Annotated in this window: 45 protein-coding genes and 1 tRNA gene (2 of these 46 running past the window's edge); 25 read left to right on the top strand and 21 right to left on the bottom strand. The window is 58.9% G+C overall.

The genetic code is table 11. The features are described from left to right. The 5 genes from WJU23_RS12680 to WJU23_RS12660 all read left to right on the top strand — a co-directional run. Positions 1-1,564, top strand: partial view of a sulfatase-like hydrolase/transferase gene (locus WJU23_RS12680; protein ID WP_346332946.1) — the 3' portion only. It extends 257 nt beyond the left edge of the window; 1,564 of the gene's 1,821 nt are visible here — the last part of the coding sequence; the start codon falls outside the window, past its left edge; its stop codon occupies positions 1,562-1,564. Continuing rightward, a complete protein-coding gene (locus WJU23_RS12675) occupies positions 1,561-2,901 on the top strand; it encodes a sulfatase-like hydrolase/transferase (RefSeq protein WP_346332945.1) in 1,341 nt (446 codons plus the stop codon). Before WJU23_RS12680 ends, WJU23_RS12675 begins: the two co-directional genes overlap by 4 nt. Before the next feature lie 78 nt (positions 2,902-2,979). Next, the gene (locus WJU23_RS12670; RefSeq protein ID WP_346332944.1) at positions 2,980-3,939 is read left to right on the top strand and encodes an inorganic phosphate transporter; all 960 of its coding nucleotides are present in this window, start codon (positions 2,980-2,982) and stop codon (positions 3,937-3,939) included. A gap of 25 nt (positions 3,940-3,964) precedes the next feature. Then, a complete protein-coding gene (locus tag WJU23_RS12665) occupies positions 3,965-4,639 on the top strand; it encodes a hypothetical protein (RefSeq protein WP_346332943.1) in 675 nt (224 codons plus the stop codon). Between the two features lie 20 nt (positions 4,640-4,659). After that, the gene (locus WJU23_RS12660) at positions 4,660-5,583 is read left to right on the top strand and encodes a rhodanese-like domain-containing protein (protein WP_346332942.1); all 924 of its coding nucleotides are present in this window, start codon (positions 4,660-4,662) and stop codon (positions 5,581-5,583) included. A gap of 18 nt (positions 5,584-5,601) precedes the next feature. Here WJU23_RS12660 and WJU23_RS12655 read toward each other — a convergent pair whose 3' ends face one another. Next, a complete protein-coding gene (locus tag WJU23_RS12655) occupies positions 5,602-6,198 on the bottom strand; it encodes a xanthan lyase (RefSeq protein WP_346332941.1) in 597 nt (198 codons plus the stop codon). A gap of 127 nt (positions 6,199-6,325) precedes the next feature. Here WJU23_RS12655 and WJU23_RS12650 point away from each other — a divergent pair, with 127 nt between their 5' ends. The 9 genes from WJU23_RS12650 (at position 6,326) to WJU23_RS12610 (ending at position 19,351) form a co-directional block, all read left to right on the top strand. Then, complete coding sequence (locus WJU23_RS12650) at positions 6,326-8,152, top strand: arylsulfatase (protein WP_346332940.1); 1,827 nt, start codon at positions 6,326-6,328, stop codon at positions 8,150-8,152. Between the two features lie 18 nt (positions 8,153-8,170). After that, positions 8,171-9,508 carry a sulfatase-like hydrolase/transferase gene (locus WJU23_RS12645; RefSeq protein ID WP_346332939.1) on the top strand — a complete coding sequence of 446 codons (1,338 nt, stop codon included), beginning with the start codon at positions 8,171-8,173 and terminating at the stop codon, positions 9,506-9,508. Positions 9,509-9,565: 57 nt separating this feature from the next. Further along, the gene (locus tag WJU23_RS12640) at positions 9,566-11,530 is read left to right on the top strand and encodes a prolyl oligopeptidase family serine peptidase (RefSeq protein ID WP_346332938.1); all 1,965 of its coding nucleotides are present in this window, start codon (positions 9,566-9,568) and stop codon (positions 11,528-11,530) included. 232 nt (positions 11,531-11,762) lie between these two features. Beyond that, complete coding sequence (locus tag WJU23_RS12635; protein WP_346332937.1) at positions 11,763-14,318, top strand: DNA gyrase subunit B; 2,556 nt, start codon at positions 11,763-11,765, stop codon at positions 14,316-14,318. Between the two features lie 45 nt (positions 14,319-14,363). Further along, positions 14,364-14,921 (top strand): hypothetical protein, encoded by a 558-nt coding sequence (locus WJU23_RS12630; RefSeq protein ID WP_346332936.1) that lies wholly within the window; start codon positions 14,364-14,366, stop codon positions 14,919-14,921. Positions 14,922-14,932: 11 nt separating this feature from the next. Beyond that, positions 14,933-15,304: a hypothetical protein gene (locus WJU23_RS12625; RefSeq protein WP_346332935.1), complete on the top strand. Its 372-nt coding sequence runs from the start codon at positions 14,933-14,935 to the stop codon at positions 15,302-15,304. Positions 15,305-15,363: 59 nt separating this feature from the next. Next, complete coding sequence (gene gyrA, locus WJU23_RS12620; protein ID WP_346332934.1) at positions 15,364-18,051, top strand: DNA gyrase subunit A; 2,688 nt, start codon at positions 15,364-15,366, stop codon at positions 18,049-18,051. 25 nt (positions 18,052-18,076) lie between these two features. After that, a complete protein-coding gene (gene thiE / locus WJU23_RS12615) occupies positions 18,077-18,712 on the top strand; it encodes a thiamine phosphate synthase (RefSeq protein ID WP_346332933.1) in 636 nt (211 codons plus the stop codon). 3 nt (positions 18,713-18,715) lie between these two features. After that, entirely contained in the window at positions 18,716-19,351 is a 636-nt protein-coding gene (locus WJU23_RS12610; RefSeq protein WP_346332932.1) for an outer membrane lipoprotein carrier protein LolA, read from the top strand. Positions 19,352-19,418: 67 nt separating this feature from the next. Here the strand turns inward: WJU23_RS12610 and WJU23_RS12605 are convergent, their stop codons facing one another. Beyond that, positions 19,419-19,871 (bottom strand): cupin domain-containing protein, encoded by a 453-nt coding sequence (locus tag WJU23_RS12605; RefSeq protein WP_346332931.1) that lies wholly within the window; start codon positions 19,869-19,871, stop codon positions 19,419-19,421. 142 nt (positions 19,872-20,013) lie between these two features. Between WJU23_RS12605 and WJU23_RS12600 the strand changes: the two genes are divergently transcribed. Together WJU23_RS12600 and cimA are read left to right on the top strand one after the other, a co-directional pair. Continuing rightward, a complete protein-coding gene (locus WJU23_RS12600; RefSeq protein ID WP_346332930.1) occupies positions 20,014-20,748 on the top strand; it encodes a Bax inhibitor-1/YccA family protein in 735 nt (244 codons plus the stop codon). A gap of 325 nt (positions 20,749-21,073) precedes the next feature. After that, the gene (cimA, locus tag WJU23_RS12595; protein ID WP_346332929.1) at positions 21,074-22,636 is read left to right on the top strand and encodes a citramalate synthase; all 1,563 of its coding nucleotides are present in this window, start codon (positions 21,074-21,076) and stop codon (positions 22,634-22,636) included. Positions 22,637-22,723: 87 nt separating this feature from the next. Here cimA and mscL read toward each other — a convergent pair whose 3' ends face one another. From mscL to WJU23_RS12580, 3 genes are read right to left on the bottom strand one after another with little or no spacing between them, the layout of a single operon-like run. Further along, positions 22,724-23,095, bottom strand: a complete 372-nt coding sequence (gene mscL, locus WJU23_RS12590) for a large conductance mechanosensitive channel protein MscL (RefSeq protein WP_346332928.1) — start codon at positions 23,093-23,095, stop codon at positions 22,724-22,726. A gap of 26 nt (positions 23,096-23,121) precedes the next feature. Then, the gene (locus tag WJU23_RS12585; protein WP_346332927.1) at positions 23,122-23,997 is read right to left on the bottom strand and encodes a nitrilase-related carbon-nitrogen hydrolase; all 876 of its coding nucleotides are present in this window, start codon (positions 23,995-23,997) and stop codon (positions 23,122-23,124) included. Between the two features lie 37 nt (positions 23,998-24,034). Beyond that, positions 24,035-24,622: a GNAT family N-acetyltransferase gene (locus WJU23_RS12580; protein ID WP_346332926.1), complete on the bottom strand. Its 588-nt coding sequence runs from the start codon at positions 24,620-24,622 to the stop codon at positions 24,035-24,037. Positions 24,623-24,780: 158 nt separating this feature from the next. On the opposite strand from WJU23_RS12580, the gene WJU23_RS12575 reads away from it, so the two are divergent. Beyond that, complete coding sequence (locus WJU23_RS12575) at positions 24,781-25,614, top strand: aminotransferase class IV (protein ID WP_346332925.1); 834 nt, start codon at positions 24,781-24,783, stop codon at positions 25,612-25,614. A gap of 33 nt (positions 25,615-25,647) precedes the next feature. On the opposite strand, the gene WJU23_RS12570 is transcribed toward WJU23_RS12575, so the two are convergent. Beyond that, complete coding sequence (locus WJU23_RS12570) at positions 25,648-26,976, bottom strand: hypothetical protein (protein ID WP_346332924.1); 1,329 nt, start codon at positions 26,974-26,976, stop codon at positions 25,648-25,650. A 139-nt stretch (positions 26,977-27,115) separates the two neighbouring features. On the opposite strand from WJU23_RS12570, the gene WJU23_RS12565 reads away from it, so the two are divergent. After that, positions 27,116-28,882 (top strand): protein kinase, encoded by a 1,767-nt coding sequence (locus WJU23_RS12565; RefSeq protein WP_346332923.1) that lies wholly within the window; start codon positions 27,116-27,118, stop codon positions 28,880-28,882. A gap of 216 nt (positions 28,883-29,098) precedes the next feature. On the opposite strand, the gene WJU23_RS12560 is transcribed toward WJU23_RS12565, so the two are convergent. Both WJU23_RS12560 and WJU23_RS12555 read right to left on the bottom strand, forming a co-directional pair. Further along, entirely contained in the window at positions 29,099-33,088 is a 3,990-nt protein-coding gene (locus WJU23_RS12560) for an autotransporter-associated beta strand repeat-containing protein (protein ID WP_346332922.1), read from the bottom strand. A 134-nt stretch (positions 33,089-33,222) separates the two neighbouring features. Continuing rightward, complete coding sequence (locus WJU23_RS12555) at positions 33,223-36,738, bottom strand: DEAD/DEAH box helicase (RefSeq protein ID WP_346332921.1); 3,516 nt, start codon at positions 36,736-36,738, stop codon at positions 33,223-33,225. A 232-nt stretch (positions 36,739-36,970) separates the two neighbouring features. Here WJU23_RS12555 and WJU23_RS12550 point away from each other — a divergent pair, with 232 nt between their 5' ends. Further along, on the top strand, positions 36,971-37,831 hold the full coding sequence (locus tag WJU23_RS12550; protein WP_346332920.1) for an AraC family transcriptional regulator: 861 nt from the start codon (positions 36,971-36,973) through the stop codon (positions 37,829-37,831). Positions 37,832-38,103: 272 nt separating this feature from the next. On the opposite strand, the gene WJU23_RS12545 is transcribed toward WJU23_RS12550, so the two are convergent. Genes WJU23_RS12545 through WJU23_RS12535 form a run of 3 tightly spaced genes read right to left on the bottom strand, consistent with a single transcriptional unit; the run spans position 38,104 to position 39,343 of the window. Beyond that, entirely contained in the window at positions 38,104-38,544 is a 441-nt protein-coding gene (locus WJU23_RS12545; protein ID WP_346332919.1) for a hypothetical protein, read from the bottom strand. Next, positions 38,541-39,116, bottom strand: a complete 576-nt coding sequence (locus WJU23_RS12540) for a Maf family protein (protein WP_346332918.1) — start codon at positions 39,114-39,116, stop codon at positions 38,541-38,543. The genes WJU23_RS12545 and WJU23_RS12540 overlap by 4 nt, the downstream gene beginning before the upstream one ends. Next, entirely contained in the window at positions 39,113-39,343 is a 231-nt protein-coding gene (locus WJU23_RS12535; RefSeq protein WP_346332917.1) for a YgdI/YgdR family lipoprotein, read from the bottom strand. The genes WJU23_RS12540 and WJU23_RS12535 overlap by 4 nt, the downstream gene beginning before the upstream one ends. Before the next feature lie 67 nt (positions 39,344-39,410). Between WJU23_RS12535 and WJU23_RS12530 the strand changes: the two genes are divergently transcribed. Next, a complete protein-coding gene (locus WJU23_RS12530) occupies positions 39,411-39,986 on the top strand; it encodes a methyltransferase domain-containing protein (protein WP_346332916.1) in 576 nt (191 codons plus the stop codon). A gap of 126 nt (positions 39,987-40,112) precedes the next feature. On the opposite strand, the gene recG is transcribed toward WJU23_RS12530, so the two are convergent. Next, on the bottom strand, positions 40,113-42,200 hold the full coding sequence (gene recG / locus WJU23_RS12525) for an ATP-dependent DNA helicase RecG (protein ID WP_346332915.1): 2,088 nt from the start codon (positions 42,198-42,200) through the stop codon (positions 40,113-40,115). A gap of 109 nt (positions 42,201-42,309) precedes the next feature. Here recG and WJU23_RS12520 point away from each other — a divergent pair, with 109 nt between their 5' ends. Then, entirely contained in the window at positions 42,310-43,248 is a 939-nt protein-coding gene (locus WJU23_RS12520) for a histone deacetylase (RefSeq protein WP_346332914.1), read from the top strand. Between the two features lie 330 nt (positions 43,249-43,578). On the opposite strand, the gene WJU23_RS12515 is transcribed toward WJU23_RS12520, so the two are convergent. The 4 genes from WJU23_RS12515 to WJU23_RS12500 form a co-directional block, all read right to left on the bottom strand. Further along, positions 43,579-44,541: a ThuA domain-containing protein gene (locus WJU23_RS12515; RefSeq protein WP_346332913.1), complete on the bottom strand. Its 963-nt coding sequence runs from the start codon at positions 44,539-44,541 to the stop codon at positions 43,579-43,581. An 87-nt stretch (positions 44,542-44,628) separates the two neighbouring features. After that, positions 44,629-46,011 carry a ribosome biogenesis GTPase Der gene (gene der, locus WJU23_RS12510; protein WP_346332912.1) on the bottom strand — a complete coding sequence of 461 codons (1,383 nt, stop codon included), beginning with the start codon at positions 46,009-46,011 and terminating at the stop codon, positions 44,629-44,631. A gap of 97 nt (positions 46,012-46,108) precedes the next feature. Beyond that, positions 46,109-46,681 carry a CDP-alcohol phosphatidyltransferase family protein gene (locus WJU23_RS12505; RefSeq protein ID WP_346332911.1) on the bottom strand — a complete coding sequence of 191 codons (573 nt, stop codon included), beginning with the start codon at positions 46,679-46,681 and terminating at the stop codon, positions 46,109-46,111. Positions 46,682-46,892: 211 nt separating this feature from the next. Beyond that, a tRNA-Ser gene (locus WJU23_RS12500) sits at positions 46,893-46,982 on the bottom strand. Between the two features lie 134 nt (positions 46,983-47,116). Between WJU23_RS12500 and WJU23_RS12495 the strand changes: the two genes are divergently transcribed. Next, a complete protein-coding gene (locus WJU23_RS12495) occupies positions 47,117-48,526 on the top strand; it encodes a TonB-dependent receptor (RefSeq protein ID WP_346332910.1) in 1,410 nt (469 codons plus the stop codon). On the opposite strand, the gene WJU23_RS12490 is transcribed toward WJU23_RS12495, so the two are convergent. Beyond that, positions 48,497-49,417 carry a peptidylprolyl isomerase gene (locus WJU23_RS12490; RefSeq protein ID WP_346332909.1) on the bottom strand — a complete coding sequence of 307 codons (921 nt, stop codon included), beginning with the start codon at positions 49,415-49,417 and terminating at the stop codon, positions 48,497-48,499. The genes WJU23_RS12495 and WJU23_RS12490 overlap by 30 nt on opposite strands. Next, complete coding sequence (locus WJU23_RS12485) at positions 49,414-50,490, bottom strand: aminopeptidase (protein ID WP_346332908.1); 1,077 nt, start codon at positions 50,488-50,490, stop codon at positions 49,414-49,416. The genes WJU23_RS12490 and WJU23_RS12485 overlap by 4 nt, the downstream gene beginning before the upstream one ends. A gap of 79 nt (positions 50,491-50,569) precedes the next feature. Here WJU23_RS12485 and uxaC point away from each other — a divergent pair, with 79 nt between their 5' ends. Next, positions 50,570-51,982, top strand: coding sequence for a glucuronate isomerase (uxaC, locus tag WJU23_RS12480; protein WP_346332907.1), 1,413 nt, complete (start codon positions 50,570-50,572; stop codon positions 51,980-51,982). 69 nt (positions 51,983-52,051) lie between these two features. Here uxaC and WJU23_RS12475 read toward each other — a convergent pair whose 3' ends face one another. From WJU23_RS12475 to WJU23_RS12465, 3 genes are all read right to left on the bottom strand, one after another. Beyond that, on the bottom strand, positions 52,052-53,191 hold the full coding sequence (locus tag WJU23_RS12475) for a DUF2156 domain-containing protein (protein WP_346332906.1): 1,140 nt from the start codon (positions 53,189-53,191) through the stop codon (positions 52,052-52,054). A 42-nt stretch (positions 53,192-53,233) separates the two neighbouring features. Then, entirely contained in the window at positions 53,234-54,145 is a 912-nt protein-coding gene (locus tag WJU23_RS12470; RefSeq protein WP_346332905.1) for an alpha/beta fold hydrolase, read from the bottom strand. Positions 54,146-54,271: 126 nt separating this feature from the next. Then, a complete protein-coding gene (locus tag WJU23_RS12465) occupies positions 54,272-55,312 on the bottom strand; it encodes a hypothetical protein (RefSeq protein WP_346332904.1) in 1,041 nt (346 codons plus the stop codon). A 145-nt stretch (positions 55,313-55,457) separates the two neighbouring features. Here WJU23_RS12465 and WJU23_RS12460 point away from each other — a divergent pair, with 145 nt between their 5' ends. Beyond that, on the top strand, positions 55,458-56,435 hold the full coding sequence (locus tag WJU23_RS12460; RefSeq protein WP_346332903.1) for a type I phosphomannose isomerase catalytic subunit: 978 nt from the start codon (positions 55,458-55,460) through the stop codon (positions 56,433-56,435). Between the two features lie 129 nt (positions 56,436-56,564). Continuing rightward, positions 56,565-57,671, top strand: partial view of a tetratricopeptide repeat protein gene (locus WJU23_RS12455; protein ID WP_346332902.1) — the 5' portion only. The gene runs 150 nt beyond the window's last position; 1,107 of the gene's 1,257 nt are visible here — the first part of the coding sequence; the start codon lies at positions 56,565-56,567; its stop codon lies beyond the right edge, outside the window.

Below are 57,671 nucleotides of genomic sequence, written 5' to 3'. Positions count from 1 at the left end.
GCACAACCATCGCAGCAGCGTGGCCACGCCTGCCGCATTCAAGATGTACCCTGAGCATCTTCAGGCTGCCGGTTATTACTGCACTAACAACAGCAAGACCGATTACAACTTTGCCAACCGGGGCAAAGGCAAGGGAAGCAAGATTTGGAACGATTCCAGCAACAAGGCCCATTACAAGAACCGCGCGGATAACCAGCCTTTTTTTGCCATCTTCAACTTCACCAGCAGCCACGAAAGCCAGGTGGCTCCCAAGAAAGGCAAAAGCAGCTTCCGCATTGCGCCGGAGGCTATGCCGCTGCCGCCTTATCATCCCGACACGCCGGAGATTCGCGCGGACTGGGCCAACTACTATGATCAGATGACGGTCATGGATGCGCAGGTGGGCGAAGTGCTGGCCGGACTGGAAAAGGCGGGGCTGGCTGAAGACACCATCGTTTTCTACTATGGCGACCACGGCGGAGCACTGCCACGCGGCAAACGCAACATCCACGACTCCGGCACCCGCGTGCCATTTATCGTCCGCTTTCCCAAAAAGTGGCAGCATCTGGCCCCGGCCATGCCCGGAGAATGGGTGGAGGATCCGGTGAGCTTTGTGGATTTCCCCGCCACGCTTTTCAGCCTTTGTGGAGTGGACATTCCTGAGCACTACCAGGGCCGTCCTTTCCTTGGAGAGAAGAAGGTCGCTCCACGCGAGCACGTCCTGCTTTATCGCGGCCGCATGGACGAGCGCTACGACACTGTGCGTGCCATTCGCGATGCGGAGTTCCGCTACGTGCGCAACTACGCGCCGCATCGCCCCTGGGGCCAGCATTACAGCTACCCCTTCCAGGTGCAGCCGAGCATGAGGTCCTGGTATGCCGAGTTCGCCGCAGGCCGCTGCAACGAGGTGCAGTCAGCTTATTGGAAAGCGAAACCCTCCGAGGAGCTTTACCGCCCGGAAGGCGATCCGCATGAGCTCAACAATCTCGTCGAGGACAAGAGCCATGAAGCCCGGCTCAAAACGATGCGCGAGACCCTTCGTGCCGAACTGGTCAGCAGCCGCGATGCGGGATTCATTCCTGAGGGCATGGTGGCGCGGCTGGCCGGTGAAGGCACGATTTACGACTATGCCCAGAGCGAGGCCTATCCGCTGGAGCGCATCCTCGATATCGCAGATGCCGCTGTCTCTCGCGATGCCGCGCATCTGCCCGCCCTCATGGGCGCTATGGAAGATCCTCACCCCGTGATCCGCTACTGGGCCGCCACCGGCTGCCTGGTTTTGCAGGATAAGGCCGCTCCGGCCAAGGAGGCTCTCAGCCGTCTGCTGAAGGATGAGGCATTGGATGTCCGGGTCGTGACCGCTGAAGCGCTGGCCTATCTGGGTGAAAAGGAAATCGCTTTGGCGACCGTGACGGATGTCGCTAAAAACGGCGAGCCCTATGAATCCCTGGCCGCGCTTAACACCCTGGATTTCCTCTGGAAAGCCGGGCACATCACCCTGGCCCAGGCCCAGGACAGTGTGCGCGGGCTCAAGCTCAGTGAACCGAATGACCGCATTCCAAACTACCTGCTCTCTGAAAAATGAAAACGATTACCCTTTTGGTTAGTCTGCTGGCGGCGGTGTGCCTGTCCGCATGGGCGGAAAAGCCCAACGTCATCCTCATCATGGTGGATGATTTTGGTTATGAATGCGTCACGGCCAATGGCGGTGAATCCTACCAGACGCCGGTGCTGGATGGTCTGGCCAAAGAGGGGGTTCGTTTTGAGCATTGCCACACCACTCCACTATGCACACCCACCCGGGTTCAGCTCATGACCGGGCGCTACAACGTGCGCAATTATTTAAACTTCGGCACCCTGCCGAAGACCGAGACCACCTTTGCCCATCTACTCAAAAAAGCCGGTTACGCCACGGCCATCTGCGGCAAGTGGCAGCTCGGCGCGGACAAGGATCTGCCTCAGCATTTTGGCTTTGATGAATCCTACCTCTGGCAGCACACGCGCCGCCCGCCGCGTTATGCCAATCCCGGCCTGGAGCACAATGGCGAACCCGTGGACTTCACCAATGGCGAATACGGGCCGAAGCTGGTCAATGACTTCGCGCTCGATTTCATCACCCGGCACAAGGAAAAGCCCTTTTTCTTGTACTACCCGATGATCCTCACGCACAATCCCTTTCAACCCACTCCTGACAGCCCGGAATGGGACCCGGCTACGCAGGGGGAGAAGGCGAAGCAGCATGACAAGCATTTCGCCGATATGACGGCTTACACGGACAAGATGGTGGGGCGTCTCGTCAGCAAGCTGGATGAACTTGGCGTGCGCGAAAACACACTTCTGCTTTTTATCGGAGACAACGGCACGCACAGCCAAATCAGCAGCCGCTTCAAAGGCGCGGATTACCAGGGCGGCAAGGGAACGACCACCCGTCACGGCACCCATGTGCCCATGATTGCAAGCTGGCCCGCGCAGATGAAAAGCGGACGCGTCAACGGTGACCTCATCAGCACCGCTGACTTCCTTCCTACCCTGTGTGAAGCCGCCGGTGTGACCGTGCCGGACAATATTGATGGAGTGAGCTTCCTGCCGCAGTTAAAAGGTGAGGCCGGCTCTCCTCGCGAATGGCTTTACTGCTGGTATTCGCCCCGCCAGAGGGCGGACCTGACCGTGCATGAATTCGCCTGGAACCAGAGCTACAAGCTTTATCGCGACGGCCGCTTTTTTGATCTCACCGCAGACCCTTCTGAGAACAAAGAACTGATGGTGGAAGGACTCACCGGAGAAGCCGCCGCCGCTGCCACAAAGCTGGGTGGCGTGCTGGAAAAGTTCAAGGATGCCCGTCCGGTGGAGCTTGATGAAGCCTTCATGAAAGCCGCCAAAAACGCCCCTGACAAAGCCAAAAAGAAGAAGGGCAAAAAGTGAGCTTGAGAGCCGGAAAGGTTGTTCAGGGCAGGTTGTTATTTGCTTGACTGCGCAAATAAGCATTGCTTTGTCAGCTGCGTGCTCGCCGTCCTCATCATTCTCGTCGCCTCCATTGTCGCTTACGCCAATGGGGCGAACGCCAATTTCAAAGGCGTGGCATCGCTCTTTGGCAGCGGAACCACCAGCTATCGCACAGCGCTGAACTGGGGAAACCTGACTACGGCGGCCGGGGCGGTTTCCGCCATCTTTCTCGCGGGACATCTGCTGAAGGCCTTTTCAGGCAAAGGGCTTGTGGAGGATTCCTTGATTTCAGATCCTTCCTTCCTCCTGGCCGTGGCCATCGGGGCCGCCGCCACCGGCAGTCTGGCCACCTGCCTTGGCTTTCCTGTCTCAAGCACCCATGCTCATACAGGTGGTCTGGTGGGCGCTGGAATGGTGGCCAGTCCCGGCGGGGTGAACTTGGTGCACCTCTGGAGTACTTTTGCCATGCCGCTCATTTTTGGACCTGTGGTGGCCATCCTTCTCGGTACCCTGTTTTATCTGCTGCTGCGCCGGCTTAATCTGGCCCCAGATCATCGCACCCGCACCCTGGATGCCTTGCATTTTCTCAGCGCTGGTGCGGTCGGTTTTGCACGCGGAATGAACGACACACCGAAGATCGCCGCCCTGCTGGTAGGCGTGTCTTTTTGGACCGGTGAAAAAGGCATCCTGCTTGTTGCGGTGGCCATGACCTTCGGCGGGCTCATCAGCGCCCGGCGGGTGGCGGAGACGCTGTCTCACAAAATCACGGACATGAATCCCGGCCAGGGTTTCACGGCCAATCTCACCACCTCGCTGCTCGTCATCGCAGGGTCCGTTTACGGTCTGCCACTCTCCACGACGCATGTGTCCGTGGGGTCCCTGCTGGGCATTGGCATCATCACCCAGCAGGCGCGCTGGCGCACCGTCATTCCCATCCTCATGGCCTGGGTCATCACCGTCCCCTGCGCGGCCGTGCTGGCGGCGCTGGCCTATGCTGTCTGCCGCACGGCCTTTTGACGTCTGGCTTTTCATTCTCCCGAACATGAAAAAATACATCAGCCTCCTGGCGCTAGCCGCAGCCACCTCCCTCCAGGCCACCCCCACGGGTCTGAACAACATCCCCACTGGCGATACCGTCCCACATCGGGTCGTGGCCGTCCAGGCCTTCAGCAGCTTTGGCGGGGCCAACCAGTTTGCCACAGCAGGGCCTGGCCAGCATTCGTTCTGGATGGGTTTCAAAACAGGCTGGGAGTTTGGACCTGCCCATCTGGAGTGGGGCCTGGACAGTCCGCTGGGTTCGGACATGAGCAGTCCGCTGTTTTTCCAGACAAAACTCGGTTTTAAACCGTGGGAGGATGGAGCCTTCGCATTGGGTGTCGCTGGCGTGGCGATGACGGACATTGACCGCGCCGGAGATCCCTTCACCTACGCCATGCTGGCCCATGATTTTCACTTCGCCCGGTTTCACCTCGGATACGGTGTGCAGACAAACGGCAACACGCTGCTCGCCGGTGTGGACAAAACCTGGAAGTTGCTGGACCGCGATTTCAATCTGAATGCCGACCTGGTGCAGATACGTGAACAGGAAGCCTGGCTGCCTTCTGTCGGAGCCAAGTATGGATTGAGCGAGCACATCGTGCTTGAGACCTGGGCCAACTTTCCAGACCAAGGCTCCGTGAGCTTCATCGCCAAGATCAATTTCGTTTTCAAATTCTAACTCGATCATCGTAAAACCATATGAAACACTTACTCTCCATCCTCACGATCACTGGACTTCTGGCCCCTGTCCTCAATGCAGAGATCAGCCTCATCAGCCCTGCCGATGCGAAGGCCCTGATTGAAAATCCCGATGCCGCCAAGCGCCCCATCGTGCTGGACACACGCGGCGGCTACAAGGACTACTTCCGTGGCCACCTGCCTACCGCGCATCACATCAATTTCGACACCCTGCGCGGCACTAACGAAGGAATTCCAGTTCAGTATTTGCCGGATGACATCACCAAGGCTCTGCTAGTCCGTGCCGGTGCACATAAGGACCGCACGCATATCGTATATGCCACGGGGGACGTGCTGCCCAATGATGAAATCCTCAGTGCCACCATGGTCGCGCATGTGCTGGAAAAGGAAGGTATCAAAGACATCCGCATCCTGGATGGAGGTCTGCCGGAATGGAAGAAGACGGGCAACGCCACCACGCAGGAATACTTCGGCAACCCCGCTGGTGTGCTGCCCGAAAAAGCCGCTCTGGAAATCGCCGCCAACATTGACGATGTCCTTGCTGAAAAAGACAAAGCCGATGTTGTCCTGGTGGATGCCCGGCCGCTGAACGAGTTCCTTGGCGAAGACGATGTGTGGCTGCGCAAAGGCCACATCCCCGGCGCGGTCGGCTTCCACTGGGCACGCCTGATGGAGAAGGACAACACGCACAAGTTCAAGCCCCTGGCCGAAGTAAAGGCCGAGCTGGAAAAGGCCGGCATCACCCCCGATAAAAAGGTCATCTGCTACTGCGGCACTTCTCGCGAGGGCAGCCTGGTGCGCTTTTACCTGAAGCACGTGGCGGGTTATCCGGACGTGCGCCTGTATGAAGGTGCCTGGAAGGAATACGTGTGGGTGAAAAACCAATCCCTGCCAGCGGAAAGGTCCGCACGCATGGCGAAGTAAGCCGTCACTGAGAGCCGGTCACTGGCCATCTGCCAATGGCAAAAACATGACCGCATCGGCGATCACCACTTTGTTATCCTCGGTGCCGTCATTGGAGATGCGCACCCAGCCTTTACGGCCGGCTTTGAAACGGAACTTGCCCAGGCTGCGCCACAACCGTGCATGGGCGGGTTCCTCCTGCTGGTTGATGCGCAAGGTCTGCTCACCATCTTCATGGTGGATCGTGACCGGAGTCCGTAGGCTGCGGCGGACATTGTAGCAATGCGCGAGCCGTACTTCATACCAGCCCTCCTTGGGCAGGTCTGGTGTGAAGGTGACGGATTTGCCGCCCTTGCCGCTCTTCATGTCGTGCAGGTAGCCCAGGCCGACATAGGGCGGCGTATGCGTGGAGTACTGCCATTCACCCCCCAGCGTGGCGGCGGTCTCATCCACCACGATCCCCGGCAGGGAAGCGGGATCGCTCACGATGAAGGGGACCAGCTCCGGCCGGTCCACCTCGCCGGGAGCATGGGTGTTGGCGACCGCTTGCGGATGCGGTTTCAGGCTTTTGGGTGGATCTTCGCCCAAGGCCAGGCAAGGCAGCAGAATGGCAGGGAAGAGGCCGCGCATTTTCATGCCGCAGTCTTGTCCACCTATGCTCTGCCTGGCAAGCCGGAGTGTGACGGGAGAATGACGTTTTTCAGTGAAGGAAAAGGTGAGTGACTGCGTTTCCCGTGTTCTGCCAGCCGGCCCGTTCCCAGCCATGAAACCTTTTTTGCTCGTCCTCCTCAGCCTCACGACGCTGGCCTTTGGCCAGTCCTCCAAACCGAATGTCGTCGTCTTTCTCGCGGACGATGCCGGCTGGGGAGATTACAGCCAGAATGGCAATACGATGGTGGCCACGCCGAACATTGATTCCATTGCTAAAAACGGTGTCACCCTGGACCGCTTTTATGTCTGCCCGGTGTGCTCGCCCACACGGGCAGAATACCTGACCGGACGTTATCATCCGCGTGGTGGTGTGCGCGGCGTCTCCACCGGCCAGGAGCGGCTGAACCTGGATGAAAAAACCGTGGCAGATGCTTTCAAAGCTTCTGGTTATGCCACCGGTGCCTTTGGCAAGTGGCACAACGGCAGCCAATGGCCTTATCATCCCATGGCGCGTGGTTTTGATGAATACTTTGGTCATACGGCGGGCCATTGGGGCGAATACTTTGATCCGCCGCTGGAGCACAATGGCAAGATGGTGCGTGAGAAGGGATACATCGTGGACATCTGCACGGACAAGGCCCTGAATTTCATTGAGCAAAACAAGGACAAGCCCTTCTTCTGCTACGTGCCCTTCACCACCCCCCACTCTCCGTGGGCCGCCCCCGAAAAAGACTGGCAGCGCTTCAAGGACATGGCCATCACCCAGACCGCGACAGATGCGGAAAAGGAAGTGGCTGATGTGACACGCTGCGCCCTGGCCATGGTGGAAAACCAGGACTGGAACGTCGGCCGTGTGCTGACCAAACTGAAAGAGAATGGCCTGAGCGATAACACCATCGTCATTTACTTCTCCGACAACGGCCCCAACAGCAACCGTTGGACCGGCGGTATGAAAGGCCATAAAGGCAAGACGGATGAAGGCGGCGTACGCTCCCCCATGTTCATCTCCTGGCCTGCGAAATTGCCCAAAGGGCATGTAGTCCCGCAGATCAGCGGGGCCATTGATCTGCTGCCCACCCTCACCTCACTGGCCGATGTGCCACGCGTGGGCGACAAGCCTCTGGATGGCCGCGACCTCTCACCCTTGCTGATGAAGGAAAACGTCGAGTGGCCAGACCGCATGATCTTTTCCACCTGGGCGATGAATGCCAGCGTGCGCACCCAGACGCATCGCCTGGATAATGCAGGCAAGCTTTATGACATGCTGGCCGATCCCGGCCAGACCACGCCCGTCAATGACAAGGAGCCCGTCCTGGCCAGTAAACTCACCGCAGCGGTGAAGTCCTGGCGCCAGGAGGTCTTCGGCAATGCCGAAGGCGCGAAGCCCAAGGACAAGGCCAAAGACTCCAAGAAGGGCAAAGGCAAAGGCAAGGGGACCGATTCCCGCAATGCCGTAGATGCCCGCCCTCTCACAGTGGGATACCGTGAGTTCCCCATCACCATGCTGCCTGCCCGCGATGGAGAGCCGCGCGGCGGCGTGGAACGCAGCAGCGGCGCACCCAATTGCTCTTATTTTGTCAACTGGACCAGTAAGGACGGCCACATCGTCTGGCTGCTGGATGTGAACACCGCAGGCCGGTATGATGTCACCATCGATTATACCTGCCCCATCGCCGATGCAGGTTCCACCATTGAGCTTAGATTCAAAGACAGCCGTCTCAGTGGCAAGGTAAGCCCCGGCTGGGACCCGCCGCTCTATACCAACCAGGACACCCTGCCACGTCCTCCGGCTGAATCCACGATGAAGGAATTCCGCACCCTGAACCTGGGCGAGATGAAACTGGAATCCGGCCAAGGCGAACTGACCCTCCGCGCTCTCGAAATACCCGGTAAGTCCGTCATGGATGTCCGCCGCGTCACCCTGACCCTGCTTGACTGATTTCCCTCCAGAGACCTCATGAAGTTCCTTTCGTTGCTCACCCTCAGCTGTCTCATTGCCTTCTCGGAGGCTGGCGCCAACCGCCCGAATTTCCTCATCATCTTCACCGATGACCACGGCTACGGCGATGTCTCCACCTATCACGAATCCGATGTCCTCACGCCGCACATTGACCAGCTTGCCAAAGAAGGCATGCTCTTTACCCGGATGCGGGCCAATTGCACCGTCTGCTCACCGTCACGCGCGGCCTTGCTCACCGGGCGGTATGCGGACCGCGTGGGTGTGCCGGGTGTCATCCGCACCCAGCCGGAAAACTCCTGGGGCTACTTCGATCCGAAAGTCCCGACGATTGCGGACGAGCTCAAAAAGGCCGGTTATCACACCGCCATCATTGGCAAATGGCACCTGGGCCTGGAATCCCCGAATACACCCAATGAGCGCGGTTTTGATTTCTTCCACGGTTTCCTAGGGGACATGATGGACAGCTACATCACGCATGAGCGCCACGGGAATAACTACATGCGTCGCAACGCCGAGGTCATCCAACCGGAAGGCCACGCCACCGATCTCTTCTCCGCCTGGGCAGGCGATTATTTCAAAGAACGCGCCCAGGCCAAGGATCAGCCTTTCTTCCTTTACCTCGCGTTTAACGCCCCGCATTTCCCCATCGAGCCACCTGCCGACTGGCTGGCCAAGGTCCAAAAACGCACCCCTGACATGGATGCAAAACGTGCCCAAACTGTCGCCTTTGTCGAGCACTTGGATGACCGCATTGGCCAGGTGCTGGCGGCGCTGAAGGAATACGGGCTGGATCAAAACACCGTCGTCGTCTTCACCGCCGACAACGGCGGCTCGCTGCCCCACGCGCAAAACAACGATCCCTGGCGCGATGGCAAGCAGAGTCATTACGATGGCGGCCTGCGCGTCCCTTTCATGGTGCGTTGGCCCGGCGAAGTAAAACCCCGCTCCACCAGCGACTATGCCGGGCTGAACTTTGACCTCTTCCCCACCTTCCTCGAGCTGGCCGGTGCCAAACCCAGCGCGGCTTTGGATGCCGTGAGCCTCGTGCCCGTGCTGAAGGGCGAGCCCGTGGAAGCTGTGCGCGATCTCTACTTTGTCCGTCGTGAAGGCGGCGGTGCCTATGGCGGCAAGAGCTACGAAGCCCTCATCCGGGGCGATTGGAAGCTGCTTCAAAACGATCCCTACAGCCCGCTGGAACTCTACAATCTGAAGAACGATCCTCAGGAGAAAAACAACCTCCGCGCCAAGGCCCCCAAGATCTTCAACGAGATGTCCACCGCCCTTCGCCAGCACATCCAGCGCGGCGGTGCCACCCCCTGGCAGCGCCCGGAGTGATCTGACGGCCTGCATTTCCTGATTGCTCCGCGTCTGGGCCGTCGTTATGCAAGGCCTATGTATCGCCCGTTGCTCCTCCTTTTCTCCTTTGCCACCCTGGCCAGTGCCCAGCTCCGTTCTGACGGAGCCACGGCCTCCTTCCGTGGCAGCCTGCCACCGAAGCCCATCGCTGCCCTTTCGGAGGCACAGGAAGCCGCCATTGAACAAGAACTCGCCGCCGTCACCGCCTCCTTTCAGGCCGTGAAAAACCACGAGCGTGCTGCCGATGCCGACATCTTCCTCAAAGCCGTCCGCTACGCGCTGGACTTCGATGAATGGTATGACAAGAAGCCCGAGGACGGCATCAAAAAGGTCTCCACCTTGCTTGTGGAGGCCAAAATCCGCATAGCCGCCCTGAAGAACGGCAAGACGCCGTGGATGGAAGGCAGCGGGAACAAAGTCCTCGGTTTTTATTCCGCCATTGATGGCAGCCCCCAGCCTTATGGCGTCGAGGTGCCCGAAGGCCTGTCCTTTGGCAAAGGCAAGAAACCCGTCCCCATGTGGATCTGGCTGCATGGCCGTGGCGATACCGCCACCGACCTGCATTTTGTCTATGGCAAACTGACATCGAAGAAGCCCGGCCAGTTCCAGCCGAAGGGCACGATTGTCATCCATCCCTTTGGTCGCTACTGCAACGGCTGGAAAAGCGCAGGCGAGACCGATGTCTTCGAAGCCCGCGACGATGCCAAAGCACGCTTCAATGTGGATGAAAACCGCATCGCCCTCGCCGGCTTCAGCATGGGCGGCGCAGGAGCCTGGCACATCGGCGCACACTTTGCCGACCAATGGGCCTGCGTTCACGCCGGAGCCGGTTTTGCCGATGTGAAGCGCTATCAAAAGCTCACACCGGACAAATACCCCGCCTGGTATGAGCAGACCCTCTGGGGCGTCTATGACGTGCCCGACTATGCGCGCAATTTCTTCAACGTCCCCCTCATTGTCTATAGCGGTGAAAATGACACCCAGCGCGATGCAGCTGCGTACATGGAAGGCATCCTCAAAAACGAAGGTCTCACCATCCCCCATCTCATCGGCCCCGGCATGGGCCACAAATATCACCCCGAGGTCATCAAGGAAGTGCAGGCCAAGATCGAAGCCGCCGTCGAAAAGGGCAGGGACCCGATGCCGAAGAAGGTGGTGCTGCAAAGCAAGACGCTGGGGTATAACAAGATGTTCTGGGTGCAACTCCTGGCGCAGGAAAAGCAATGGGAAGATACCCGCATTGAGGCTGAAATGGACGGCCAAGTGCTCCGCGCGAAAACCAAGAACGTGGCGGCTGTCAGGTTCGATCCCGCCATCAAAGCGGCATCTTATGAAATAGACGGGCAAAAGCTGGCCAGCGGGTCCGTTTTTCTCCGCGATGCCAAAGGCACCTGGAAGGCCCAATCCGACAAAGAGAACACCGCCTCATTGAAAAAGCCCGAGAGCGGCCCCATAGAGGAGCCCTTGAAGCGTCCCTTCCTCGTCGTGCTGCCAGAAGGCGACGGCGCCTCGCCCCAAGTGACCGCCTGGGTCAATGCCGAATCCAGCCACTTCCTCACCCGCTGGCGCAGCCTGATGCGCGGGGATGTGCGGGTGAAAAAGGCCGCTGAAGTCACTCCCGATGACATGCTGCGCTACACACTCGTCTTGTGGGGCGATGCCGCCTCCAATCCTCTGGTGGCCAAAGTCCTCGGCGCGGGCAGCACGGCCAGCCTGCCACTTTCCTGGACCAAAGAGAAGCTTGTCCTCGGCACCCACTCCGTTGATGGCAGCACGCACGTCCCGGTCATGATCCGCCCCAATCCCCTGGAGCCACGCGGAACCATCATCCTCAATTCCGGCCTCACTTTCCGCGAGGCGCACGACCGCACCAACTCCCTGCAGAATCCGAAACTGCCCGATTGGGCCATCCTTGACATCACCCAGCCGCCCAATGCGGAAACCGCCGGGAAGGTGGTCGCGGCAGACTTTTTTGATGCAAATTGGAAGCTGAAAAAGTGAACCGTTTCAGGTCTGCTGGAACGGCCATCTTTAAATCTTGTGGAACGCCCGAGGAACCTGGCTTCCAGCCAGATTTCAAGGTCGCGCTCGCAGGGTCAAAAAAAAGCGTGTTTTTCTGCCAAAATCCCTTGGCAGGGAGGGGCAGCTTGCTACCCTGTTTTCCTACCCATCGAGCACGTTTCTGAAGTGGTTTTTCTGGACAGACTCAGGCGATGGAAAAACGACAACTTTTATGCCAGACGAAATCATTGAATCCATCGATTCAAACTCCACCGCCGTAGCTCTCGACCAGGCTTACGGGGCAGATCAAATTCAAAAGCTCGAAGGCCTGGAAGCCGTCCGCCTTCGTCCCGGCATGTATATCGGCGATCCCGATGAGCGCGGCCTCCACCACTGTGTTTTCGAGGTCGTGGACAACTCGATTGACGAGCACCTCGCCGGCTACTGTAAAAACATCTGGATCAACATCCATACGGACGGCTCCATCAGCCTCCAGGATGACGGGCGCGGCATTCCGGTAGAAATGCACCCCAAGGCCGGGATTCCCACCGTGGAGCTCGTTCTGACGAGCCTGCACGCAGGCGGCAAATTCGGCGATGGTGCCTATGAATTCTCCGGCGGTCTCCACGGGGTGGGAGCCAAGTGCGTCAACGCCCTTTCGGACTGGTTCAAGTGTGAGGTTTTCCGCGATGGCAAGATCTACTCCATTGGCTTTGAGCGCGGCAAGACCACCGAGCCGCTGACCGTCCTTGGCGATCTGGATGATCCGGCCACCACTGGCACCAAAATTTCCTTTTATCCGGATGCCACCATCTTCACGATCACGACAGTCTTCGTTTTCGAGCGCCTGCTCGTCCGTCTCCGTGAGCTCGCCTTCCTGAACCCCGGCATCCGCATCACCCTCACCGATGAGCGCGGCGAGACCCCGCGCCAGGAAGTACTGTTTTACAAAGAAGGCGTGAAGCAGTTCGTGCGTGAGCTCGGTGCCGACAAGGACAAGATCCACCCGGACGCCATCGCCCTCGCAGGCCGCCGTGAAGTGGTCATTGATGACAAGAACAAGTTCATCCTCGTGGACTGCGTACTCCAGTGGAACAAAGGCCTCAACGAGCAGACCCTTTGCTTCGCCAACGCCATCCCGAACCCCGATGGTGGCACCCATTATAGCGGTCTCAAAGCGGCCCTCACACGCGCTGTCAAAGCCTACATCAACACCAATCCCAAGAGCTTCAAGGACAAGCTGCCGGACATCGAGAGCGATGACTGCCGCGAGGGCCTCATCTGCGTGCTCAGCGTCAAGCTGCCGAACCCGCGCTTCAACTCCCAGACGAAGGTCAAGCTGGTCAATGGCGAAGTGGAAGGCGTGGTCAGCTCCATCGTCTATGAAGGCCTGATGCGTTTCTTTGACGAGACCCCGGACATCGCGGTCACTGTCATCAATAACATCATCATCGCGGCCAAGTCCCGCGAAGCCGCCCGTAAGGCCCGTGAGGCCATCCGTAAAGACGCCATGAGCAGCGGCGGTCTGCCCGGCAAACTGGCCGACTGCTCCGAGCGCGACCCGTCGAAAACCGAGCTGTTTATTGTCGAGGGTGACTCCGCCGGTGGCTCTGCAAAAATGGGTCGCAACCGCCACAACCAGGCCATCCTGCCCCTGCGAGGCAAACTCATCAACACTGAGAAAGCTCGCCTGGAAAAGGTCCTGCAAAACAAGGAAGTCCAGACCATGATCACCGCCATCGGCACCGGCATCGGTGGTGACAGCGAGGTTGAAGGCTCCTTCAACATCGAGAAACTGCGCTACCACAAAATCGTCATCATGACCGATGCCGACGTGGACGGCTCCCACATCCGCACTCTGCTGCTGACTTTCTTCTTCCGGCAGATGCCGGAGCTGGTCAAAGGCGGCCACATTTACGTTGCCCAGCCCCCCTTGTATCAGGTCACCCGCAAGAAGCGCGAGGAATACGTCCAGGACGATGCCGAAATGGACGCCATGCTTCTGGAAATGGGCTCCGGCGAGATCAGCCTGCGCAACATTGCCGACGGCAGTACAGTCGCCGATGACCGTCTCCAGGCCATCCTTGAGCAGCTCGTCCCGGTAGCCAAATTTGCCGACATCATCCGCCGTCATGGCGGTGACTTCGAGGCCTATCTCCAGGCCCGCGACGAAGCGACCGGCAACCTGCCGCATTACCTCGTCAGCCTCCGCGAGGGCAACGAAGCCAGCATCTTGTACTTCCTTGGCAATGAGCAGCTTGCCGCCTTCGCCCGTGAGAACCATGACCTTCATCTCTTCGGCAAACCCGAGGTGGATCCCGAGGCCAACGGTGCCCCCGCTCCCAAAACCCATCGCCGCGCCCGCCTCATTGAGATTCACGAGGCCCACGGCATGAAAAAGCGCTTTCAGCATCTGGATGAACTGGGGCTGCATGTGGATCACTTCAGCAGCCAGGACAAACCCCTCTTCGAAGTCATCGAAGGCGAGGGCGATCACGCCAAAGTACACCCCGTTTTCAGCATCCCCGGCATCCTTGACAAGGTGATGGAAATCGGCAAACGCGGCATGGAAATCAAGCGCTTCAAAGGTCTCGGTGAAATGAACGCCAAGCAGCTTTTCGAGACCACCATGGACCCGAACAAGCGCACCCTCCTGCAGGTCAAGCTGGACGAAAGCAACGCCCAGGAAGCCGAACGCATCTTCACCATCCTCATGGGCGACGTCGTCGAACCTCGCAAACACTTCATCGAAGAGAATGCGCTCAATGTGCGCAATCTGGATGTTTGATCCTTCCGCCCAGGTTTCATTCCTGTCCATGGCGAGGAACTGTTCATGATTTCCAATTTCCAGCTTTCCAAAGAGCAAATCATTGACGCCCTCACGGCGTTAAATGGGAAGCTTGCTGCCAAAGAGGTGACGGGAGAGCTGTGCATTTTTGGAGGCGCAGCCATGATCTTGGCTTTTGATGCCCGTCAGAGCACACGTGATGTGGATGGAATTTTTGTTCCCAAAGCCGTTGTGTCTGGCGCCATTGAAGAGGTGGCTCAGGAGTTGGATCTACCCCAGGCATGGTTGAATGATGGAGTGAAAGGCTGGATGTCCAGTTCGGGAGATCTTGTTGCCGAGGGCATGCCGCAATTCACTCATCTTCGCGTTCTTCGGCCCTCTGCCCATTATCTGCTGGCAATGAAATGCCTGGCCGCACGAACCGGCGATTACGATACCTCCGGTGACATGGCGGATGTTCAAACCTTGATCCGGCATCTTGGACTCAAAGACGTAAATCAGGTGCTGGAAATCGTTTCACGCTATTACGACGAATCCAGGCTGTCTCCGAAAACCCGCTATTTCGTTGAAGAAATCATGCTGGAAGAAGGAGGTTTCCAATGACAGGCCAGTCCATGACCACTCTGGCTGCCCAGTTTTCCAGCGTCTCCTCCAAACAGGAATTTGGTTATGCACTGCGTGACTATCTGGACCGCTTTCGCGAGGCTCCTTCGCCTGATCTGCTCGCTGATGAACCTGCTTTGCTTGAATCAAAGCTTCAAGACGAAGGCGTCGCCGATGCATACCTGGCCGCGGCTGCATCCTGGATGTCTCATCAATACGGCTTTGCTGCCCCTCTTTGGGCGCAAGACTCAAAGCGTGTCCTTGACCATCCTTTTTTTGCCGCCAGAACCCACGGCTTGCGCATGATTCTGCTGCAAGAAAGCCCGCCCGAATTTCGCGTCCGCAATCTCTTCGTTTCTGCAAACGCCCTGCATCGTGCCTGACTTCGCCGATGTCTGAATACTGATTACTGAACACCGTTCCCCACTCCCCTTTCCCCGCCATGCACGAATCCAACACCCGTCCCATCTCCGTCGCTGACGAGGTCAAGAACTCCTTTCTTGATTACTCCATGTCAGTCATCATCTCCCGTGCGCTGCCGGATGTGCGGGATGGGCTGAAGCCTTCCCAGCGTCGCATTCTGTATGCGATGCATGAGCTGGGCCTTTATCCGCCAAAGAAGCAGATGAAGTGCGCGAAAATCTGCGGTGACACTTCGGGTAACTATCACCCGCACGGTGAGGCCGTCATTTACCCCACGCTCGTCCACATGGGCCAGCCCTGGGCCATGCGCGAAACGCTGATTGATCCCCAGGGGAACTTCGGCTCGGTGGAAGGTGACCCTCCGGCAGCCATGCGTTATACGGAAGCCCGCATGACGCCCCTCGGCGGCACTCTCATGTCCGACATGGAGAAGGACACCGTGGATTTCGTGCCCAACTACGATGAGCGCCTCACGGAGCCCACCGTCTTCCCGGCCTCTTTCCCAAACCTCCTCGTCAATGGCGGCACCGGCATCGCCGTCGGCATGGCCACCAACATGCCCCCGCATAACCTGGGTGAAATCGTGGACGGCGTCTGCGCCCAGATTGACAACCCAGCCATTACCCATAGCGAGCTTGCCCAGTTCATCAAAGGCCCCGACTTTCCTACGGGATGCGTCATTCATGGCCTGGACGGCATTCGCGAATACATGGAGACCGGCCACGGCAGCGTGCGTGTGCGCGGCCAGGCGGAAATCGTCGAAAACAACAACCGCGAGCAGATCATCATCACGGAAATTCCGTACAATGTGAACCGCGCGGAGCTGGTGAAACGCATCGCCGAGCTCGCCAATGAAAAGATCATCAGCGACATCACCTCCGTCCGTGATGAGTCCGATGAGAACACCCGCGTCGTGGTTGATCTCAAGCGCGATGCCCGCCCGCAGGTCGTCCTGAACAACCTGTATAAATTCACCGCGCTGGAGAGCAGCTTCAGCATCCACATGCTCGCCATCGATGGCGGCCGCCCGCGCGTGCTCAGCATCAAGGACGCCATCGCCTGTTACATCGAGCACCGCCGCGAGGTCATCATCCGCCGCACCCGTTTCCTGCTTCGTAAGGCCGAGCAGCAGGCTGAAAAACTCGAAGCCTACTTGCTCGCCCTCGGTCACCTGGATGACTTCATCAAAATCATCCGCGACAGCCGCAATCGTGACGAAGCCCGTGCCGGACTCAAGGCCTACCAGTTCAGCGTCGCCACCGCAGAGCGCCTCGGCATCCTCATCCGCAGCCAGCCCAGCATCCAGGGCGATCGTTACGTCTTCACTGATACCCAGGTGGACCAGATCCTAGAGCTGCGCCTCTACCAGCTCACCGGTATGGAGCGCGACAAGATCAAGGCGGACTACGATGAGCTCCTCGCCACCATCACTGACCTGATGGACATCCTGGCCAAGGAGCAGCGCGTGCTGGACATCATCAAGGACGAGCTGCGCGCCATCAAAGCCAAGCACGGCACCCCTCGCCTCACCCGCATTGATGCCATGGGTGGCGGCATCGAAACCATTGACCTCATCCCGAACGATGCCAACATCGTCACCCTCACCCACTTCGGATATGTGAAGCGCACGCTCACCAACGAATACCGCCTGCAGGCTCGCGGTGGGAAGGGGTTGAAAGGCATGGAGGCCCGCGAAGCCGCCACCAAGGAGGACAAAAACGACTTCGTGGAGACGCTCTTCAGCGCCAACATGCATGACTTCTTGTTATTCTTCACCAACACCGGCCGCGTCTATGTGGAGCGTGTTTATCAACTTCCGGAGGCCCCTCGCACCGGTCGTGGCCGCAGCATCAAAAACGTACTGAACCTTCGCCCTGAAGAGAAGATCAACAGCGTCCTCCGCCTTGAGGCCCAGGGTGTGGAAGACGACGCCATGTGGAGCCCGGACAAATTTGTTCTCTTCGCCACCAAGGACGGCACCGTCAAAAAGACCGCCCTGGAAGCCTTCAAAAACTACCGCAAGGACGGCATCATCGCCATCAACATCGAGGAAGGCAACGACCTCGTGGACGTCGTGCTCACCAATGGCAGCAGCGAGATCTGCTTCGCCACCCGCGAAGGCATGTGCCTGCGCTGTGTGGAGACGGACATCCGCGCCATGGGCCGTGGCGCCGCCGGCGTGCGTGGCATCCGCCTGGATGAAGGGGACTACCTCGTCGCCCTCACCGCTGTGGAGCCGGATACCCAGCTCCTCGTCGTCTCTGAGAAAGGCCTCGGCAAACGCACCCCGTTTGAAGACTACCGCCTCATCAATCGTGGTGGCAAAGGCGTGAAGACCATTAACATCACCGAGAAGACCGGCAAGGTCGTCGCTGCCATCGCCGTCCACAATGACGACGAGCTCATGCTCATCACCAGCAAGGGTCAAAATGTCCGCATCCGCGTTGGCGGTGACAAAGGCATCCGCGAAACCGGTCGTGTCGCCCAGGGTGTCAAGCTCATGGACCTCAAGAAAGACGAGACCATCCAAGATGTCGCCACGGTCATTGCCGATGAGGAAGAGGAAGCCATCAACGAAGAAGGCGAAGCCGCCGTTGTCGAAGGCACCGAATCTGCCGCAGAAAATACTGATGCCCCAACCGGGGAAACGGCCACTTCTGAGACCTCCGACTCCGCTGAATCCGAAGCCGACACCCCTGAGTCCTGATCGCATTACACTGAGCCCTCGACGCATGTCATCCGCCTTCCCTGACCTCCAGTCCGCCAGGATTTATGGCATCGTGGATCTTGGTTACTGCGCCCCCGCACAGGTAGAGGCGATGACCGCCGCCCTGTGTGAGGGCGGGGTGGATCTCCTGCAACTGCGCGCCAAAAAGCTGTCGCTGCCGGAGATCGAAAAACTGGCCCGCCTCATGCATCCCATCACCCGGGAGCATGAGGTGCCTTTGATCATCAATGACCACCTGGAAATCGCCGCCACCATCGGCAGCGAAGGCGTCCATGTCGGTCAGGATGACGATGCCGTGGCCAAGGCCCGCGCCGTCGTCGGTCCGGATGTATTCGTCGGCAAATCCACCCATAGCCTGGCCCAGGCCGTGGCTGCCCAGGAGGAAAAGGCTGACTACATCGGCTTCGGCCCTTTGTATGCCACTGGCACCAAGCCGGACTACGTGCCCATCGGCTTGCAGGACATCACCGCCGTTCATCAGCAGGTGCAGTTGCCCATCTTCTGTATCGGCGGGGTCAATGAAGAACGCCTGCCGGAGATCCTCGCCGCCGGTGCCCGCCGGGTGGTCGTCGTCTCCGCTTTTCTGCTGGCTGCAGATGTGCAGGCGTATGTACGAAAGATCAAATCCGCACTGCCCTGACCCATGTCCCTTTCTTCCGTCCTTCGCCTCATCCTGCTCCTGGGCCTGTCCTCACTGACCGTCCAGGCCCAGTCCCCCAAACCCCTGCCACCCGTCCTCATGCAGTGGGCAGCGGCCCAAAAGGACATGCCGGACATGGTCGTCGCCTTTCGGCAGACCCGTACCACGCCCGCGCTGAAAGAACCCCTCACCACCCCTGGCAAGTTCTGGCGTTTTAAAGATGGTGCCTTCCGCTGGGAGCTTGGCCAGCCTGCAGCCACCGTCCTGGTGCGTGACAATACCGAGTTTCGGGTACGCGAAGGAGCCGACGGCAACTGGCAGCCCCTGGATGAAAAAGATGCCCGCTATCGCATGTGGTCCCGTTTCCTCAGCGGCCAGGAAGCCTCACCTGAGGAGCTTCAGCAGCACTTCCTGGTGGATGCCATCGAGCAGACCCCCGACGTCACCGCCATCACCCTGAGGCCAAAGGCCCCCTTCATCCGCCGCCATCTCCGCCAGCTGGATCTGCAAATCTCCCCCAAAACCTTCCGCCTCCTCCAGCTTCGTGTCCTCCAGGGCGATGGTGCCAGCCTCACCATGACCTTCTCCGATCCCCAGCCCGTCACCGCCTCCGACAAAGCCAGCCTGCTCGCACGCTGATACAGGTGCCTAACCAGAAGTTTGGAGTCCCGCATTCATGCGGCTGCATTGGATATCAGGATTCAATTCATCCCTCAACCATCCGGCACTCAGGCCGTTCCTGGCGCAGCCCCGCCCATTTCTCCTCGCTGGAGACATCCTGCGGATCCGGCACCTCCGCCAGATCATCCGGCAGTTTCGCGGGTGATAGGATGGCCAAAAAGACCAGCGGCTCCTGGTGGGGGTTATACGTCGCATGCACCACCCCGGCGGGAATGTGTGCCATTTCACCTGCGCCCAGGATCCGGCATTCTTCACCCACCCACTGCTCCGCCCGGCCATAAAGCACATAAATGATCTCCTCCCGGTGCGGATGACGGTGAAAGGGATGGCAATGCATCGGGGCCATGTTGGCGCGGACCAGCAGCAGCTTTTCCGCCTCTACCAGGTCCGGCCGGCAAAGCCATTCATTATTCGTCCATGCATTCGTTTCACGGGCGGCATCATCAATCTGGACAAATCGGGCAGGGGAGTCAGGCATGCCACCAGCCTAGCCAGCGACCCTTCCCAAATCAATCCCACATCCTCGACCGTCGCGCACCTTTGGCTATCCGATACCAACCTCAGTCCGATAAGGCCAAAAATTGCTAGGCAGACTAAATCCTACACGTAATGTCTCCACCATGCGCACCGCAAACCCACTGCTCAACGACTCTACTTTCGCCCCCGCCTCCGTCCCTGGGGAAAAGCAGATGACTCTGCAAGGCACCGTCAACAAGACCGGCCTGCTGCTGTTCATGACCTTCTTCACCGCCATTTATACTTGGAACATGGTCATGTCGGATCCGGCTTCTGCTAAAATGTGGGTCTTTGGGGGTGCCATCGCCGGCTTCATCCTGGCCATCATCACCAGCTTCAAACCCACCTGGTCCCCCATCACTGGCAGCATGTATGCGCTGGCAGAAGGTCTCTTTCTCGGCGGCATCTCCGCCATGTATGAACAGAAGTTTCAGGGCATCGCCCTCCAGGCCATCCTCCTTACCGGCGGAACCTGCCTCGCCCTGCTGGCTGCCTATTCCATGCGCCTCATCCGCGCCACGGAAAACTTCAAGCTCGGTATTTTCGCCGCCACCGGCGGCATCGCCTTGGTTTACCTTGCCACCATCGTTCTGGGCTTCTTCGGCATCCAGATTCCCATGATCCATGAGAGCGGCCTTGTCGGCATTGGCTTCAGCGCCTTTGTCGTCGTCATCGCCGCCCTGAACCTCGTGCTTGACTTCGATTTCATCGAAAACGGCTGCACCCACGGTGCCCCCAAATACATGGAATGGTACGCCGCTTTCGGCCTGCTCGTCACTCTCGTCTGGCTCTATATTGAGATCCTGCGCCTGCTCTCCAAGCTTGCCCGCCGGGATTGATCCTGAGGATCACGTGCAACCCACAGGAGTTGGGGGGCATAAATTCCCTAAACCCGCCCTTGCCTCCGCACTGGAGTGCGTTATTTTGCATGCCCTCATGGCCAGCCAATCAGCCATCTTCGCAATTCGAATTATCAGCGGGCTCCTCTGCGCGTAACGCAGCCGTTGGAGTCCGTCATGGCCAGTTGTCGCCCGCGCCAAAGTGCGCTCTTTTGTGGCACATCATCGCTCCCGCGTTCATCTGGGATGAGCCGTCAACCTCGTCCCTGTGCTTCCGCCCGTTGACATTTGTTTGACCCCCTTGACCTCTTTTAAATCCACCCCCATGTCAGTTCCAGTTACCATCTATGACACCACCCTGCGTGACGGCACCCAGGGCACCGGGATCTCCTTCAGCACCCTCGATAAAATCCGCGTCGCTGAGAAGCTCGACGAATTCGGAGTCCATTACATTGAGGGCGGCTGGCCGGGCTCCAATCCTAAAGACGCCGCCTTTTTTCAGGAGGCCGCCAAGCGTACCTGGAAAAACGCCAAAATCACCGCTTTTGGCATGACCCGCCGTGGCAAGGCCAAGGTGGAAGATGACGCCCAGGTGCAGATGCTCCTGGATGCCGCCACCCCCGCTGTCACTATCGTCGGCAAGACCTGGCCCCTTCATGTCACCGAAGTCTTCCAGGTCAGCCTGGAGGAAAACCTGGCCATGATCGCCGATACCGTGGCCTACTTGAAAAAGAATGGCCGCGAAGTCCTCTACGATGCCGAACACTTCTTCGACAGCTTCCGCGAAGACCCCGAATACTCCCTCAAAACCGTCAAGGCCGCCAAAGACGCAGGTGCTGACCTCGTCGTCCTTTGCGAGACCAATGGCGGTGCCCTGCCTGAATGGGTGGAGGAAGTCACCCGCAAGGTCATCGCCCATCTCGGCTGCCCGGTCGGTATTCATACCCACAATGACGGCGGCGTCGGTGTCGCCAATGCCCTGGCCGCCGTGCGTGCCGGCGCCTGTCAGGTGCAGGGCACCATCAATGGCTACGGCGAGCGTGTGGGAAACTGCAACCTCATCACCGTCATGCCTAACCTACAGTTGAAAATGGGTTATGACCTCGGCCTGGACCTCACCCGTCTACGCGAGCTCGCCTTCTTTGTGGATGAGCTGGCCAACGTCCCCCATGACATCCGCGCCCCTTACGTCGGCCTCGCCGCCTTCACCCATAAAGGCGGCCTCCACGTCCACGCCGTCCAGAAACTGGCCCGCACCTATGAGCATGTGGACCCTTCTCTGGTGGGCAATGAGCGTGTCATCACCATCTCGGACATGTCTGGCCAGTCGAATGTCCTGATGAAGGCTGAGACCATGGGTGTCGCCCTCACCAAAGGCAGCCCCGAAGTCCAAAAAATCCTCTCAACCGTCAAGAGTCTGGAGAGCGACGGCTTCGAGTTCGAAGCGGCGGAGGCCAGCTTCGAGCTTCTCATCCGCAAGCAGCTCGGCCAGAAGACCGGGCTCTTTGACCTCATCGAGTATCACACCACCCACCGGCACCATCCCGGCCACGTGCGTGAGACCACTGAGGCCACCGTTAAAATCCAGGTCAACGGCAATGCCGAATACACCGTGGACGAAGGCGACGGCCCCGTGAATGCCCTGGACAAAGCCCTGCGCAAAGCCCTCCTGCCGCACTTTCCCGCCATCTCCCAGGTCCGCCTGGAAGACTACAAAGTGCGCATCATCGACAGCGGCAGCGGCACGGCTGCCAAGACCCGCGTGCTCGTCGTCAGCAGTGACGGCAACCGCACCTGGGGCACGGTCGGCGTCTCCACCAACGTCATTGATGCGAGCTGGCAGGCACTTGTGGACAGCCTGGAGTACTACCTCTTCAAGCGCGATTGAACAACGGCCTAACTAATTGCATTTCTAAAATCAAAGGCGGCGCACAATGGATGCGCCGCCTTTTTTGAGTCAAGCAAAGAACCCGGCTCAAGCCTTCGCCTTCAGCAGGTCGCGGATCTCCTTCAGCAGGATTACATCCTCAGGTGTCGGCGGTGGCGGTGCGGCCTCCACCGCTTTCGCCTTCAGGGAGCGAATCTTGTTGATCGGCTTCACAAAGATGAAAAAAACCACGGCGGCCAGCAGGAGGAAATTCAGGATGCCGTTGCCCAGATCCCATACGCCCTGGACCAGTGCAGGGTAGCCCTCCTCCCCTTTGACCATGTTGACCACAGGGCCAATGACGCCCTTGACCACGCCATCCACCAGCTTGCCAAAGGCGCCGCCGATGACCACGCCGACGGCCAGATCAATGATGCTGCCGCGCATGACGAATTCTTTAAACTCATTGACGATACTCATGATGATTCAGTAGTTGGGTTGCAGGGTCAGGATTCCACCTGATGAATGGTGAATTGACCAGCCATTTCTTTGCCAAGATGAGACGGATTTGTCTCCACCTGCATCCTGCGCATCAAAACCAGCGGCTGTTTTTCCAGAGCCACCCGCAGTTTGTGCACGCCTTCGGTCCAGACCTCTGTCTCCGTCCAGCGCGGTTCCTTACGGAAGGCTGCCTGGGAAGGGTGATACACGGCCAGACGGCCTATGTTTTTGTCAATGAGGTCAGACTTGGCCTCTCCTGTCAGGTGCGCCACGGCCACATGGCAGCCCAGTTCCACCGCCCTGGCGGAGGCGCAGCGGTCCACCCGTTCCACTCCCAGCATCGTTTCCGTCGCGCTCGGGCAGAGGATCAGGTCCACGCCATCTCCTCTCAGCCGGGCGGAGATCTCCGGGATCTCGATGTCCAGGCAGATGACCACGGCGATACGGAAACCCTGGAACTCCCACAGATAAAGGATACCGCCTGGGCAAAAGTCCTTTTCCCACGGTGTTAGGTGCAGCTTGTCCTGGTGGCTCAACCGCCCTTCGACCAGGATCGGCACCCGGTTAAAGACACGGTGCGTGTCCTCATCCGCATAGGGCGCACTGCCCAGGACCACCGCCTTGCCCGGCATGGTCAGCCGGTCACGCATTTGTGGCAGCAGGGCCTCCCAAAAGACTTTGGAAATCGTGTGGTACACGCTGGTATCCTCCTCCCCTTTTTTTACCAGGGCCTCCAGCCCCATCCAGGTGAATTCTGGCAGCAGCACCATGTCGGCTCCGCTGGTCCACGATTCACGCACCAGCCTCACCACTTCATCCGCATAGGCTGAAGGGCTGTCACCCACAAGGCCGGGATCAAAAGTCAGCAGTTCAAGATTCATGGGGGGATGAAAGAGGGAACGAGGAAGCTTGTCCAGCCTACCCCAGTTCCTTCGTCCAGAAAGTCAGCTTTTTGGGTGACTCTGCATCTTCACCCACTTCCTTCCAGCTCAGAGTGGCCTGCATGTCAGGCTGTTTCCGGTAGCCCTGGGCTGACCAGAAGTCATCCAGCGGATGGTAGTTCAGCGGTCGTAGCGGATGATCCTCCGCCCGGTCCACCGCGCAAAATGCTGCCAGTGTCAGGCCTAATGAACGCGCATGATTCTCACGATGTTTAAAAAACTGTTTTCCCATTCCCCGGCCGCGATATTGGAGCAGCAGGATGGATTCGCCAAAATAACACACCTTGGACAGGTCTAGGCCAGCCTTGATGAATGCCTCCTTAAAAGCCGGAGCCTCATCTGCCAGCGGCATGCAAGTTGTGGCACCAACCGCAGCATCTCCGTGGAAGGCCAGCACCACCAGGCTGCGCGGGCATTCCACATAGGCTTTTAAATAATCCCGCTCGTACTCCAGGCTGCCATCATACAGATACGGGAAATCCCTGAAAACAGTGATTCGCAGTGCCCCCAGGGCGTCCAGATGAGGTTCAATTTCCTGACCCTGGACATTTTCAAGACGCAACATGATATCAGCTTATACGAGGATGCGACCGCAAAAATTAGCGCACAGCAGACAATCTGTGCACTATCTTTAAGTCATCGCATCACTGCTTCCTTTTGAGTGCATTGTTATGGCTTTCAACACTTGAATGCAGTCATGCTCCGCAGGATGATCATTCCCACATGAATCCTCCCTCCATTCTTTGGCTCAATGGCAGCTTGCAGCCAGCTCACGAAGCGCGCCTGTCGCCGCTGGATCACGGCCTACTGGTGGGAGATGGCGTTTTTGAGACCCTCGTCGCCCGTGCGGGCCGGCCCTTCGCCGCTCATGAGCATTATCTCCGTCTGGTCCGTTCCTGTGAGACCACGGGCCTGCATTGCATCAGTGAAGACACCTTCAACACCAGCATCCAGGCCGTCATGCAGGCCAACCAGCTTCAGGATGCCCGTGTCCGCATCACCCTGACCAGTGGCGATGGCCCGCTGGGTTCAGACCGTGGGCCAGGGCAGGGAACGGTTCTCGTCGTCGCCACACCATTAAAACCCTGGCCGCCCACGGAAAACGTTTACCTCGCCCCGTGGACCCGCAACTCACGCGGCGCCATGGCCGGAGTGAAAAGCGTCTCCTATGGGGAAAACGTCCGTGCCTTGCTCTATGCCAAAGAACGCGGCTGCGGGGAGGCGGTCGTGGCCAATGAACTGGACCAGCTTTGTGAAGGCACCGGCTCGAATATCTTCGTCGTCCTGGATGGCCGGTTGAAGACGCCGCCGCTGTCCTCCGGCTGCCTGGCCGGCATCACCCGCCAGCTGGTGATCGAAGCCTGTGCCAAAGCGGACATTCCCTGCCTGGAGGAGGCCATGCCCGTGTCCGTTTTGGAGGAGTGTGAAGAGGCCTTTCTGACCTCCTCAACGCGTGATGTCCACCCCATCGCCATGCTCAGCGGCAAGCCTCTCCGCTCGCCCGGTCCTGTGACCCTGGCAGTCCAGAAAGCCTTTGCCGCTTTCACCCAAGCATAGGTCGTGCAGAGAGGAAGTGCTTCACGCCAGGCCTCATTTAAACACTCTTTTCAGCACCGCTTTTTCCTCCGGTGTCAGCGTTTCACGCCACACCTGCTCACCGCCCGTGCCCTGATGCGCGGCGTCTCCGGCCATGCCTGCTCCCTGGTAGGTCCTGTCCACTTCATGCTTGCCGTCCTGCAGTTCCAGCATCGTGCCCAGTTGCGCCTTGGACAGGTCGGAGTTGGTCACGCCTTCATACTTGGAGGTGCCAAAATCATTCTCTTCTTTGGACAAGGTCAGCGGTGCTGTACCAGGCCCTCGCGTGATGTCTCCTTGCCCTGGCTGGCCTTGGCGCTCCATTTCTCCCAGCATCATCGCCAGGGCATCGTCCTCCCCTTCGCCATCGCCCAGGAAGCCCGGATTCTGGCACATGCCCTGGCATGCTCCCGCACCTTTTTTCAGCGCTTCACGCATCTGGTCCAGCTGTTCCTTGGACAGTGATTGCAGGTTCTTCGGGTCCATCTGTGCCAGTTCCTTCAGCAGCTCCGGGTTCAGCTCCAGGCCGCTGGCTTGCAGTCCTTTCAGCGCCTCATCCAGGTCTTTTAAAAGCTGCTCCTTGGCCACCTGCGAAAACTGGTCTGAGTAGTTCTGCAGGGCATTCAGGCTGCGCTCCATGGTCTTGAGGTTTTGCGCCATCTTGGCCATGTCCCGCTGCATCTGCTCCTTTAGCGTATCGCTGGCGTGCAGGCTGTCGTGGCTGAACCAGGTCTCCGGCGGCTGGTCGCGCAGCTCCGCGATCTTGGCCGCCTGCTGCTCCTTTTCCTCTTCCGTGATCAGCTTTTCCTCCTCCAGCTTCTCCAGCCATTCTTCCATCTGCTCCCAGGCCTGCGGCTCCATGGTCGGTAGGGTGGCATTGGCCTCTGGCGTAAGCGGTAGCCACAGCGCCAGGGCCATGCAGCCTGCCACCGTCAGCCACGGCAGGGAGATCTGCGACCACCGCCAGCGCCAGCCGTCCTCCGCCATGGGGGGCAGCTCCGGCCAGGCACCGTGTCCCGCCAGCGCCACGCTCAGCGCATTGTACAGTTTTAACCGCGCCTCCAGCCGCACCAGCGCCTGCTCCGGGAGGATGAACTTTGGCCGCGCCAGAAAGTAAACCATCAGCCCGGTCAGCCCCAGCGTACCGGCCATCCAGGGCCACACGGTTTCAAAACTCACGTCAGCCCCGCCCCGGCGCAGCAGCAGGATACCTGCAAAAGCCGCCACGCTGCCGGCGATAACCCACGGCTTCAGCCGCTCCAGCCACCAAGCCAGACTGACCTTCCAGGCCGTGCGCTTTGCCAGCGACAGCCATGCGGCGGAAAGGGCGGCCTGATCCTTCATTTCGTCCTCATTCTAACCTGTCACATCCTGGCTGGCCAGGGCGATCATGAAAATTCTCAAGTTCAGGCTTATGAATTGTTTCGATTTTCTTCCTCGCCTAGGCATAGACTTAGCTCCTAAAGACCGTTAAAGCCACCCCATGCCCGAGACACCTCCTGATGAACTTCCTCCCACGGTCCCAGAGACCCAAGGCGGCTCATCCTTTCCATCTTTGGAGGAGCTGGGTGCTCTGCTGCCGCAGTACCTGTTTCAGCAGGTCATCGGCATCGGCGGCATGGGAGCCGTTTATCTCGCGCACCAGCCGCATCTGGACCGCTTTGTGGCGCTCAAAGTGCTGCCGGTGGAGGCCGCGCAGAACCCGGAGGATGCCGTCCGCTTCAACACGGAAGCCCGTGCCATGGCCCGGCTTTCGCATCCGCACATCGTCGCGGTTTTTGACTTCGGCCAGACCTCCGCCGGGCACCTTTACCTGGCCATGGAATACGTAGAAGGGGCAGACCTTCATCGTCGCACCCTCGCCGGAGAGGTCACGCCGGAGCGCGCCCGCTCCGTCATTGCGCAGCTTTGTGAGGCGCTCCAGTACGCCCATGAGCATGGCGTCATCCATCGCGACATCAAGCCCGCCAACATCCTCATCACGCCTGACTGGCAGGTGAAGGTGGTGGACTTCGGCCTCGCCCGCGACATGACCCAGGAGCTGAATCCTGACGAGTCCGAATACGGCACGCCGGACTACACCGCGCCGGAGCGGCTCATCGTGGGCGCGCCCGTGGACCACCGCGCGGACATCTATTCCCTCGGCGTCGTCATTCATGAAATCCTCACCGGCAAGACACCGCTGGCCGCCGGAGCGACCGCTGGCCAGGGCCTGCCGGATGGCTTCGCCGGCGTGCTCTCCAAATGCCTGATGCATGATCCTGCCCGCCGCTTTCAGAAAGCCAGCGAGGTGCGCGCCGCCCTGCTCTCCGCCACCGCCAGTTCAAAAAAGAAAGCCAGCGATTCAGCGCCCAAATCACCCACGAAAAACCGCTACCCATTGTCGCACCGGCCTTTGCAGCCGCAGGGGGCCACCAGAGCGCACCGCTCCGCCTGGCTGGGCAATACCGCCTGGGCCCTGGCCTGTGTCGTCGCCCTCAGCGGTCTCGGTTATCTGGTCTGGCGGGATCATTATCAAACCGCGCCCGGATCCTCCCAGCTCCAGGTCACCACGGCCGCCACCGTCGCTGCCGCCACCCTCCAGACCCCGGCTGCGCAGCCCGCCATTTCGACGGAGACTTCTGCTAACATTCCCGCGCCGGAGCCCGTTAATGCCCAGCCACCCACCATGAACAAAGCCATCCCGACCGCCCTTGCCCTCGTCGCCGCCTCCGCCACCACCGCCCTCAGCGTGGATTATCAGAGCCAGGTGCGGCCCATCTTCAAAGCCAAGTGCTTCGAGTGCCACAGCGAGGAAGCCGGCAAGGAAAAAGGCAAGGTCGCGCTGGATACCGAAGAGAAGCTCAAAGCCACCATCGGCCCCGGCCAGCACATCATTCCTGGCGAGCCTCAAAAGAGCACCATGCTCATCCTCTGCAAGCTGCCGGACAATGACGAAGAAGTCATGCCGCCGAAAGGCAAAAACCGCCTCACTCCGGCCGAGCTGACCCTCCTGGAGACCTGGATTAAAGAGGGCGCCCTCCTTACCGGCGGCTCCGCCGCACCCGCCGCTCCCGCCATGGCACCCGCCACCGCCGCCGCGCCCACCTCCTGGACCAGCAACGATGGCAAGACCATCGAGGCCGCCTTCGTAGCGCTTAACGGCGACCAAATCACCCTCCGCCTCACCAACGGTACCGAATACACCTTCCCCCTCAGTCGCCTCTCCCCTGAGAGCCAGACCCAGGCCAAAACCGCCGCCGGACAGTGAGGACGGATCCAGCGGTTATGGATTTTTCCCCATCCTTCCTTCTCGACAACGTACAATAAACTTCCTTCGTTTAAGTCCCTCGCTGTGTTTTAAAACAGAAGCCGTTGAGTTCTGCCATGCAGAACCTGATAAACTAATGTTTTCCTGGGAGCGATTTCGAGGATCTAGATTGATGACTGAGTCACCAGCTTGTAAGTCGTGGGGATAACTCAAAGATCACAGCAGTTGCGTCCGGCGACGACGGCCAAAAACGGCCATGACGCCGAGTACGAGGAACAGCATTCTGGAAGGTTCTGGAATGGCCACGTAGATGATGCCGTGCTGCAGGAACTGGTCGGTTTCAAAGAACCAGCCGTTGCCGAGGGCGGCATTGGCGGCGCTCAGGTCCAGGTCGGCGAGGGTCCACGCTCCGGCCCCATTGGCACCGTCAGCATCCACTTCCAGGAAACCCCAGTCCAGGAGGTTGAAGACGTCGCCAAGTTCGGGTTCGTAGCTGTCCAGCAACTCTACCCTGAGAGTAGCTCCGGCATTGAGGCCGAGGGTGCCGTTTACTTGCAGGGAGTCGTAGAGCCCGCCTGAGCTCGCATCGGCAAATTCGGCGGCATCACCGGAAAGGATGTCGGCGAGCTGGCTGTTGGTGCCGCCAAGCTGGAAGAGAGCGCGCAGGGTCGGGGTGCCACCGGTGAGGGAGACATTATTGAAGGTCAGCTCACCGGTGCCGTAGCCGGCGTCCGCAAGGAGTCCGGTGGAATCGCCCGGAGTGAGATAACTGCTGCCGGTGAGAATAAGCTGGCCATTGACCGTTCCACGTCCGGACAGGACTTGGTTGTTTATGGTGTAATCACCGCTGGTGCGGCCGGAGATGCTGAAGGTGGCACCTTCATCCACCTGGATCCAGGGAGTGCCGGTGAGGTTGCCGGTCCCGCTCAGCGCCAGGGTGCCGCCGCGGACAATGGTATTGCCGGTATACGTACTCACGGAGGCCGTTGGGGTTGCTGAATTGTAGGTATTTGTCAGCGTGAGAACGCCAGAACCATCTTTGATGATACCGAGGTTACCGGTGATTTTGCCGTTGTAGGTATAGTTGGCGGACTGGTCAATAGTGAGTGTGGATTCTTCCCCAGCCTGCGAATTGGTGATCTCAAGATTGTCCACGTTGGAAGTCACTCCGTGGCGGATGCCTGCCACCGTCTGGTCAAATCCATAGAGATCCACAGCCACCGTTTCCGTCACGATCGGGTTGGTCAGAAGCGACAGTACGGTCTGGGAGCTGAGAGCCTGGTCTGTTCCCAAACGCAAAAAGCCGCGGACCATTTCGGTAATGCCGGTGTAAGTATTGTTGGCCGTCAGGACCACTGTTCCTCCCGCATTGCCATTGATGGACAGTTTGCTGCCTGCTCCATCCTGGATGACACCGCTGACAATCAGGGTGCCGGTGCCACTGTTGGTGCCGATGCGTCCACTATCAGTGCCGAGGATGATGTTGCCCGCCCACTCGGCCGTTCCACCATGCACCTGCAGATTGCCAGCATTGTTGCCGGGGCCAGTAATGGTCAAGGTTTCACCGGTCACGACGATGCCATCAGCCAGACGCACGATGCCGTTGGTGCCCACCTGGGTGCCTGCGGCGGTGCTGCCAAGGGCTTCGTTGTGATTCACGAGCAGGATGCCGCTCTGGACAATGGTTTCTCCGGTGTAGGTATTAGCATTGGTGAGGGTAAGGGTGCCGGAGACGGCAGTGGCCTGGGTGCCGGGTGGATAAGTGGTGATTTTAGTCAGGGAACCGGGGCCGGAAATGACGCCATCATAGGTGGTGTTAAAGGTGCGGGTATCAATGCTGCCGCCCCCTTCCTCCAGGGTGATGCCACGGTTGGAATTCAGGTTAAAGCTGGTTGTGAGTTCCAGCGTGCCGCCATTGAAGGTCAGATTGTCAACATCTACATTGGCTGGGACGGCGCCCAGGCGGTTGTCCCCGCCGATCCGGATAATCCCGCCATTTAAATAGGTGCCGCCGCTGTAGTTGCTGCTGGTGCCGGTCAGCACCAGAAGACCCGGGCCGTTTTTGGAAAGGCTCACGGTGCCTCCTGCTCCGTTGTCATTGATGTCTGAGTTTACAGTGGTGGTCTGTCCTGCTTCCTGGTCGGAAAATAGAAGCTGCCCGGCGGTCCCGCTCACGGCACCGCCTGCGGTGAGCTGGCTGCCATTGTTTGCCGCGGCGCCGATGGTCAGATCACCCGCACCCGCAGCCAGGACAATGCCACCATAGGTCCCGAGTCTTAGCGTATCACCGCTGGCGCTGCCGATCACCGCATCCCCCGTCGCGGACTGGATCAGTGTGTTGACATCGGTCATACCGCCGGGATTTCCCAGGGCGATGTTGCCAGAGGTTCCTCCATCCACGATCTTCACATTCGCCGTCGCATCATTGGGCAGCGGGCCGATGGCACCGGCTCCAGTGCCAAAGTTCGTGACCAGATCATAGTCCGTGTAGGCGACGATGTTACCGTCCTGAACGGTGGCCCAGTCGGTGCCGTTTACCGTGGCCCAACCGCCCAGGATGCCGCTGGCCTCATTGGCACTGGTGGTGCGAATGCCGTTGGTGGCGCTTTGTGCACCGGAAGGAAGGATGAAATTAATGGTGCCATTGCTCTGGGAAGTGATGGTGCCCAGGTTCAGCACCAAATTCTGAGGAGTGACGTTGGTGAGAAGAGAGATCGTCGAAGCCCCCTCCGCCACTGTGAGGCCGTTAAAAGTCTGGCTGTTGGCAGCAGAACTGCCGCCTGTGATTGAAAGGGTACCCCCGTTCATGGTCAGGGCCGAGCTGGCACTTCCAATGTTGGAAGCAGGAGCGCCGGGGGCGCTGAAGTCCAGTTGAAGCGTGCCTTCCGTGAGCGTGGTACTGCCTGTATAGGTGCTGGCACGGGTCAGGATTTGGGTGCCGCTGCCGGTTTTGACCAGGGACAACGCCCCACCGCCAGTGCCATCTGTGAGGGTGCCTCTGAAAGTTTGGGTGTCCGTATTCTGAATGGTCAGGGTGGCTGCTGTGAGGCTGGTATTCTGGACCGTCACCGTATCTGAAACGCCCAAGGTATTAAGACCGCCCGCTGACACTGAATATCCGTCCAAAGTGACAAACTTGTTGTCTGTGGTATTCGCAAACGTCAGCAGGTTTGGTGCGTCACGGTTCAATGCTCCAGTGCTGCCAATCCGGAGGGTGCCACGATTGATGACCAGCCCCCCTGTAAAGGTGTTCTCTCCGCTCAGTAAAATGGTGCCTGTGCTGGCGCTTACCGTATTGATGGTCAGGGTGCGGCTGCCGCCGGATTCGCCAATGTTACCTGCCAGAGTCCCTGTAAGTGCAGTTGTTCCGGAGTTGGTCGAGATGGCCGTGTTACCTGTCAGCGTGATCTCTCCAGCCAGGGTGCGGTCGCGGTCAAAACGAATGGATCCGCGTGAGCCGTTCCCCGTGCCTGTCAGCAGCAGCGGAACATTCCAGGCATCCGTCTGTGTGTGATTGATGACCAGAGTATTGCCTGATTGGACCTCAAAGGCACCAAGACTGGAAACCGCATTGATGTTCGTCACATTGAAGAAAATGCCACCGCCGCCGGAAGCCAGTGCAAGAGTTCCAGTCCAGGTGTTGGTACCGGAAAGGGTGATGAAGGCACTGTCGTTACCCTCTTTTTGAAAGGAGATGTTGCTGCCGGCAAAGGAGTTATTGAAGACCAGCCGGGAGTTCCCGCCGGAGTTGGAGGTGCTGTTCTCCATGCGGATGAAGGCTCCATCGCTTAGGGCCACGGTGCCGCCGTTGAGAATATACCCTCTCTGAGTGGTCCCCACGATGATGCTGTTAAACCGCAGACCGCCTGCATTAACTGTTCCGCTAACGGAGACAGTCGCTCCCCCGACCGTCGTTCCAAGATCTCCACCATTGCCAAAGATGGCGATGTTATTGGCGTCGTTGTCCCAGGCCACATTGGTACTGCCGTTCCACCAGTTGGTGTTCGTCAAAGTTGTGTTCCATGTGCCTGGGCCATCCGTTACAGCGGGACCGGTTCCATTGGCGTCCCATTGCAAAGAAGAGGATTGGGAGTACGCGACCGGCATGCTCAATGCGATCACAGAGGCCAGGGCTGTCAGAATGCGAAAGGGGCGGCTTAAGCGCACGGCACGGCCATGCGCCTCGGTCAGAGTGGTTGTTCTCATGGTTGGGGGGGTGACACTATTGACACCTTTCCGCCCCATTTTCAGCAGAAATATATGCAAAAAGGGCAGGCTAAGGGAATCTCTGATCCCTCAACCTGACCGCTTATTGCGAGATGCACGAATTTGTGGGGCAATCAGTCTTCCGCACGCATCGCTTCTTCAGCTTCCAGGCCAAAGAGGAACTCGAAGTCGGATTTTTCCAGGGTGCTGGAGAAGCCGCCTTCGCCGAGGATGTTGTTGGACATGAGCGTCTTCTTCTGCTGCAACAGCATGATCTTCTCTTCGATTGTGCTCTTGGTGATCATCCGGTAGGCCATCACCGGCTGCGTCTGGCCGATGCGGTGCGCACGGTCAATGGCCTGGGCTTCCACGGCCGGGTTCCACCAGGGATCGTAAAGGATGACGTAGCTGGCGGCGGTGAGGTTCAGACCGCTGCCACCGGCTTTCAGGGAGAGGAGGAACACGCAGGGGTCTTCATCCTTCTGGAAGTTTTCCACCACTTCGGAGCGATTGTTGGTGCTGCCGGTCAGCCAGTAATGAGGAATCTTCATGGCATCCAGCCGGTCGCGGATGATGCTGAGCATAGTCACGAACTGGCTGAAGAGAAGCACCTTGTGGCCTTCGGCATGGAGGCCTTCAATGAGCTCCAGGGTGGAGGTCAGTTTGGCGCTGTCGTCATCGCCGGCGGACTTGTCCACCAGGGCCGGGTGGCAGCAGATCTGCCGCAGGCGGGTCAATGCCTGCAGGATGGCGAAACGCTTCCGCGTCAGCACCTCAAAGCCGGAGGCCGTTAGCACCATGTGCTGGGCCTTGGCCAGTTCCTCGCGGTAGAGCCGCTCCTGGGTGCCGCTCATCTCGCACAGCATTGCCTCCTCACTGCGGGCGGGCAGTTCCTTGGCCACCTGGGATTTGGTGCGGCGTAACAAAAAGGGTTTCAAGCGGGCGGCCAGGCGCTCGCTTGCCTTGGCATCCTTGCGACGGTCAAAGTGGCGGTGGAAGTAGTTGCGGTCCCCCAGTGCCCCCGGTGCGGCAAAGGTCATGAGGCTCCACAGGTCCAGCAACCGGTTCTCCACTGGAGTACCGCTCAGCACCAGGCGGCTTTCCGCCTTCAGCATGCGGGCGGCCTTGGCGGCCTTGCTGTCCGGGTTTTTAATGTGCTGGCCTTCATCCAGGATCACGGCCAGCCATTTCACGGATTCCAGCAGCTCGATGCAGCCACGGAGCTGGGCGTAGTTCATCACCAGCACATGGTAGTCTTTGTACAGGCTTTCCAGGTCCAGCTCCTCCTTGTCGCGGAGCACCTGCACTTTCAGCCCAGGCGCGGCTTTGGCAAACTCCGTGGCCCACACATCCAGGACGGATTTTGGGCACACCACCAGGCAGGGCCAGGCGTTGCGGTAACGGGTGCGCAGCCAGAGGATCCAGGTGATGCTCTGGATGGTTTTGCCCAGGCCCATATCATCGGCCAATATGCCGCCAAATTTGTTCAAGCTCAGGTAGGAGAGGAAATGGAAGCCCTCTTCCTGATAAGGGCGCAGAGTCACGCCCAGGCCTTCGGGGACCTCCGGTTTCTCATCCAGCTTGGCCTGCTCCATGCGCTGCGTGAGATTCTGCCAGGCACGCGGATTGATGATCTCCTTGGCTCCCTGGCCGGTGAGCTGACGCCAGTGCAAGCGATGCGCTTCGTTGCTAAATTCATCCATGTCCAGGCCGAGCTGGTCCATCATCTCCTGCTGCTCTTCGCTGAGCTCCAGCTTCACGCGCCGCCAGGTGCCATCGGCCAGTTGTACAAAGCCACCCTTCGCGGCGATGAGCCGGCGGATGTCGGCAGCTTTCAATTCGGCACCGTCCACTTCAAAAACCATCTTGAGGTCGAACCAGTCAATGTTAGCTGTTTGTGAGGCCTCAATCCTGACCCGGGCGATCAGAGGATCCGCCAGGATGGTCTGCAGCCGCTCATCGGCGGTGAGCTTCATACCTTCGGGCATGTTCTGGGCCCAGGCATTGAACTGGTCTGGAAAGGTCTTCGTCAGGCGCACGCGGAAGCCTTCATACTCCGGGTCGTAAACAGGGCGCATTTCCTGCAGCGTAGCCTCGGCCTGAGCCAGGGCGCTGCGGTCGCGGCAGATGATGCTGTTGTCATCGTCATCCTGGCGGGCGTTCTCCGTCGGCTGCCAGCCGGCATAGCGCAGGACCTCCCGCACGGTGCCATCCGGCGTGGCTGCCTCGACTTGGAAGACGGCGTGTTCCGTGCTGGTCGCATGCGACCGGGCCACGCAGCCGGCGCGGATATTGACCTGCAGCGGCTCATGGCGGATGCGGGCGGCGATGTCCGCAGGCAGAGGCAGGCCGAGTTTGTCCAGAAAGGCGATGCCGTCCTGGGTGGCCAGAGCATTGATCGGGATGGTGGCAGGTGCTTCCAGCTTGGTTTCCTCAGGGAACCAGAGGGGGCCGCTGAAGATGGTATCTGAGGAGAGGAACAACGTTTCTGCGCCATGCATGACCCGCAGCGGCAGCGGGGCCGGTGTGCCGTCTGCCTGGATCAGCGTAAGCTTAAGCTGGCCGGATTCTGCATCTTCCTGGCTGCTCCAGGTCAGGGGCTCGCTCACCCGGCGGAAGGGCATCTCATCCAGCGTGAGCAGCCGGGCCTGAAGGGCGGGCTGCTGGAAAAGCGTGCCCAGCCAGCGGCTGTGCGTATCCAGGTCAAAGCGGCAGACATCTCCAGGATTGGCACCCGACTGGCCGCAGCAGGCCAGCAGCAGCAGCTCAGCCGCAGCCGGCAGGTTCAGCGCGCCGTTTTCGTATTCCGTTTCCAGGCTGCCGAGCTCGTTGCCAGCGACATTGTGGAAGGCGGTGTCTGCCCCGGACTTGATTTGCAACCGGGCCTCGGCCGGGGTGATGATGAGCCGGAAGTCACAGTTCCGGCGGCTTTGCGGCGCGCCCTCATTCAGGCTTTTCAGCAGTTCGCGGATGCGCTCACGCCACAGGGGCAGGGTGCGCTCTTGCCGCCACACGCTCAGCCGGGCACGCACTGCATCAATGTCCACGCTGCCTCGCAGAAACGACGGTGCAGGCAGGCTCCGCTCATGCAGCGCCAGGGCCACATACTCCCAAAATTCCTTCAGGTTCACCGGCGGCTCCGGCCAGAGTGCCAGCGGGTCCACGCTCTGGATGCTCCAGCGCGGGTGCAGACGCACCATGTCCTGGTCATAGATATGACCGCTCTGGCGCACTCTTTGGAAGCGCTTCTCCAGCTTGCTCAGGTAGCCTTCTTCTTCCGGTGTCAGCTGGCGTGCCAGACGCCGCTCCAGCATGAGCTGGAAGGTTTCCTCAGGGGGCAGGGAGGGCACGGTTCCGCTGCCAGGGGCCTGCCGGGCGAAGCGCCGCTGGGCGGCAATCAAAGTTGCGCACAGGGCGAGCTGGTGCAGGGCGGTTTCATCGCAGTCGCTTTCGCCCTGCCAGATGTCATTTTCCAAAGCCCACCGCACATTCACCCGCCGGTCATCCAGGACCACCTCGGCTAAAACTTCATCTTCGACGATGTCGAGGCCGCGAATGGCGTCATCATCGGCCAGTCTTTCTGCTTCCTGGCGGAGGCGCGAATCAAAAGACTGAAGGAGGCTGGGGAGGGAAGTGGCGAAGTCAGGCATGAGCACAAAGCCCGCGGCGGAGAGACCGGGGGAACTGGTTGCCTTAGCACACCTATCCGCCCTGCGCCAGAGCTGACTTGGAGATGTCGTGGCTGTCACACATTTTTCTTTCCCCTCCTCCTCTCAGAGAGACATCGGTGGACGGCGGCCCGGACCCTGTGGAGGGCCTCAACTCAAAAAAAACCGTGTCCCGGTCAAGAGATGCGCTGCTCTGGTGATGTATTATACCGCCATGATTCCACTGCCCACGGAAACCCTGTTTCTCAAGAACCTGTACGCCACCCCGGCGGACTGGCAGAGGGACTTGTTTTATTCCGTGGTCCGCGCCGGTCATCTCAAGGCCGGCACGGAACACCGTATTCAGCGGGAAACTTATCCCGGGCATGAACTGATTCTTTGTCTCCGAGGCAAGGGGTGGGTGCAAATCGCCGGCAAGCGCCATGATGTCGCCCCGCAAGAGCTCGTATGGGTGAACTGCCACCACCCGCACGCTTACGGAGCGGTCTCCAAAGACCCATGGGAGGTCTATTGGGTGCGTGTAGAAGGCCGCGCGCTCGACCGCCTGGCCCAGCTGTTGGAGGTTCGCTCCATGCCTGTCCTGGGAGGCTTTGATGCCGTCGGGGCCGCCGTTGAATTTGAGCGCAGTTTCCAGTTTCTGGATGGCAACCGCCCCTGCGATGCCGCCAATGTGAATGCCGCCATCGCCGCCATCATCGCCAAAGCCTTCGATGCCCGTCTGTCGGACCCCGACCTCATCCGTCCGGACTTACCGATGCCGGTGCAGAAGGCCCTGGAAAAAATGCGGCTGTATTTCCACCAGCCCATCCGCGTGGTGGAGCTGGCCCAGATCGCCGGCATGAGCGAAAGCCACTTCAGCCGCCAGTTCAAAGCTGCCATCGGCACCAGCCCCATTGACTGGCTGCGCCGTGAGCGCATCAACCAGGCCAAGCGTCGCCTCATCGAATCGGATGATCCCGTCAAAGAAATCGCCCGCCAGGTAGGCTACGCCGACCAGTTCTTTTTCAGCAAGGACTTCAAACGGATGACCAAGCTCACGCCTACGCAGTTTCGGGATGAGGAGAAGCAGAACTGAGGGTGGGAAGCGTTCGGAGTACCGCATTTATGCCCCGCAGCACTTAAACCTGTGCCGGTCTAACAACTGTATAAAATCGCTGAATTCGCGCGGTAGCGGGGTCATAGCCTGGGTGGTTGAGCTGACGCATGGTTTCAACGGCCCGCAGGCGCGCTACCGGACTCATTGCCCTCCATTCAGACTGCTCGTGCTTTCTGATAGCCTCAAAGGAATCGAAAATGCAGAGAGTCCGCTTCACCTGGGGTGGGGATAATGACTTCATGAGAAACACTTCAGGAGGCGTCTGGTACGGTCTCGATGCGGGGTGGATAGACTTCGCAGATGAAGCCCATTTTGAGCTGGGCGAGAGTGGCGATGTCGGACGGCTCAAACTGGAAATCGAGATTGCCATCAACGAACATGGCCAGGACGAGGGTGGCTTCACCACCGCCATTGACTGCCTGCAGGATGACCTCGGAGTGGGTACTGAGATGCTGGACCCAGTAAGTCACAAGGTCACAGAGGTAAGAAGAATGAGCTTCTGTTTCGTCTTCCATTTCCCCGCACCAGTAGTTCAATCCTTTCACTATGGGACGAACGCGTTTGGCGGGCAGACCAAGCTGCTGGCTGAGACCGGAGGTATCAAATGGGGTTCTAATGCGCAGGGACATGGACACGCGGCCCGTGATGATGATTTCATCGTCTTCAACGGCTTCATTCTTGGCGGCACTCATAAGCCTACGGCTTTCAGCACCTCCCCCAGCCTCTCCATCGGCAGCCCCATCACATTGGTCCAAGATCCCTCATAGCTTTCCAAAATCATCTCACTGGCTTCCTGGATGCCATATGCCCCGGCCTTGTCCAAGGGATTCACCTTGGCATGGTAAGCCTGGATGATCTCATCAGTCAGCGGTTTAAAAGCCACCTCGGTAATGACATGAAAGCCCTGGCCCGCTGTGCCACCCTCGCTGGCCAGATAGACACCCGTACACACCTGGTGCCCACGTCCGGAGAGCCGTCGCATCATCTTCAGCGCCTCCTCCATGTCACCTGGTTTGCCCAGCGGCTCGCCATCCACATACACCAGCGTATCCGCGCCGATGACTAGGACGTCCGGCCTTTGCAGGGCACCGGCCACTGCTTTGCGGCGTGCATTCTCCACCGTCAGGGCTTCCGGCGTCAGGCTGGCATCGTGGGCCTCTTCTACATCTGGAACCAGGATGTCAAAAACGTAACCAGCCTCCTGCATCAGCTCGATCCGCCGGGGGGACTGGGAGGCAAGCACCAGCTTGGTGGGATTCATCATGTGCCTTGTTCCTCGATCATGAGCACCTCGTCCGCGCGCAGCATGGAATCCCGGTCTTCAAAGGTGCGGTAACGGTAATAGCCCGTTTTCCCCTGGTATTCAGGCCGGCCTTTGCAGAGATACTGGCGGCCATCTTTCAGAGTGATTCGATAACTGCCGGTGGACTGGCAACCGGTCAGAAGGGTGGCCAGCGCAACGGTACTTATGAGGCGCAATAGCAGGGTCATAAATGAAGAACGTCTGCCAAGGAAAAACATTCGCACCGTTTCGCAAGTACGCTTATATCCGCAGGCCATGTCCGCCCCCACTTTTCTCCACGAATTCGTCCGTAACTGGAAGACCGTGGGCGCTGTGGCTCCGTCCAGCCAGGCTCTTGCTTATCGCATGATGGAATCCGCCGAAGTGGGAAAAGCCAGGCACGTCCTGGAGCTGGGACCCGGCACCGGAGCCTTTACCGAGGCCATTCTGGATGCTATGCCCCATGGCTCCAGCTACCTCGGTATCGAGTTGAACGAGACCTTTGTCACCCAGCTCAAGCCGCGTTTTCCCGGCATGGATTTCCGCATCGCCGGCGCCCAGGAGTTCGACTTTAACAGCTACCTCGCCGACCGCGAACCCTTCGATGTTGTCGTCAGCGGCCTCCCTTGGACCGCCTTCCCGCGCTGCCTGCAGGAAGCCATTTTGAGCAATGTGTTGCCGCATCTTCGAGAGGGCGGCCGCTTTGCCACCTTCGCCTACTACGGCTTCCACCGCCTCCCCAGCGGCCAGCGCTTTCGCGGCCTCCTCCACGACCGCCTCCCCGGTGTCGAAACCAGCCGCGTCGTCTGGGGCAACGTGCCGCCCGCGTTTGTGTACGTCGCCCGGAAGTAATTATGGAGCGCCGACGATCCGTCGGCATTCGAAGCCAGTGTTCAGTATGCAGTTTTCAGTGCGCTTGTACTCTGAAGAGAATACTGAAAACCGAACACTATATATCGTAAACTGCCTCCCGCTTGCTCACTGCCTCATCGCCCCCGGCTCATCCTCCTGGAAAACAAAACCCCGCACCTCCGCCAGCCTCGGGGCCATCAGGAGCGGGTCTTCATCCAGCGTCTTTTCCGCCAGTTGCCGCGCCAGCCTGACTAGCCGCGTATCGGCCAAAAGTTCCGCAAACTTTAATGGAGCCTGTCCGCTCTGGGCCTTGCCCATTACATCGCCCGGTCCGCGCCGTTTCAGATCCTCTTCGGAGATCCGAAATCCGTCGGTCGTCTCCTCCATAATGGCCAGCCGCGACTTTGCCTCCTCGTCCTTGTCCTTCACAAAGAGCACGCAATAGGAAGTGTGCGTACCGCGCCCGATCCGCCCCCGGAGCTGATGCAACTGCGCCAGCCCATAGCGCTCCGCATGGTGGATGTACATCACTGTCGCATTCGGCACATCCACCCCCACTTCGATCACCGTCGTGGAGACCAGGGCATCCAGCTTGCCCGCACGGAATTCCCGCATCACCGCGTCCTTCTCCTCCGCGCTGAGTTTGCCATGCAGCAGGCCTACCTGGAAGTGTGGTAAAAGTTTGGCCCACACCTCATGCCCCTTCTTCGCCGCCGTTGCATCCAGCTTCTCGGATTCCTCAATCAGCGGATACACCAGGTATCCCTGCCGCCCGGCCTCCAGTTGCTCCAGGAGAAACTTGGCCGCCTCCGCCTGCTTTGTGGCCGGCCTCACCTTGGTGATGATTTTGCCCCGTTCCTTCGGCCGTTCATCCAGCGTGGAGACATCCAGGTCCCCATAGACCGTCAGCGTCAGCGTCCTCGGGATCGGCGTCGCCGTCATCACCAGCACATCCGGCGTGTTGCCTTTCTGAATCAGCCGCGCCCGCTGCGCCACGCCAAACTTGTGCTGCTCATCAATCACCACCAGCCCCAGGTTCCGCACCAGGTTTTCATCATGCAAAAGTGCGTGGGTCCCTATTAAAATATCGTTTTTGGATGACGTTTTTTTATTGAAAAGTTCCACGCCCCCCTCCTCCGCCCGCGTCCCCGTCCGCAGGGCCACGTTCAGGCCCAGCGGCTCCAGCCACTTGCGTGCCGTCTGGAAATGCTGCTCCGCCAGGATCTGCGTTGGGGCCATCAGCGCCGCCTGCTTGCCCGACTCCACCGCGCCCAGCATCGCTGCAAAAGCTACCACCGTCTTGCCGCTGCCCACATCGCCGTGCAGTAGCCGGTTCATCGGCGCGTTGCTCGCCATGTCGCGCTGGATTTCCTCCAGCGACCGCTTTTGCGCGCCCGTCATTTCAAAGGGCAGAGACTCCGCAAACTCCCGCGCCAGCGGCCCCGCCACATGCGCATGACCGCCCGCCTCCAGCACCGCCCGCCGCCGCCGCACCACGCGGAGCTGATAGCCATAAAACTCCTCCAGCGCCAAATACCGCCGCGCCTTCTCCAGATCCTCCATCGTCTCCGCAAAATGCACCGCTTTCACTGCCCGCGCCCGTGTCCATCCCGCAAACTCCCCCTTCGGGCTCGGCACTGGCAAGAGATCCTGGGTAAAAGCATTCCCCAGCGACTGCAGCACATGCCAGGCCGCCGTGCGCAGCGTCTTCTGAGTCACCCCCGCCTTCAGCCGATAAACCGGCGTGATACGCCCGCTATGGATTTTGACCGTTTCCTCCTCATCTCCCAGCACCTCATACTCCGGGTGATCCATCAGCAGCCGCCCTTTGAATTCCTTCACCTTGCCATAAATGATCAGCTCCTGCCCCTCCGCGATGGCCCGGCTCATGAACGGCATGTTCCACCAGCGCAGCGTCAGCAGCCCGCCCATCGCCGCCCCGCCCATCGGCTCTACCTGCGCTTCAAACAGTCCCGCCCCACGCCGAGCCCCAAAGTATTTGTTCCCCGTCTTCGTCACCTGGACCCTGTAGCAGGCCGGAATCTCGCTCACCTGAAAACTGGCCCCCTCCATGTGCCGCCGGTCCTCATGGCGAAACGGCAGCCACGCCACGATCTCCCCCACCGTCATCACCTGCTCCTTCGCCAGCGCCTTCACGATCTTCGCAGGCATTCCAGGGACATCAGAAAGAAGAGCGTCTAAAGCGGTCGGCATGAACGATGTTTAAAAGAATAAGAGTAAAAGCGGGGCAGATCGAAAAGATGGCCCTTCTTTCCGCTATCTGCTTTAAAATCTTCCGCCAACCTGCCAAAATCATCCCGTCATGACCACAGGCCTCCACCTCGACCCGCTGTACAAGGATCACGACCCCGGTCCCGGCCACCCCGAAAGCCCCGCCCGCTACACCGCCATCATTCAGGCCCTCACCACCAGCGGCCTCATTTCCAAAATGGCCTCCATCCCCGGCCGCCACGCCGAGATGCCCGAGCTGGAGCGCTGCCACCCCCGCCATTATGTCGAGCTCGCCCGCGATGAAGTCGCCGCCGGACTCGATACCCTCAGCACCGGCGACACCCAGATCGGCGAAAAAAGCTACACCGTCGCCACCCACGCCGTCGGCTCTGTCCTCAACGCCGTGGATGCCGTCATGACCGGAAAACTGACCCGCGCCTTCTGCGCCATCCGTCCCCCCGGCCATCACGCCTGTCCCGCCCAGGGCATGGGCTTCTGTCTCTTTAACAATATCGCCCTCGGCGCCCGCCATGCGCAAAAAATCCACGGCGCCGAAAAGGTCCTCATCGTGGACTGGGACGTCCATCATGGTAATGGCACCCAGGACATCTTTTATGATGACGGCAGCGTCTTCTTCGCCAGCACCCACCAGTCCCCCTGGTACCCCGGCACCGGCGCCAAAGAGGAAACCGGCTCCGGCAAGGGCAGGGGAACCACCCTAAACTTCCCCCTCCCCGCAGGCACCGGTATGAAGCAAATCGGCGCCGCCTTCCAAGATCACCTCCTCCCCGCCATCGAACGCTTTAAGCCCGACCTCATCATGATCTCCGCCGGATTCGATTCCCGGATTGATGATCCCCTCGGCCACTTCAAGCTCACCGATGAAGACTTTGCCACCCTCACCCGCCTCCTGATGAGTGCCGCCGAAACGCACTGCCAGGGCCGCCTCATCTCCGTCCTCGAAGGCGGCTACAACCTCAGTGGGCTGGCCAGTGCAGTGACGGCGCATGTGGAGGAATTAGTCAAGTAAGACTGGAGATGGGGCGAGTCAGTCGAAAAAAAGTCAGGGACTGACTAACTCTTGTTCTAAGCAAGCAAGTCAATCTTTGCTTGCGCTAACCCAGGCGATATCTGGTGATTTTGGACCTCCAAGGAGCGCAGTTTTTCCCGCGTTTTTTGAGATGCACTAATGCGCACGGTTTTGGCAGGCGGGTGCAGCAGGTATCCAGGCGCGTCCAGAGGTTGAAGCGCTGAAGTTGGGGGTTTTGCGGAGTGTGGTAACAACGCTCTATCCCTTGCAGAAGGCCATCGCCAGCCTCATTGACGGCTTTTTTTGACCAGGTTTTAATGAAACTGGACGTTACTTCGTCTCGGCTTTGGCGGGCTTTGCTTTGACCTTCTTCGGGGCAGGCGGCTTGGGCTCTACGTAGGGTGGATTGGTGTAGGCACCGGGGGCGACGTCTTTGAGGTTAGGCGGCACGTCGGCCTGGACTTCGCCGATGGCCCAGCGGATGCCGCCGATGAGGATGTCCTGGAACACGGGGTTGGTCCAGATGTCCTCGCGGTGGCCCATGGCGGTGTACCACACGCGGCCGTCGCCTTCTTTGCGTGCCCAGGTGCTGGGGAAGGGCGGGCGCTGGTATTCAACGCCAGTCATGGCCGGGGCATCCATGACGCTGAGCACATGGATGTCCGGGGTGAAGTCCTTCAGCGAATACCATTCTTCATGGAAGGAATACTCGGTGCCCACTTTTTCAAAGCCGGGGAACTTCGGGTTTTCCACCGTATTTTTGGCCACCTGCTGGGCACCGTGCTTGATGAACTCCGCACCCAGGAACCGGACGTAGGAATCGGCTTTCTCGCCGTGGTTGAGGTAACGCTCAGGGCCTTTGAGTGATTCGTTATCGGTGTGGAAGGTGTCGCTGGCAGAGTGGGTGCCGATGAATCCTTTGCCGGATTTGACATAGTCAAACAGCGCCTGCTTGCCCTCGGCGCTCATGGGCGGCTGTTTGTCGGTACCTTCTTCCAGGAGGTTGCCGGTGGTGTAGAAGAACACGGCATCGAACTGGTCCAGGTAGTCCTTGCCAAATTTGGAGCCGTCTTTGGAAAACTCAAAGTCCCAGCCGTGTTTGGCACCCAGTTCCTGCAGCACTTTTTCGGCATGGCTCGGCTGGCCGTTTTTCCAGGAGATGACGCTGTGCTCAAAGCCGCTGGACTTGGAGAAGAACAGGATGCGCGGTTTTTTCTGCGCTTCAGGGGCTGCGAAGACGAGGCTGAGCGCAAGGCCCAGGCAGGCGAGGGGAGCGAGGATTTTCGGGAACATGGTGGGTGGGTTGGGTCAAGGAGGAGTCAAGATGAGTCAAGGGCCGTCAAGAGGGAAATTCAAACATTGCAGGCAGGAGTGTCCGCATCACTTCCGCTTCTTTTCTTTTGGCTGCTTGCCGCGGACGCTCATGCGGAAGGGGACGCCGGGAGCCGGCCATTCTTTGCGGATCACACTTTCCAGGAATCGCAGGTAGCCGTCGGTCATCTTTGCCGCACGGTTGGCGAACATGACGAAGTGTGGCACGGGGATGGAGACGTCTTCGGTTTCGTTCACCTGCGTGACGTAAAGCAGCTTGAAGGTCTGCGGGCTGCGGCCCAGCGGGCCGGGGGTGTTCTCGATGGTCTCGTGCATCAGACGGTTCAGCACACCGGTGCCGATGCGGCCCTGGGCGCCTTTGCGCACTTTTTCGATCTGCACAAAAAGCTTGCCAACATTTTCGTTGTTCTTGGCGGAAGTGGCTACCAGGGGGGCATAGCTGAGGAAGAAAAACTCCCGGCGCATGGTTTCTGCCAGCTCTTCCAGCCGGTCCTTCTGCTGGGCGTGAGGATGGAACAGGTCAAATTTGTTCATCACCAGGATGCAGGGCTTGCGCTCCTCAACAATCATCTGGGCGATCTTGCGGTCCTGCATCTTGGCACCGTCGGCGCAGTCAATGACCAGCAGGCAGAGGTCGGCGCGTTTGATGGCGGCGTAGCTGCGCTGGATGCTGAAGATCTCCACGGCATCCTCCACCTTGGCCTGCTTGCGGATGCCAGCGGTGTCAATGAGCTGGTAATGCTTGCCGTTATACGTGCAGTGCACGTCCAGGCTGTCGCGGGTGGTGCCGGGGATGTCGCTGACGATGGCGCGCTCCTGACCCATGATGGCATTGACCAGGGAGGACTTGCCCGCATTGGGGCGGCCGACGATGGCCAGCTTCAGAGGCCGGGCGGAAAGCCGCAGGTCGCGGGCTTCTTCGGTTTCTTCATCGGTGATCTCCAGCTTTTCCACGATGGAATCCACCAGGTCATCAATGCCGTAACCGTGCACCGCGCTCACTTCCGCCGCATCGCCAAAGCCGATTTTGGAGAACTCCCCGGAGCCGAGCCGGCGCTTTTCGGAATCGGACTTGTTGGCCACCAGGATCACCGGCTTGTTCGTCCGCCGCAGCATCTGCGCCAGAGACTGGTCAATGGTGGTGATGCCTGCGGTGACATCCACGACAAAAAGCAGCAGATCCGCTACATCCAAGGCGATGGCAGCTTCCACCTGCACCTGCTCGGTGAGGATGTCCTCGGTGTTGGCACCGATGCCTCCGGTGTCCATGATGTTAAAGACCTGCGGGCCGCGACGGCACTCCGCCGTGATGCGGTCGCGTGTCACGCCGGCCAGGTCATGGACGATGGAGATGTTCATGCCCGCGAGGCGGTTAAAAAGGGCGGACTTGCCCACATTCGGGCGGCCTACGATGGCGACTGTTTTACGCATGGATGGTGGTTTCTAAAGGGGAGGGGAAGTGTCAAGACGTGTCAAGGGTGACGGGTCTAGGAAGTCAAAGGTCAAAGGGGTCAAGAAGGGGACAGGCTTAAACGCGGTCGCCGGAGTGATGCTGCACCTGGCGGACGCCGGCGGCGAGGTTCAAAAAGCCGGACACGGCGGTGAAGGCACCCGCTACGGCAGTGGGCCAGATGAGGTAAGGGATGTCCAGCATCAGCCAGAGCACGGCGGAGAACTGCGCAAAGGTGGCCACCTTGCCCGTCCAGTGCGGTTTGATAACGCACTTGCCCGTCAGGTAATCAATCAAAAAAGCCCCGCCGATGCTGGCCAGGTCGCGGAAGATGACCAGGATGGGAAACCACAGCGGAAAGGACGGATCCCAATTGGCCAGCGCCAGCGTGATGATGGCGGAAAGCAGCAGCAGCTTGTCCGCGAGCGGATCCAGGATGCCGCCCAGCCGGCTTTTCTGGTTGAAATTTCGCGCAACATAGCCGTCAAGCGCATCGCTTAGCGCCGCCACAGCAAAGGTGGCGATGGCCCACCAGCGCAGGGATTCATTCGCAGCCCCAAGGTCCACGCTCTGCCCATAATACACCGCCAGCCCGATGAAAACCGGGATGAGCAGGATGCGAAACAGGGTGATCTGAGTGGCGAAGGTCAAAGCGAACCTTTCCTTTAAGCCCGGACGGGAGGGATTGCAATGATGCGTTCAGCAGGGGCTTGGCAGGTCACGCTGACCGTACGGTGAATACGCACTTGAAGACGTCTGGCTTAAAATCACCCATTCACCATTTTTCAGACAGCCACGAAGCCGCGTGTTTGCGGGGAAGAGCGGGGCTAAAAGTGTACTTTCTGGTTTGTCTCTCAGAAAGTGGCGGTGAGAGAGGGATTCGAACCCTCGGTAGCGGTAAGGCTACGCATCTTTAGCAAAGATGTGCTTTCGACCACTCAGCCATCTCACCCAAATTTTCTGCCGCAGTGCGGGCAGGGGTGACTATTAGCGCGACACTGGCATGGACGTCAACGCAAAAGATGCACCGATGAAACAGAATCTCCACTTCCCCCGGGACATCTCCCGCGTAAGGGTTATCCGAGTATGACCGGGAATCCAACTGACCGCCCTGGAACGCTTGAAAAAGCGTTGAAACTGAACCTGGCCCATCGGGTGTATGGCACCTTTGCCGAGATCGGTGCAGGCCAGGAGATCGCCAACTGGTTCTTCCGCGCCGGCGGGGCTTCCGGCACGGTGGCCAAAACCATGTCCGCCTATGACATGACCTTTAGCGATGAGATTTATGGCAAAAGCGCCCGCTACGTCTCCCGCCAGCGCATGCAGGCCATGTTGGGGCATGAATTCCAGATTGTGCAGGAGCGTTTAGGCAGCAGCCGGGGAGAGGCGACCACCTTTTTTGCGCTCGCCAATACCGTCCGGGCGCGCGGTTTTCGCGATACCAAAGAGGAGTGTCATGGCTGGATGGGGCTGCGCTTTCAGACCGATCCCTTGGGTCCATGCAGTGACATCCAGCTCCATGTGCGCCTGCTGGATGCCACCAATGCGCGTCAGTCCAAGGCTTTAGGCATCCTGGGGGTAAATCTTCTGTATGCGGCCTATCATCTTCGGGACCATCTGCCCACTTTTCTGCACAGTCTCATGGATGAGCTGTCACGGTGGCGGGTGGAAATTGACATGGTGGACTTCAGCGGTCCGGCCTTTGACGCCCCCATGTATCAGGACCGGCTGGTGGCGTTGGAACTGGTCCGCAGCGACCTCGCAGATGCGGCGCTGTTTGGGACGGACGGGCAGATTCTCCAAGCCTCAGACGTGCTTTATAAACGTCCCGTACTGCTGAACCGCGGCAGTTTTGATCCCATCACCCGGGTGAATCTGGACATGCTGGAGCAGGGCGGCAAAGCCTTCCTGGAAAACTTTGGCAGCGCTGCGGAAAACCATATCGAAATCCTGGAAATTACCATGCACAATCTGCTGTGCATGGATGACTGCACGGTGGAGTACGATAACTTTCTGGCCCGCGCGGATGTCCTTCAGTCGCTGGGGAAAAATGTCCTCATTTCCAAGTATGCGGAGTTTCACCGGCTCAGCGGTTATCTGGCCCGGCATACCCATGAGCCTGTCGGCATCATTCTGGGACTGCCGCTGTTTGAAGAGCTGTTTAATGAACGCTGGTACACCGACCTGGAGGGCGGGCTGATGGAGGCCTTTGGACGGCTTTTCCGCAACCAGGTGCGGCTCTATGTTTATCCCGCCGGGGATCCCATGACGGGGAAAATTCGCGATGTACGCCATGCCCGTGTCACCAAGGAGCAGCAGCATCTGCTCAGCTATCTGCTCGAGACCGGCTCCGTGCATCCCATAGAAAATGGCCTGGAGGACCACATTTTCCAAACCAGCGCCGACGTCCGCCAGATGATCAATCAAGGGGATGAACGCTGGCGCACCCTGGTGCCGCAAATCGTGCTAGAGACCGGACCTTGGATGGGTTTGTAGAAACCGGCGGGGGAGGTCCTCCAATGCAGCCGTTCTTTTCCGCCAGGACAGCAGGGACTCCAGTTCGGACCGCCCCTCTTCCAGGATCGCCTTGCGGGCGGGTTTCCTTTCCAGCACACGGATGAGATGCCAGCCCAAAGGCGAGCTGACAGGGCCGCTGGTCTGTCCTGGCTTCAGGCCTTTCACAGCCGCCATGAATTCGGCCGGCATTCTTTCCATGCTCATCCATCCCAGGTCTCCCGCACGGAGCTTGCTGCGGGCATCCTCCGAATGTCTTTGCGCCAGTGCGGCCCAGTCCTCCCCCTCCGCCAGCTTTTGCCGGATGAGCGCGAGTTCCGGGGTCCGGTCCTTTTTGACTGATCCATGACGTGATAAAAACAAATGGGCCACGCGATGGACCTGGGGCAGCAGCATCTGGCTTTCGTACTGCTTCAAGGCGGTCTCCAGCTCCTCATCCGAGACCTGGCTTGCCTCGCTCACCTGTTCTTCAATCCATGCCTGGTCCAGCAGGGCATCTTGAATGGACTGCTGCATTTGCGTTTCGGTCAGCCCTTGTCCGGCAAGGCGTTGGAGCCGTTCTCCGTCAATCTCCCACTGGCGTGCCCAGGCCTGCCATTCTGCCGCGTAGGCCAGCCTGATATCCGGATGGAAGTCCGTATCCATCAGCCGTTGCTGGCGGACGAGTGCTTCCAGCATCACGCTTTGCCGGGCCGCCTCTGGTGTGGCTGACGAATGGCCTTGGCGGAAAACCAGCGCCGCTTCTTCTTGCCGGACTGCCAAGTCATGGATGAGGGCTTTGCGGCCTAACAAGTGATCTCGCAAAGAGTCCCTCCAGAAGTGGCCTGCTGCCACCAGGAAGGCCAGCAAAAACGGCAGGATCCACGGTTTCATGAGGCGGGCGTGGCTTCTCTGAGCAGGGCGCGCCTCTCCTTGGGGGAAAGGTCTTTCATGTCTTCCATGCGTTTCAAAAAGACATCTATATCCCCTGCACAATCTCGCAGCATCGCCTCAAAGCCAGGCACCAGATCGTGATAGGTGGCCAGGGTGTTGAGCCGGGCGTTGTTGACCGGTTTTTCAAACCACCGGTCCAGCTTCAATGAGCCACCATGGCGTTTGTTCATCGCATTCAGGCGGATTTTCAGCTCACCGAGGGCCGCCTGCTTGGCCTCGCGCATGGCGGCTTCATCCAGGTCAGACCGGGCATAGAGGGCTTTCAGTTCATTGCGGGTTTGCAGAGCCTCTGCCACGAATTCGGTCTCCAGGACCATCTCCCTTTGATACTGTTTCAGTTCCTTCTGCATCCCGCGCGCCTTCATCCAGCGCAGCGCTCCCTCACGCCCCACCACCGTCGCCAGGGCTTCGTTAAAATCGGTATCCCCTGACAGGTAGATGCGTTGATGGGTCAGCTCATGGAAGACCAGCTCCGCAAGATCCGCATCCGGCCTTCCCATGAAGGTGTTCAGCAGGGGATCTTTCAGGTAGCCCAATGTGGAATACGCCGCCACCCCGCCCATGTACACATCCAGGCCTTCGGCACGCAGCTTGGCAGCTTCTTTCTCCGCCCTGGCCTCGGTGAAAAACCCCCGGTATTTCAGAGATCCCACCAGGGGATACCACCAGCTTTTGGCCTCCGTGCTGAATTCGGGCGCCGCGTAGATCACCCAGACGACATACTTCCGCCCCAGATTGGTGTAGCGCTCATATTGCCCGTCCGCCGGCAGGCCCAGGTCGCTGTCAGCAAAGGCCCGGATGTCTTCCACGGTGGTCAGTTTTTCCCTCAGCAGAGGCTTGGTTGAGGGATCTGCAAGCACCTCGGCCACCGGCCGCGCCTGGTTCATGATCTCCCTCTGCCCCCGCAGGGCCTGGGCATAAAAACCAACGGTAGAGCAGCCCGTGAGCATGAGAGCCAGGGCCAGGCTAAAGAACCACCTCCCTGTGTCTATCTTGTTGCCTTTGTGCTTCATCGGTTCACGATGGAGAGGAATTTTCGCTCCACCAAGCTGGAACTTTTTCAAAAAACCTGCATTTTAACGATCCAACCTCATGTCCTTTATCCACGATGACTTTCTGCTGTCCACGAAGACAGCGCGCCGCCTTTATCATTCCTTCGCCAAAGACGAGCCCATCCTGGATTACCACAACCACCTCCCGCCCAAGGACATTGCCGAAGACCGCCAGTTTCGTAACATTCACGAGATCTGGCTGGAGGGCGATCATTACAAATGGCGCGCCATGCGCTGCAATGGCATTGACGAGGAGCTCATCACCGGCAATGCCAGCCCGCGTGACAAGTTTCTGGCCTGGGCCAAAACCGTTCCGCATACTCTGCGCAATCCGCTCTATCACTGGACCCACATCGAGTTGAAACGCTATTTCGGCATTGATGAGCTGCTGAATGAAAAGACCGCACCCGCCATCTGGGAGCAGACAGAGGCCGCCCTGGCCCGCCCGGAAATGAGTGCCCGTGGCATTCTGCGCACCCAAAAAGTCCGCGCCCTCTGCACCACGGATGACCCGACTGATGATCTCTCCTGGCATAAAAAATGTGCAGCCGACGGATTTGAAATCGGTGTTTATCCCACTTTCCGTCCGGACAAGGCCCTGGGCCTGCTGCAGCCTGATGCCTGGAATGACTGGTGCGACAAACTTTCCGAAGTCACCAACATTACCATCAACAACTTTAGCGCCCTTCTTCAGGCCCTGGAAAAGCGGCACGACTACTTCCACAGCATAGGCTGCCGCCTGAGCGACCATGGCCTGAGCCGTTGTTACGCCAATTTCTCCACCGATGCTGCTGCCGCACGGGTCTTTGACCGTTACCGCAGCCACCGTACCAAGCGGCTTTATCCGGAGGACCAGGAACTTCTGGCCACTCACATCATGATGCATGTGGGCCGCCTGAATGCGCGGCGCAAATGGACCATGCAGCTTCACCTGGGGCCGGTGCGCAACAACAACACCCGTCTGGCCAAAAAGGTGGGTGCTGATGTCGGTTGCGACAGCATCGGAGACTTTCCGCAGGCCGAAAGCCTGAGCCGTTTCCTGGATGCGCTGGACACGGAAAACGCCCTGCCCAAGACCGTGCTCTACAACGTCAATCCGGCAGACAACTACGTCTTCGGCACCATGGCCGGCAACTTTGCCGACGGCACCACACCGGGCAAAGTCCAGTTCGGCTCCGGCTGGTGGTTTGTGGACCAGAAGGAAGGCATGGAATGGCAGATCAATGCCCTCAGCAACCTGGGCCTGCTCAGCCGTTTCATCGGCATGCTCACAGACAGCCGCAGCTTCATGTCCTTCCCCCGGCATGAATACTTCCGCCGCACCCTTTGCAATCTTCTTGGCAATGACATCGAAGGCGGTCTCATCCCTGACGATGATGAACTGACTGGCAGCATGGTCAAAAACATCTGCTACGCCAATGCCAAAGCCTACCTGGGGCTGGAGGTGAGCTGATCCGTCTTCGGGATTTGTGCAGGATCAATGCCCTGGCTTCGGTGCTCAGCACCGGGGCCCATGTACGCGTCATTTTTTTGCGGCCCCGGCAGTCTCTTTCACAGGCGCGGGCTTGCTTTTGAAGAGCTCCTTCATCATGCCGATGCCCAGCAGATTCATCGTGGCGAAGTAGCTCTTGGCAATGTCCGCCGTCAGGAAGGCCAGGTAAACGTCATTGGACGGCAGGAGGCTGTTGGAGGCGTAATAAACCGGCTTTTCTTGGCCGCGATATTTGGATTTGTGAAAGGCCAGCCCTTTGAAATTGTAAATCTCACCGCCGAATCGCTGGCTGATCTGGAAGAACCATTTGGTCATCAAATCATCCGCATAGAGGCCATTCTCCAGATGGGTGAAGGGGCATAGCATGAGGTTTAAAATTTCCGCGCCTTCTGGCTTGAAGACCTCCATGGCCACCATGTGGATGGATGTGGCCAGACGGCCATAGAGTGCCTCATCACAACGCACGATGTTGGCGGAGTAACCATAGATTTTCCCGTCCCGATACATGGGATCATAGAAGACGTAACCGACGGCCGTGCCTTCTTTGTCAAAGGCCACAAATTTGCGCACATCCTGCTCGTGCTGGTAAACGGGCCGCCTGGCGTAGATCCAGATTTCACGGTCATTCACCTTTTTGCCCTGGAGCCATTTGGCCGAAAGCGCGTTCAACTGCTCAAGGGGTACTTGGGTGATGTCCACTTCACGGATGCTGATTCCCTCACGCCGGGCTTCATTCCGGGCCCGCTTGATCATATCCAGCTCCTTCCAGTTGCCTGACGTATTGTATGTTTGGATGGGCAGTTCCGGTTCATAACCCACGCAGTTCACCTTGAAACCCATCTGACGCAGCAGCGTCGCGCACTCCTCCGAGACGACCCCAAAGACTGCGGATGGAAACTCCTGGAGAAAGGCCGAGATCAAAGCCTGCCGGTTGTTGGGATCGCAGATAGGATCCGTCAGTACAATGCGCTTGGGCTTGCGGGCAAAGACCGGATGGGTGGTCGTGATGAAGGCGATGTAGCCCAGCTCATGCACGAAATATTCCATGCCCTGCTGAAGTGTCGCATAGGCCAGGGAACCGCTTCCATAACGTTGAATAAAGGGAGCCAACAAAGACCATTTAGTCTCCCAGTTGATTTCTCTAGCTTCTTTTCCTAAGATTGAAGGCATGATATTGATAGAACAGCATAATAGCCCGGCTTTGGCAACTTGCTAGGGCCGATGTTTCAAAAGCCAGTTGGCTGTTAGATCAAAGACTTGTTTCCGGTTTCTGTCCAGGTGGCCTGCGTGACCATTTCCTGCCACAATTTCAATCGCTTTCTGGCAAGTCAGCTTTTCATGCAGCAGATGCGCCGTGCTTACCGGATCCAGATGGTCGTCCTCCCCCCAGATGACCAGAGTCGCTGCCTTGATCTTTGATACACGCTTGATGGTGCTGACAAAAAAAGCCTGGGCTGCCCCTGGAAGCGGAAAGTTTTTAAAGGCCATCACTTTTCCAGGATCGACTCTCAAACGGGCGTTGATCTCCGGGTCCGATGCCAGTTCCACTTCATCCAGCAATTTGACGATGGAGATCCGCAGATCCTCACCCGTGAGCAGACGCTTGATGTACCCCAGGCCGGACATGGCGCTCATGGACAGTGTGATGGACAACGGCAGGGTGTTCATCACCGTGGCATCCAGAGCCACCAGCGCATGCAGACGCGGCTCCACCACCGCGGCCTCCAGGATGGTCGTCCCGCCCGATGACAGGCCGAATCCGCTAATTTGCTGCGGATCCACATCATCGCGTGTCTCCAGATAATCAATGGCCGCCCTCAGATCTGCCACCCATTCCTTGATGCATACGTGGTATCGCCTGCCGCCGCTGGCACCATGACCGTGCATGTCCAGCAGCAGGCTTGATATTCCGCGTCTGGAGAGGTGGTCGGCCATTTCCAGATAGTTCTCTTTAAATTCTCCAGCCCCATGGGACACGATTAACACGGGTCCTGGCAGCTCTGCGGCAGCAGGCACAAAAAAGGCATGAATCTCAACCCCGAGGGAGCAAAACTTCACCAGCTCGCGCCCCTCAGACGTTGTGGCGTGAGAGGTGGCTAACTTGGTAACAGTGAGTGATTCCATTATCTGCAATACGCACTAATAACACCATAATTAGATTTTTCCAATTTTGATCGCGATGGAAATCGTTGTAATTGATGCTTTTCTGAACCCCTGGGGCTACTTTTCGCTTCTTTCAAAGCGGAATTCTCAGGAGCCAGGTGCTGGCTCGAGGTTGGAGCTGGTTTGCTCAGGTGCGGAATGATTCACTAACTGCCGCAAATCGGCCACCCATTTCGGGGCATCGGCGTGAGCCGGGTTATCTTTGATGACTTTCAGCATGTCCGCGAGTGCATTGACCGGGGAGGGGCCTTTTTCATAAAGATACACAGCCCTCTGCCAGCGCATGGCAGGAAGTTCGTTCTTGGTCCAGAGCTCAAACTCCGGTGCATAGAGATTTTCCTTTTTAAATGTGCCTTCTGCCATGATGCGTGCATCCCAGAGACCGGGCAGACTGTCTTTGTTATCCTGTGCAGCAAGCGGGAACAGTGTTTGCGAGTACATGCTGCCGATGTCCAGGGGGTTTTTGTTCCAGTCTTTCCGGGTCAGGTAGCGGGACAGGCTGAATGCATCCACGATAGGATTGTTGTTGGACAGCGCATTGGCCAGATAACCATTTGCCCGGCCTTTCAATTTCGGGGCGGAAGCGACCAGTGTTTGAATATACTCTTGAAGCTTGGGGGCCATTTTTTCGAAGTCTTCCTCTTTAGCCTCATGCGCTTGCAGGGTCAGGACCAGGTAATGGATCCCCAGCCTTACAGCCACACCAAATTCGCCCTCCTCATTGTTGCCTCCTCCCTTGGCCCGCTGGTCCATCCTTTTTTCCATGTCGTCCTGGCGCTTGCGTGCATCGGTCTTGGCCACCTCTTTCCGGTCGCTGTTGACCAGCCGGTCACAGTCCAGATAGAGTCCCATCGCGGCCTGGTCGCTGGCCATGGCGGCTTGCAGTTTGGACAGGATGGATGACAAATTGCTGCCACGCATCTGAAGGACCTGGGCTTCCAGTTCCTTGAGCTGGTTCAGGACGGTGTTGACCTGCGCCTCAGTCAGGGCGGCGGCCGGATTGGGCGTGGGTGCCACGGCTGTTTCAGCGCCGCCTCCCTGGTTGGGACGGTTCCTTGTCCCCTGAGCCAGCGCGGAGCAGGTCATGGAGGTGAGAAGAATGGCTGAAGGGAGAATCAGGAACTTCATGGTTGTGATGGGAGGATGGTAAAAAAGGGGCTTCCGCTTCAACAACGTAAGACTGGCCGGGTTTCATTGAGTTAAATTACCGGGAAAGAAAATAGAGGATACAAGGGCTTGCATGAGGGACAATGCCTTTGCACTGAAATGAATCATGAACTGGAACCAACCGCTGCGTTTCCGCCCATTGTATCAAACCCGCATCTGGGGAGGGCGAAATTTGGAATCCCTTTACGGCCGGACCTTGCCGGACCCAGCTCTCCCCTATGGTGAATCCTGGGAGGTCAGTGACCGGGAGGAAGCACAGAGTGTCATTCAGGAAGGTTCGGCTGCGGGAATGACTTTGCATGAAGTCTGGCAGCAGCACCGGGTGTCTGTTTTTGGTGCCGCGCTGGAAGGGCACCCGTCCGAACGGTTTCCGCTACTCATCAAAATCCTGGATGCCTGTGAAGACCTTTCCATCCAGGTCCACCCTCCGGCCAGCGTCGCAGCCGGTCTTGGCGGCGAACCCAAAACAGAAATGTGGTTCATCACCCAGGTTCAGCCAGGTGCCCGTCTGTATGCAGGGTTGAAGTCGGGTGTCACACGGGACCAGTTTGAATCCGCTCTCCAGACGGGGGCTGTTGCAGAACTCATGCATTCCATTGAGCCGGAGGCCGGGGACTGTCTCTTTCTGCCCAGCGGCCGTGTTCATGCCATCGGTGCCGGTTTGGTCATCTTTGAGATCCAGCAAAACAGCGATACCACCTACCGCGTGTTTGACTGGAACCGCGTCGGGCTGGATGGCCAGCCGCGGACATTGCATGTAGAGCAGTCCCTGCGCAGCATGGACTTTTCAGATCATGAGCCTGCCTTGCAGCCCCGCCAGGCCAACGGTACGCTGGTAAGTTGTGAAGACTTCCATGTCAGCCAGGCTTATGCTTCCTGTGGGAAGCTGGGCAGGGCAGGGGAGAACTTGACCATCGCCATGGTCGCCGGCAGTCTTTCCATCAGCGGCTGTCCGTTGCAGACCGGAGACTTTGCGGTGATTCCAGCCTTGATGAGCGACCCGGAACGCCGTCTTACAGAGGTTTCCCCCGACGCAAGCTGGCTGGAAATCCGGATTCCGCCGTCACCGACATCCGCAGAATGAGATCAAAAGCTGCCATTCGGTCTGCTTGACGTGTCATTGTCACGCCCTTAGTATGTCCTTCCGATGAGAGAACCTGCCCTTTCCAGACTCAGTTTGTCCACCTGCGCCCTTGCGGCAGTTTCGTTGTGCATGCTGCCAGCCCCAGCCCATGCTTTCCTGGGTCTTTTTGAAAAGAAAAGCAAGCAGGCGCCTGGTGCCAATGAACGCCAGGTACAGGAAGCCCAGGCCACGGCGCTGCTGATGGCCGCGCGTGATTCTCAGAACAATGGGAAAACAGGACGGGCCCAGAGCCAGTACCGGGAAATCGTCAAGCAATACCCGTTCACCACCGCCGCTGCGGAGGCCGCCTACGCCAACGCCACCATCACCCGCAGCAACAGCGACGTTACGACGGCGTTCGACGCCTTTCAGAAGTTCATCAATGACTACCGTTCCAGCCCCCGGTTCAATGATGCGCTCCAGCAGCAGTATGAGCTGGCGGAAGAAGCCCGTGGCGGTCGCAAACAGCGAGCCATGCTCGTCCTGCCGGTGAAGATGGGCGGGGAAGATGTCATCAAGCTTTATCAGCAGATCATTTCCAATGCCCCGTTTGGCAAACTGGCTCCTCTGGCCCAGTTCAGCATCGCCGAGATCTACCAGGACCTGGGGGAAAAAGACAGGTCCGTTCTGGCTTATCAGAACGTGGCTGAAAACTACCCGAATACCAAGCAGGCCAGCGAGGCCCAGTTCCGTATCGGCTCCATCAGCAGTGTGGCCGCCAGCCGCAGTGAAGATAAATCCAATCTCGTGGCCACCCGTGATGCGCTGACCACCTACATGACCACCAATCCGAAGGGTGAGCGTGCGAGCGAGGCCGAGATGATCCTTCAGCAGGTGAATGCCGCCGAAGCCACCCAGTCCCTCTCGGTAGGTAAATTTTACCAGCGGATGGGCAAGACCAAAGCGGCTGCCATTTATTACAACGAAGCCCTGAAATACGGTTCGCCGGAGGCTTCCAATGAAGCCCGTGAGCTGCTCGCCCAGCTTGCCGCCATTGATCCTGAGGCAGTGGCCGATGCAAAAAAAGGCCAGCCTGACCAGGACTACACCATTCCAGGTGCCCGCAATTTGAAAAACCGGGATGATTACATCGGACCGCTTTCGCCAGAACTCACCCGCCTCGGCCAGAAACCCAAGATGCGCGCTGGTGACGACAATTTCCTTCCCATCCCCATCCAGGAGCCTACGCTTCCTCTG

The sequence above is a fragment of the Prosthecobacter sp. SYSU 5D2 genome (assembly GCF_039655865.1).
GTDB lineage: Bacteria > Verrucomicrobiota > Verrucomicrobiia > Verrucomicrobiales > Verrucomicrobiaceae > Prosthecobacter.
Note: the sequence above shows the minus strand (reverse complement) of the source record. Positions and strands in the feature narration are given on the sequence as shown.

Excerpts from the sequence above, each read along its gene's own strand:
- WJU23_RS12675 (WP_346332945.1), top strand. The coding sequence starts at position 1,561 with ATGAAAACGATTACCCTTTTGGTTAGTCTGCTGGCGGCGGTGTGCCTG.
- WJU23_RS12665 (WP_346332943.1), top strand. The coding sequence starts at position 3,965 with ATGAAAAAATACATCAGCCTCCTGGCGCTAGCCGCAGCCACCTCCCTC.
- WJU23_RS12660 (WP_346332942.1), top strand. The coding sequence starts at position 4,660 with ATGAAACACTTACTCTCCATCCTCACGATCACTGGACTTCTGGCCCCT.
- WJU23_RS12655 (WP_346332941.1), bottom strand. The coding sequence starts at position 6,198 with ATGAAAATGCGCGGCCTCTTCCCTGCCATTCTGCTGCCTTGCCTGGCC.
- WJU23_RS12650 (WP_346332940.1), top strand. The coding sequence starts at position 6,326 with ATGAAACCTTTTTTGCTCGTCCTCCTCAGCCTCACGACGCTGGCCTTT.
- WJU23_RS12645 (WP_346332939.1), top strand. The coding sequence starts at position 8,171 with ATGAAGTTCCTTTCGTTGCTCACCCTCAGCTGTCTCATTGCCTTCTCG.
- WJU23_RS12640 (WP_346332938.1), top strand. The coding sequence starts at position 9,566 with ATGTATCGCCCGTTGCTCCTCCTTTTCTCCTTTGCCACCCTGGCCAGT.
- WJU23_RS12635 (WP_346332937.1), top strand. The coding sequence starts at position 11,763 with ATGCCAGACGAAATCATTGAATCCATCGATTCAAACTCCACCGCCGTA.
- WJU23_RS12630 (WP_346332936.1), top strand. The coding sequence starts at position 14,364 with ATGATTTCCAATTTCCAGCTTTCCAAAGAGCAAATCATTGACGCCCTC.
- WJU23_RS12625 (WP_346332935.1), top strand. The coding sequence starts at position 14,933 with ATGACCACTCTGGCTGCCCAGTTTTCCAGCGTCTCCTCCAAACAGGAA.
- gyrA (WP_346332934.1), top strand. The coding sequence starts at position 15,364 with ATGCACGAATCCAACACCCGTCCCATCTCCGTCGCTGACGAGGTCAAG.
- thiE (WP_346332933.1), top strand. The coding sequence starts at position 18,077 with ATGTCATCCGCCTTCCCTGACCTCCAGTCCGCCAGGATTTATGGCATC.
- WJU23_RS12610 (WP_346332932.1), top strand. The coding sequence starts at position 18,716 with ATGTCCCTTTCTTCCGTCCTTCGCCTCATCCTGCTCCTGGGCCTGTCC.
- WJU23_RS12605 (WP_346332931.1), bottom strand. The coding sequence starts at position 19,871 with ATGCCTGACTCCCCTGCCCGATTTGTCCAGATTGATGATGCCGCCCGT.
- WJU23_RS12600 (WP_346332930.1), top strand. The coding sequence starts at position 20,014 with ATGCGCACCGCAAACCCACTGCTCAACGACTCTACTTTCGCCCCCGCC.
- cimA (WP_346332929.1), top strand. The coding sequence starts at position 21,074 with ATGTCAGTTCCAGTTACCATCTATGACACCACCCTGCGTGACGGCACC.
- mscL (WP_346332928.1), bottom strand. The coding sequence starts at position 23,095 with ATGAGTATCGTCAATGAGTTTAAAGAATTCGTCATGCGCGGCAGCATC.
- WJU23_RS12585 (WP_346332927.1), bottom strand. The coding sequence starts at position 23,997 with ATGAATCTTGAACTGCTGACTTTTGATCCCGGCCTTGTGGGTGACAGC.
- WJU23_RS12580 (WP_346332926.1), bottom strand. The coding sequence starts at position 24,622 with ATGTTGCGTCTTGAAAATGTCCAGGGTCAGGAAATTGAACCTCATCTG.
- WJU23_RS12575 (WP_346332925.1), top strand. The coding sequence starts at position 24,781 with ATGAATCCTCCCTCCATTCTTTGGCTCAATGGCAGCTTGCAGCCAGCT.
- WJU23_RS12570 (WP_346332924.1), bottom strand. The coding sequence starts at position 26,976 with ATGAAGGATCAGGCCGCCCTTTCCGCCGCATGGCTGTCGCTGGCAAAG.
- WJU23_RS12565 (WP_346332923.1), top strand. The coding sequence starts at position 27,116 with ATGCCCGAGACACCTCCTGATGAACTTCCTCCCACGGTCCCAGAGACC.
- WJU23_RS12560 (WP_346332922.1), bottom strand. The coding sequence starts at position 33,088 with ATGAGAACAACCACTCTGACCGAGGCGCATGGCCGTGCCGTGCGCTTA.
- WJU23_RS12555 (WP_346332921.1), bottom strand. The coding sequence starts at position 36,738 with ATGCCTGACTTCGCCACTTCCCTCCCCAGCCTCCTTCAGTCTTTTGAT.
- WJU23_RS12550 (WP_346332920.1), top strand. The coding sequence starts at position 36,971 with ATGATTCCACTGCCCACGGAAACCCTGTTTCTCAAGAACCTGTACGCC.
- WJU23_RS12545 (WP_346332919.1), bottom strand. The coding sequence starts at position 38,544 with ATGAGTGCCGCCAAGAATGAAGCCGTTGAAGACGATGAAATCATCATC.
- WJU23_RS12540 (WP_346332918.1), bottom strand. The coding sequence starts at position 39,116 with ATGATGAATCCCACCAAGCTGGTGCTTGCCTCCCAGTCCCCCCGGCGG.
- WJU23_RS12535 (WP_346332917.1), bottom strand. The coding sequence starts at position 39,343 with ATGACCCTGCTATTGCGCCTCATAAGTACCGTTGCGCTGGCCACCCTT.
- WJU23_RS12530 (WP_346332916.1), top strand. The coding sequence starts at position 39,411 with ATGTCCGCCCCCACTTTTCTCCACGAATTCGTCCGTAACTGGAAGACC.
- recG (WP_346332915.1), bottom strand. The coding sequence starts at position 42,200 with ATGCCGACCGCTTTAGACGCTCTTCTTTCTGATGTCCCTGGAATGCCT.
- WJU23_RS12520 (WP_346332914.1), top strand. The coding sequence starts at position 42,310 with ATGACCACAGGCCTCCACCTCGACCCGCTGTACAAGGATCACGACCCC.
- WJU23_RS12515 (WP_346332913.1), bottom strand. The coding sequence starts at position 44,541 with ATGTTCCCGAAAATCCTCGCTCCCCTCGCCTGCCTGGGCCTTGCGCTC.
- der (WP_346332912.1), bottom strand. The coding sequence starts at position 46,011 with ATGCGTAAAACAGTCGCCATCGTAGGCCGCCCGAATGTGGGCAAGTCC.
- WJU23_RS12495 (WP_346332910.1), top strand. The coding sequence starts at position 47,117 with ATGACCGGGAATCCAACTGACCGCCCTGGAACGCTTGAAAAAGCGTTG.
- WJU23_RS12490 (WP_346332909.1), bottom strand. The coding sequence starts at position 49,417 with ATGAAACCGTGGATCCTGCCGTTTTTGCTGGCCTTCCTGGTGGCAGCA.
- WJU23_RS12485 (WP_346332908.1), bottom strand. The coding sequence starts at position 50,490 with ATGAAGCACAAAGGCAACAAGATAGACACAGGGAGGTGGTTCTTTAGC.
- uxaC (WP_346332907.1), top strand. The coding sequence starts at position 50,570 with ATGTCCTTTATCCACGATGACTTTCTGCTGTCCACGAAGACAGCGCGC.
- WJU23_RS12475 (WP_346332906.1), bottom strand. The coding sequence starts at position 53,191 with ATGCCTTCAATCTTAGGAAAAGAAGCTAGAGAAATCAACTGGGAGACT.
- WJU23_RS12470 (WP_346332905.1), bottom strand. The coding sequence starts at position 54,145 with ATGGAATCACTCACTGTTACCAAGTTAGCCACCTCTCACGCCACAACG.
- WJU23_RS12465 (WP_346332904.1), bottom strand. The coding sequence starts at position 55,312 with ATGAAGTTCCTGATTCTCCCTTCAGCCATTCTTCTCACCTCCATGACC.
- WJU23_RS12460 (WP_346332903.1), top strand. The coding sequence starts at position 55,458 with ATGAACTGGAACCAACCGCTGCGTTTCCGCCCATTGTATCAAACCCGC.